Here is a 57,671-nt window from a genome sequence, read left to right on the forward strand (position 1 = left end):
AACAACTCCTTTTTCACATCCACAATACTACATGGCTCAAATGTATGGAAACTTCTTTTCTGTTTCAAAAACTCTACATTTCCCTCCAGATCAGAAGCGGCAGATTCATTTTCTTTTATAAAATTATAATGAAACAATGAGGAAATCATTACAGCATCAGGACTGCATGCCTTCAACAAATCAACAACATCCTGCTTTTTTCCCGCTCCGCCATGCGCAATTACGGGAATACTTACTAAACTGCTAATTTTTGCAATAAGGTCTGCATCAAATCCTTCACCAGTTCCTTCTTTATCTACTGAGGTGATAACAATTTCGCCAGCTCCTAGTTCATCTACTCTTTGTGCCCATTCAAATACATCAACGCCAGTAAATTCACGTCCATTATCTGTATAAGCTAAATATCTGCCTTCATGTTCTTTAATAGCTTCAATCGCTACAACAATAGTAGAAGAACCAAACATTCTTGATGCTTCTTTTATCAATTGTGGATTTTTAATTACAGCTGTATTAAGACATACTTTGTCTGCCCCTACCCGAAGAACTTCCTTGATGTCAGAAATAGACCTTAGTCCACCACCAACTGTAATAGGAATAAATATTTTTTTTGCAGTCTCGGTTATTATATCATGAAGACTGTTTCTTTCATATAAAGAGGCTACCACATCCATGAACATCAATTCATCAGCACCTTGTTCATAATAATATTTAGCAAAATCTGATGGTTTACCTAATACTCTTAACCCTTCAAGGTGTATGCCTTTTACCAAATTTGGTCCTTTTATATCTAATCGGGGTATTATTCTGGTTGTTTTCATTATTGTATTTTATTTTTTAAATAAAACTCGGCTAAATTCCAGTCTGCAAAAGTATCAATGTCAATACTTCTTTCATCAGGCATTATGATTTTTTTTATTTTTTTAAATTCCCCAAGAGACGATGTTTTGAAGGATTTAGTATTTATCAAATACATAGATCCATTATATGCATAAACTGGTGGACAATCTTGTCTTCTTTGAAAATTACTTTCTTTACTTTTTTTAAGATAACCATCTGAATTTTCTTCAAAAAGAGTGAAATAAGGATTTTCTTTTGAGTTTTTAACGCTCACTACCATATCGGTATCCTTATCATAACTTTCGATCAGCTGATTAAAATCCTCTTGAGTTCTAAAAGGTGATGTTGGCTGTAAAAGCAATATAACATCAAAACAAATCCCTAACTTTTCATAAAATTCTAAAGCATGCTTAATTACATCATAGGAAGAGGCTGTATCAGTAGCAAATTCTTCAGGTCTCCTAAATGGAATTGAAACCTCCATTTTATTCGCTATAGTTATTACATCTTCATCATCAGTTGTAATACATAATTCATCCCCTTCTCTCAAGTTTTGTAATGCAAATTCAATACTATATTGCACCAGTGGCTTTGCGCCTAAAAGCTTTGTGTTTTTTCCAGGCAAACCTTTAGACCCAGCCCTCGCCGGTATTAAATAGAGAGTTTTCATATAAATGAAATGTTATTAATATCTATTTGAGCTTTTTCAAAATCTTCGTGCTTTCCTACATCCAACCAATAACCAGAAAATGGAAAAGAAATTACTTTTAAATTATTCTTAATCAATTCCTCCATAAAATCAGTAGCATTAAAGAATACATCTTCAGGAATATATTTAAGCATTGATTTTTTTATTAAATAAATTCCTCCATTTGAGTAATAGGTATACGTTGGTTTTTCTTTAAAACTTTTAACTTGTCCATTATCTGTTTCTAAAACAGCATAGGGCACACTAACCTGATAAGGAATGGTTAAAACTGCTAAATCAGCATCTTGTTTTATAAACTCCAGAAAAAACTGTTCGTAATTAATATTCGTCAACAAATCTGAATTGGTCACTAAAATATAATCATGTTCAAAATTTGTAATTTTTGAAACAGCTCCAATAGTCCCTAAAGGTTCATCTTCCCAAACATAATCTATTTTAACATTTTTTTTGTTTCCTTGACCAAAATGACTTTCAATTTGTTCTCCTAAATATTTAACCGAAATCCAAAAATCATCGATTCCAAATAAAGCTAATCTGTCCAGATTGTGCTCCATAATGGCTTTTCCTCCTACTTGCAACAATGGCTTCGGTGTAGAATCAGTTAATGGTTTAAGACGTTGTCCCCTTCCTCCTGCCATAATAACGGCATCAATAGGCAAGTAAGACCTGATATTTCTAAAATTAATAACATTAACTACTTTATTTTTTTCATCTACAACTGGCACCACTCTAAAATCGCCTTCTCTATATTCAATGATTTTTTTTAAATCATTCTCTCCTTTAGTAATATATCTTGGATTGCCTTGTATAATCTCATTGACTAAACTATCAATATTAAACCCCTTTAATAAACCACGTCTAACATCTCCATCTGTTAAAGAACCTACTAATTTATCTTCTGTGTCTACTACAAAAAGTATGGCATCTTGCGATAATTCATTTAATAGAAGTAACGCATCCTTAACTTTACTACCTGAAAGAATTAAATGATCTTTATAAATTCTCATGAATTTTTTTTTACTATTTTAATAATATTTTCTGCAACTTCTTTTTTACAATATACATTTGTTCCTTCAAAAACACCCTTTTCTAAAACTGTTTGGAAAGCCAAACAAATAGATGAATTATCAAATGGGGCATTAACAATATTGTCGCTTTGTACCCTTCCTTTTTGTCTATCTCCAACATTTACAACATACTTACCAAAAGAAGCAGCCTCTAAAATTCCACTTGAAGTATTACCAATTAATAATTTTGAATAATACATGGCCGAGAAATAATTAGCTTTACCAAAATTTTCGACAAGAAAAATTCTATCAGGATTTTCATTTTTCAACTTGATAAGTGCGTCTCTATATATTGAACCTAACGTATCTGCATTGGGCATCGTTATAACGATAATTATTGACGCTGCGATTGTGCCTAAGGCAGTCCGCATTGCTTCAGCAAAAGAATGATTCAGTCCCGACTCCACCGTTTCCGGATGGAAAGTGACCAATGCAAACTCTTTATCAGGAAAAGCAAATTTTTCACAAAGAATGTCTTTATCTACAGCAACAAACGAACTTAAATTATCTAAACTTAGAGAACCTACACTATATATGTTATCTTGACTTTCAATCAAGCTTTTAACTTTATCTTTAAAAACATCTGTTGCAGTAAAATGTAAATGTGATGCTATAGTAATTTGGTGGCGATAAACATTGTCTATCGCTCCCAATGTAGTTTCACCCCCATGTATATGCGCAAATTTTACTCCAAAAGGAATTCCAGCCTGTACTGCCGCACTCATTTCAAAACGATCCCCCAAACAAAATACCAAATCGTAGGTATGACTCGCCCAAAAGTCCGAAAACTTCAACACGGTCAAGCCATAAGAGGAAGAAATTGCTTGTTCATCATCATTTGAAATCAATGAGGAAATACAACGAATACAACTATACCCATCCTTCTCAATATCCTTTACAGTATATCCGTGGCTTTTTGACAGATGAGTCCCGAAAGCAATAATTTCTATTTCAAAAAAAGAATCACTTTTCATTTTTTCAATCAAAGGAAGATATATTCCGTAATCGGCTCTCGAACTGGTTAATATACCTACTCTCATATAATATCTGAAAACAGCAATTTATCGAATTCGTTTTTATCGGCATTTAACTTTTTACCTATAATATTTTCCCATTCCATTGGAGAGATTCCATCTCCTGGTCGTAATGAAATAATATCTTCTTCGGTAATAACGTGCCCTTTTGATAAATTATTACTCAAATGGATACTTTTTCTGGCTATCGAGATGTTTTTAGTTTCACTGTCACTTGGCATTTTTTGTCCGTTTCCACTCAAGGCCAATTCAATATTTCGTATCGCCTTGACCATTGCTTTTAATTCCTCTGGCTCTAATGAAGCCACATGATCGGGACCTGGTAAAGTTCTGTCCAATGTAAAGTGTTTCTCGATAATTGTAGCGCCCATTGCAACTGCAGCAATTGGGACTTCAATACCAAGGGTATGATCTGAATAACCAACCTGTGCACCAAAAGTTTTCTGGATTGACAACATCGCCTTTAGATTTACATCTTTCATTGGCGTTGGATATTCTGTGTTGCAATGTAATATTGAAATATTGTCCTTTTTTAAACCAAATTTCAATAGGACGTCCATAGCTTGCTTAATTTCAATTTCGGAACACATTCCGGTTGACATGATAACTGGTTTTCCGCATAAAGCAATTGCTCTAAGATAAGGATAATTCGTTATTTCTCCACTTGGAATTTTAAAAAACGAAAGTCCAAGATCATTAAGGTACTTCACGCCCTCCACATCAAAGGCTGTAGAGAAAAACTGAATATTCCTTTCTGAGCAATAAGAGAGTAACTCTAAATGATCTTCATGACTCAATTCTAACTTCCTAAGCATATTATATTGAGAATCATCGCCGTCATTCATATTGACACTCTGATATTGTGCCTTTTTTGCTTCCTTACTCACTAATCTATTGGCAACAAAAGATTGAAATTTCACATAATCCACACCCGCCATTACCGCTACATCAATAAGTAATTTTGCTTTTTTAATATCACCATTATGATTCACACCTGCCTCAGCAATTATTATAACTTTATTACTCATATACCCAATTTATCACCGATTTTTAATTTTAAATCAGTTTCAATTTCACTAATTTCTATAAAACTATCCTCAGTTTTAATTAAAAACCCATCAGATGTTTTTGCTAACAATTGGCCAACTGTTCCAATATATTCGGGAGCATCTACTATTATTTTAGACCTATTAATTTTGATTTCCACACCAGAGATAAAGGTAGTTGCCATAGGGCCTGGTTTTGAAATAGAACGTATAAAATTAAATAGTCTTCTTGATGTTTGATTCCAATTTATTAGCTCGTCTCCTTCACCTCTTCTACCACAGTAAAAACCAACAGGATCAATCGTGTTTTGCTCAATTCTTTTTGACTCCCCTGACTGAATTTCTTTTATTGAATCATATAAAATATTACCACATTCAACATAAGCAATTTCTAATAAAGAACTATAATCATCATTATCATTTATTGGATAAGAATTTTGTTTAATAATATCACCTGTATCAATTCCTTCATCTATGTAATGAACTGTAATTCCAAAACTATTTTCATCATTAATAAGTGCCCAATTCAGAATATTTCTTCCTCTATAAAATGGTAATTTTCCTGCATGACAATTAATTGTACCCAATCTCGGCAGATTTATTATGCCCTTCCTGAAAATCTGATTAAAACTCATCGAAACAAATAAATCACAACGATATCTTTCAGCTACTTGGAAGAATTCTTCAGAATTTATTTTAATAGGATATAAATAATCAATACCATATTTATCCGAAAACCCCTTTAATGTTTCATCTGTAGAGTCGGATCTAGGAACGATAAACTGAATAGAAATAGTTTCATCCTGAATTAATTTCTCAAAAGCTAGATGTGACCATGGTCCATCTGCAAAATATCCTATTTTAAGTTTCATCATTCTTTTTTTATCTAACACTACTCGGTATATTTACAATACGTTCTTCTAAGAATTCTGCATTTACATTTTCATCCCTCTGGCAACTCGCATACATTGGCAAACGGTACATCAACTGCCATATTGGCCTGGTCATTACTCTATTTGCATTCGTTGTTTCCAAAAACAAATCTCGCTCTACTTTGTTTTCCAACTCCACAGACATCAACCAATAGTTTGCTTTGGTCTCTGGAGTTTCAGTTCTAAATTTTATTCCATTAGTCGCAAAGAAATATTGATACTCTTTGGCTAATTTTCTTTTATTTTCTAAAAAACCAACCAATTGTTCCAATTGAGCACAAGCCAAAGCGGCGTTTAAATTGGGCATTCTGAAATTGTAACCCATTTCATCGTGCACATATTCATACGGATGTGGAATTTTGGCTGTTGTGGTAAGATATTTTCCTTTTTCTCCTATTGCAATGTCGTTGGTAACAATAGCTCCTCCTCCTCCGCATGTTACTATCTTATTTCCGTTAAAAGAAAAAACGCCTACTTTTCCCAAACTCCCTGTTGCTTTTCCTTTGTACTCACTACCCAATGATTCAGCTGCATCTTCCACAACCGGAATTCTCCAAATGTCACAAACGGAAATCAGTTCTTCTAAATGCACTGGAAATCCAAAAGTGTGCATCGGTACACAGGCACTTATTTTTCTGCCTGTCTTTTTATTATAACAACCGTCCTCATGCAATTCGCCAAACTCTTCTAAAAAAGAAGTTACTGCTTTAGGAGACAATCCCATAGTATCTAAATCAACATCTAAAAAAACAGGATTTGCATTTTGATACGCTATAGCATTGGTAGTAGCCACAAAAGTCAACGCCTGTGTCAATACCTCATCTCCAGCTTTCACACCCACTAAACGTAAAGCCACTTGAATTCCCGCAGTACCATTGACAACTGCAACCGCCTTTTTTGTTTTCGTAATGCCTTGCATCATCAATTCAAATTGATCTACGTATGCCCCAACAGAAGACACAAAAGTGCTTTCGATAGTATCTAAAAGGTATTTTTTTTCGTTACCTCCAAAATGAGGTACGTGCAAGGGGATAAAACTTTCTGTTTTATATTGGTCTTTGATAAAGGATATAACCGAATTAAAATCTGCCATAATTACATTTTTGAATCTAAATATTTCCCTGTTTCTTTGTGACTAAAATTGGGTATCATATTATGAAATAAAGCAACAATGGATTCTTTATCCCAATTTAAATTTGATTTCATTTCGCCAATTTGCCTTGTAAAACTATCTAATTTTGACGGGTTAAAATCAGCATCATTTTTAATGATTCCCAAGTTAAGGAATCGATCCATATCTAAGGTTTCATTATCAGTATAAAACTCCTCAAAATCTTTTTCCCCTGTGGTATCACTGTCGCTAAATAAACAAGGCCATTTATTTTGTGAGATTAATTCATCAACATTATCTCTGGCTTCTTCTTCGCTTAAACATAAATAAGGTTCGTATCCAATTTCAGCAAGGTATTTTACTGCAATATCTGAAAAGGAAATTAGATGTAAATTTTCACTTAATTTAGGAAAGAAAACATCTCTATTTTCTCCGAATATACAGGACATCAAACAAAGTTCACCAGATTCCTTTGGAGTCACGAAATATCGTTTGATATCATTTGGCGCTACAATAGGTTGTTTTTTTAAAATACGCTGGTTGAAACCATGCAATAAGGAACCGTCTGAAAAAGCCACATTCGCAAAACGAGCAGTGGAAATTGTAATCTGTTCACTTTTTCGCATTAGATACATCTCCATGATACGCTTTGAAGCTCCCATCATATTCACGGGATTCGCAGCTTTATCGGTAGAAACACAGAAATATTTTTTTGCTCCGTTTTCTATGGATTGTTGTAATGTTTTCTCCGTATTGAAAATATTTACATCGACCATACGCATTAGGGTAAATGGATCTTTTTCGCTTCGTACATGCTTTAAAGCGGATAGATTTAAAACATAATCATATTTACCATCAGCTCTAATAAAAGCGTCATATTCAACTGAGCTAACGTCTAAAGCAAACGTTTGAAAATCCCCATCGATGTAACCGTTAGAACTTCTCAAGTCCCGCACCAGCTCCACCATATTGTTTTCACTAATATCAACAACATGCAACTTAGATGGATTACGTTTGAATATTTCTTTAGTCACTGCCTGACCTATAGAGCCAGCACCTCCGATAACCAAAAAACTTGACTGTTGAATTACGTATTTTAATTCATTTTCATAAATTGCTATATCATTTTCAAATATTTCAGAATCTCTTCCAATTAAGTTAAGGATATTCATATTTTTAAAAATTAATTTATTGAATTTTATTCTAATTTTTTAAACTATTCCTTTTAAGTATCTTCTTAGTGACAAATAAAAAACAACAAAGAAGACCATTAATAAACCACCTAACACCAAGCCTTTAACTTTACCAAATTTCTCTTTTTTCAAAGGTAATATTGGCCTGTCGATAACCTGAATTAGAGGTGTTTCTTTACGCAAAGTTACTTTGGCCAGTTCAGATTGTTTAACTAGTTCCGTCAATATCGCAGTATTCGCCTGTACATCCACCTGTCTTCGAGCAGAAGGAGCGCGGCGTACATTCATGGCAGGATTCAAACCAAAAGTATTATCATTGGCTACTGCCACACCAGTAATAGCGATGTTCAATTCTCTGCGTATCGAATCTGTTTGATGATCTAAAATCAGCATGTTTTCACGAGATTTTTTGCTTTTGGTTTCTATATAAAAGTCTGACACTTCTTTAGCCAGGGCTTCCGCAAAATATTGAGCAAATAATTCATTTGAAGATGTCACATCAATACTTATAATAGCAGCTTCTGTGTCTTTTTGACCTATTACCAGCGCCCCTTGAGATAGATCTTGATAAATACTTCCCATAATACTATCTTGTACACGAGTAAATTCATCTCGATTACCATTTGGCAAAAATTCTAATGTTGCATATTTTGGATTCCCACTCCAACTTTTACGCCAATCATTATTTTGAATATACATTTCGGCCAAAGAAATGGTATTTCCACCAACTTCAGCAGCACTTAATAAAGTTTGCTCTACCATCCTTCTGGACTTAAAGAGTATGGTCAAATTACCACCGGAAAAAACACTTCCACCACCAGTGCCAAGATCTAAACCTAATGAGCTTGCTAAACCCAAAGCACCGCCCAATCCTCCAGATTTATCGTCTTCCAACGCAAAAGACAAAGTAGCTGTATAAGAAGGTTTTTTAGTGAAGGAATAGCCCAAACCTAAAAGAGCTCCTACGATTCCAGCTAGTAAAATAATTTTCCATTGAGAATGTAAATAAAAATACCATTCTTTTCCTTTCTCGATTAATTCTTTTAGAGACATTTCTTCCCTTTCTATAATCTTAGTATCAGTATTCATATTATAGTATTATTTAAAAGCTGTAACAATTAATAAAGCTAAACTAGCTATAACACTTCCTATGCTTACTACTTCACCTGTACTCATCTTTTTAACTTCTGGTTTTTCAGGAACAATAATTTGTGAACCAGGAGTGACCTTTGGATAATTTCTAAAAAACAAGAATGAACTAGCTACATCGGCCTTACCATTGGGATAAATAACATAAGCCTTTTTCTTCCAGCCTTTGGCATCAACGCCTCCAACTGCATCCAAATAATATTTAAAACCTCTACCACTCTCATAAGGGATCTCTGATGTCAACAAAACATTACCTGTCACTTTTACACCTTCGTTAAAAGATGCTACTTCGATTTCGTCACCAGGGAAAAGTGTAACATTAGTATTATCGTTCTGATTCTTTACAACAGCCTTCCAATCAATGGGAATAATAGCGTATTTCAAATCCTCTTTTAACTTTTTCTCTAATTTATTTTGAATACTATCTTTAGTACCTAAATTAAGATTGACACTTTCCACTTCTTCAATCTGTTTAACTTGAATTGGTCGTTTAATTTTAACTCCTTCAACATTAGCTAATGACGTCAATCCACCGGCACGAGTTATAATATCGTAAACTTTAGCTTTTTTACTGGCTAATACATACTTACCCGCATAATGAACCGCCCCAGAAACCACTACCATTTCAGGTTTTTCATAGACTGCCATTTTACGAATATTAACAACATCAAAAGGGCTCAAATTAAAGTTTTTGGACTGTTCATTACTTTCCGGTGTAATTTCAATATTAAATAATTCAACTTTATTTGGATTAGAATCATTAATATCTTCAGAAATAATCATTCTTCCTATTTCTACTCTTTTTGATGCTGAACCAGTCAATCCTCCAGCTTGAACTAATAAATCGTTAAGAGTTAACCCTTCATAATATTCATAAACTCCTGGTTTTTTTATTTCACCATCGATAGATATTTTAAATTCTTCTTCAAAATCTAAGATAGAATACACCGTCACTACGTCTTCCTTACTCAATGCCACATTGGCTTCGGGATTACCTGTTAATGCTTCCTCTAAATCTACATTGACAATCTCAGTAGTTAAATCTGATTTTAAGCGAATAATACGAGCTCTCTTATTGTAAGCATCTTCTTTTAAACCATCAGCTTTAGTAATTAAATCTGAAATACGCATCCCTTCATAATAAGAATAGGTATCAGGTCTAAATACTGCTCCTTCTATTTTAATTCGGTTTTCAAAACGATTCAAAATTTTGGTAACTTTAAAAACATCTCCTGATTTAGGGAAATAGTTTTGAAAATCTGTTTTTTTAATATCTTCAACCTTAAATTCTTTACTCGTTTTTTGAATTACATTTACTGAAGCAGTATATGCCGACTCATTAAAACCTGATGCAAAAATTAATAAATCAGCAAAAGATTCCCCCTTTTTCATTTCAAAAATCCCAGGTCTTTTTACTTCTCCTTCAATTGTCACCCTGTTTATATAAGAGGGAATGCGAATTACATCGTTATCTTTTAAATTTACATTAGCTGACTGATCTCCCTTTACCAGGAAATCATAAATATCAACATTTTTATAAACTTTATTATTACGAATCAACTCTATAGTACGATAAGTCCCATTTTTAGCTGGTCCTCCAGCAACATGTAAAGCGTTATAGACTGATGATAAAGAGGAAACTGAATAATTCCCTGGTTGCTTAGCACCAATAATCGTAACTTTAATAGTTCTTATCTGGGATAAACTAACACTAACTTGTGATTGTCCAGAACTCACTGTACTATAAACTCTGGCAATAGCTCCTTTTATTTTTTGAGTCGCAGCTTCAATTGTCATTCCAGCAACGGATAGTTGGCCTACATATTCAATAGCAATTTTTCCCTCGACACTTACTGGAATATTTGCACTGTATTGTTGTACCCCATACACACTTATTTGCAATTCATCACCCGGCCCTAGTATATAATTTACCGGAGTCGCTAACTTTAAATCTGGCGCAAAATCAAGAGTCGGATTATCAAATAATTCTGATCCAAAGACTAAAGTATTACTTTCGTCTTTAATTTTACTATTGGACGAAATTACTTGCTTACGCCCTGATACTGGATTGGTATTATTTATTTGTGATAGTGGTATGGATGATTTAGCTGCAAGTTTGGATTTCAATTTCGAAAAACTATAAGGGGTCATCCCTTTCGATAATAACATAGGTTCGACTTGGTCGATAGTCATATTATTACTTTTAAGCTGGGATTGAATTTTATCCAAATCAGCATCTGAGAGTTCATCCACATTAACTGTACTTATATCCTTCGTTTGTAATAAATCTTGGGATTGCATTTGATTTGACATTAAAAAAGCACCAATAAATACGAAAGCAAAAATTAATTTTCTCATAATCACGTTATTTAATAAAAAGCAATTGTAAGTATTCACCTATTGCAATGGCTTCGCCGCAGTAAATCCCGTTTTTGATGAAATTTACACAGTTATTTTATTTTAAATTAAAACTAATACGCTATAGCTTTCTCTAAAGCTGAATTCAATTTTTGGCAAATATAGCAAAAAAGAAACCCTAAAAGAAGATTAAAATATATCAAAAACAGAAATCAATCGCCTTATCAACATTAAATACTGAATAGCAAATCATTAACTTATAAAATATCACCTAATTTGGTGAGGAATATTCAAAATTTAACCACAGTTCTTTTTTGTGAACTTTTGGGCCCTCAAACTACTCTAACAACCCTGGATTCTCTATCTCTAATGCACCATATAAACTTTTAACATCTTGTGAAAATTCCTTTTGAAGAATCAAATGGGCTGTATCTGTGTAAATAAATATAGTATCTTTCATCCCTATAAAAGCAGTATATTTTTCTGTTCCAATAACCATATTCCTGTTTTTATCGACAGGATGTCCAATAGTTAGCAAATAATCATACACAGATTCAAATGATCCTAAATCGGACCACAAGAATTCAGAAGCAACTACTTTTATTTTTGAACTTTTTTCCATAACTGCATAGTCAACACTAATGGAAGGTATCTCCATTGACGCCGTTAAGTCAATCACACCATCAACACTCTTCTCCCAAGCAATTTTTGATTTTTCGTACACCTTTGGAGCGTACAATTTTAATTCTTCTAAAAAGACGGATGCCTTAAAACAAAACATTCCACTATTCCATAAAAAATTGCCTTTTGAAATAAAGTCAGCTGCAGTAACTTGATTTGGTTTCTCTCTAAAAGAAATTACATCATCTTCCTTTCTTTCAATATATCCATATCCTATTTCTGGTTTAGTGGGAATGATTCCAAAAGTGACAATAAATCCCTCCTGAGCTTTTAACAAAGCTTTGTCAATAGCCTCTTGATAATTGTCAATATTGCCAATGATGTGATCTGAAGGAGTGATGATTAAAAGATCATCTTCATTTGATGCAAAAGCAGCAAAAGCTATAGCTGCAGCTGTATTTCTTGGCGTTGACTCTATGATATCAGTATAATCAGTATTACTTTTGGCTAAAATTCCTTTACTTAGATGACAATTATCTATATTCCCTACAACAACAATTTTACCTGCGATATCTTTATTTCGACGCACTGTTAATTCAAACAAAGATTTGCCATCAAAAATATCCAAATACTGTTTCGGTTTACTCTTACGAGATAACGGCCAAAGTCTACTTCCTACGCCTCCAGTAAGAATGACATGTGTAATTGCTTTTTTATCCATATTCTTTAAATTTTATAAACTTCCATCTGCTTCCCCATTTAAAACTCCTTTAACATCGTACAAAAAACTTATAGGATTCATCAATTTTCTAAAATTTAAATTTAAAAATTCCTTATGGGCCACACCGAGAACTACTGCATCGAAAGTAGTTTCAGGCATTGCAGTAACGGTTATTAATTTATATTCTGACCAAACTGTATCTGGATTAGCTAAAGGATCACATATACTAACCTGTACTCCATACTCTTGTAAAGCGTCTATGACATTAACAACTTTGGTATTACGAACATCAGGACAGTTTTCCTTAAAAGTAATTCCTAAAATCAAGATTGTAGCTCCATTTATTGCAATTCCTTTTTTAATCATCATTTTAACAATTTGGGAAGCGATATATTCGCCCATACTGTCGTTCAACCTTCTACCTGCCAGTATTATTTCTGGATGATAACCCAACTCCTGAGCTTTTTGGGCTAAATAATAGGGATCAACACCTATGCAATGTCCTCCAACTAAACCCGGCTTAAATGGTAAAAAATTCCATTTGGTAGAAGCTGCTTTTAATACCGCTTGAGTATCAATATTCATTAAATTAAAAATCTTAGCGAGTTCATTTACAAAAGCAATATTAATATCTCGTTGTGAATTTTCAATAACCTTTGCTGCTTCTGCAACTCTGATAGATGGCGCCAAGTGTGTTCCCGCAGTAATTACACTTTTATAAAGATTGTCTACTAAAATACCAGCCTCAATATTAGAACCAGCTGTTACTTTCAAAATCTTTTCAACGGTATGCTCTTTATCTCCTGGATTAATCCTTTCAGGAGAATAGCCTACAAAAAAATCTACATTAAGTTTCAGTCCAGCTATTTGCTCTAATACAGGTACACATTCCTCTTCAGTGACTCCTGGATATACTGTAGATTCATATATGACAGTATCTCCTTTTTTCAACACGCTACCTACAGTTTTTGACGATTTATATAAAGGCGATAAGTCGGGACGATTATTTTTATCTACTGGAGTTGGAACCGTAACAATAAAGTAATTGCAGTCTCTGATATCTTTTATATCAGAAGAACAAAATAATCCATTTGGCACATTTGCAGTATAAATAGGATTACTATCTAAAAGCACAGCTTCTAAAACACCCTTATCTACTTCAAAAGTAGTATCTTTTCCAGCAGCTAATTCAGATATTCTAGTTTCATTAATATCAAATCCAACAACTGAGTATTTGGTCGCAAATAACCGAGCAAGTGGCAAACCAACATAACCTAATCCTATAATAGCAATCTTTATATTTGCACTCATTATTCTTTATCTTTATAATTAATCTTTAATAAACACCCCAAAGAGTCTAGAACCAAGATATAATAATTATTATTTATTTCTTGCACAACAGCCTTCTGAGCTGCAAAAGGACCAGAGCCAACGGTTATTCTATCTCCAATTTTTACTGATTCAACAGCAACTTGATATTTATCTGGCGTCTCTAACCACTTTTTAATTGTATAAATTTCGTCATCTTTGACTATAGCTGGCATACCTAACCAAAATAAATAACGAACAGCTCCTGCAGACTGAAACACTAGATTTCTATCTTTTTCTTCGAGATGAACAAAAACATAGGAGTTAAACAAAGGTACCTCTACTTTTTTCTTTCTATCAGACCATTGTCTCACTTGAGTGATAACTGGACAATAACATTCTATTCCCAGTTTATTTAATTGCTCTGCTACCTTCCGCTCCCATTTCGGTTTTGTATATACTACATACCAATTCATTTCGCTTTATTTAAAATTGTTGCTTAAAAAAAGCACTTGTAACAATACTCTTTTATTCCTTTAACTTAAGATCCTATTCCCTGATAAACAAACCCAATTGCTTTTAAGGCTTCCCCGTCTAACACATTCCTGCCATCAAAAACAAAGGCTGGTTTTTGCATTGAATTGTAAATTTTTTGCCAATCATAAGTAGTAAACTCATCCCATTCTGTTAAAACTGCAACAGCATGAGCATTTTCCATCGCTTTATAAGGCTCCTCAAATGTTAAAACACTTAAAGCGTTAATTTCTGGAGAACGGCTTTCTAAATAATCTAAATCAGCCAAGACCTTTTTTCGAGACACCTTAGGATCGTATACTGCAATTGTAGCATTTTCATTAATCAAATCATCAGCCACATAAATTGCGGCGGACTCTCTGGTATCATTAGTATCTTTCTTAAATGCCCACCCAAGAAAAGCTATTTTCTTATCAGAAACGGTATTGTAAAGTGTTTGTACAATATTATTTGAAAAACGCCTTTTTTGATGGTCATTCATTATAATAACTTGCTCCCAATAATCAGCTACTTCATTCAATCCATAAGATTTTGCAATATAAACTAGATTTAAAATATCTTTCTGAAAACAAGAACCACCAAAACCAACGGAAGCTTTTAAAAACTTAGGCCCGATACGGCTGTCCATTCCTATAGCTTTAGTCACTTCATTAATATCAGCACCGGTTTTTTCACAAAGCTCAGACATCGCATTTACAGACGATATTCTTTGTGCTAAAAAAGCATTGGCTGTTAACTTAGACAATTCTGACGACCAAACATTAGTTGTTAAAATTCTATCTCTTGAAACCCAGTTAGCATAAACAGTAACAAGTGCATCAATCGCCTTTTGTCCCTCAGCAGTTGTATCTCCACCTATAAGAATTCTATCTGGATTTAGTAAATCTTCTACAGCTGTTCCTTCGGCCAAAAATTCTGGGTTCGATAGTATTTGAAACTGTACGCCATTTCCTGTATTGTCCAAAATACTTTTAATTGCTTCGGCAGTTCGAACGGGTAAAGTCGATTTCTCAACAACAATTTTATTATCTTTTGAAACCCTTGCAATTTGTCTAGCACACAACTCAATGTACTTTAAATCAGCTGCCATCCCTTTTCCCTTACCGTAGGTTTTAGTTGGAGTATTAACGGATATAAATATAATTTGAGCTTCATCAATTGCTTTATCAACCTCTGTGGAGAAAAATAAATTTCTCCCCCTTGCCTCAGCAACTATTTTATCTAGACCTGGTTCGTATATAGGAATATTAGCAACATCCTCATCATTCCATGCCGCAATTCTTTCTTCATTCAAATCAACAACAGTTACTTGAATATGTGGGCATTTTTGTGCAATAACAGCCATCGTAGGTCCGCCTACGTATCCTGCTCCGATGCAACAAATTTTTGTAATCTCCATTTCTTAATTTTTATAAGCTAATTATCAACCAACTATCTTTTTATTTTAGATTTTCCCAGTACCAAGCCACTGCCTCTTTCAGACCTTGCTGTAGTGAATATTTAGGGTCATATCCTAACAATTCTTTTGCCTTATCAATACTAGCTAACGAATGTGGTATATCGCCCGCTCTGTTGGGTCCATAATCTATTGAAACGGCTGCGATTGCCGGATTGAATTGGGATAAATAATCTTTTAGGTATCCCATCAAGTCATTTAAAGTATTTCTATCTCCAAATGCGGTATTGTACACCGTATTCACCGCTGCACTATTTTTAGTTTCCATCGCTAGTTCATTCATCTGAATGACATTGTCGATGTAAGTGAAATCTCTAGAATAATTACCGTCCCCATTAATCTTTGGTGATTCTAGCTGCATTAATTGCATGACAAACTTAGGAATCACTGCTGCATACGCCCCTTTAGGATCTTGTTTTCTACCAAAAACATTAAAATAACGTAAGCCTATCGTTTCCATCCCGTATGTCTTGCTGAAAATTTCAGCATAGAGTTCATTCACGTACTTAGTTATTGCATAGGGAGATAACGGTTTACCAATCACCTCTTCTACTTTAGGCAAACCTTGAGAATCACCATAGGTTGAAGAACTAGCGGCATATATAAATCGCTTCACCTTAGCATCTCTAGCGGCAACCAACATATTTAAAAACCCAGAAACATTCACCTCATTTGTGGTTATTGGGTCATTTATTGAACGGGGAACAGAACCTAAAGCTGCTTGATGAAATACATAATCAATTCCTTCGACAGCTTTTTGACAATCCATAATATTACGTATGTCACCTTCTATTAAGCGAAAATTACTATTCTTTATACATTCAATTAAATTATGTTTATGACCAGTTGCAAAATTGTCCAAACAAACTACTTCATGTCCCTTGTTTAAAAAATATTCACAAAGATTAGAACCAATAAATCCCGCACCACCTGTTATCAATATTTTATGTTGGGCTTGTTCTTTCATTTTTATTATATAATAATAGTTAGCTATTTATCTTAAACATTTTTTTAATTTTCTCCCAATAACTTTTGGGTGTAACCGCTTCATCATGATACCCATTAGCATAAGGGCTATTGCTATAACTATAACCACCATCATAGCCATAGCCAGCACCATATTTAGCTTTGTTCTCGAAACCATTAAAGATAATACTAGTGTTATCTAGCTCTCCTCTGCGTATGCGATTATTCAATAAAGTAATCATCTCCTTTTTGGAGAAATTTTGCCTTACAATATATAAGGTTACGTCAGCGTATTGAGATAATTCTAAAGCGTCAGACACCAAACCAACAGGGGGAGTATCTAAAATAATGTAATCATATTTTGCTTTCAATTCTTCAATTAGTTCCTCCATTCCATCGCTCATAATCATCTCTGAAGGATTGGGAGGGATTGGCCCTGATAGAATAACATCCAAATATGGGATATGAGTATGGTTAACGATCTCCTCAACCGTTTTCTGTTTGATCAGATAATTCACCACCCCCACATCATTAGACAAATTAAATTCATCAAATAATTTTGGTTTTCTCAAATCCATTCCCACAATAACTGTCTTTTTTTCGCTCAATGCAAAAACAGTAGCTATATTTATTGAACAAAATGTTTTTCCCTCCCCACTTACAGAGGAAGTAATCATTAGCGTTTTTGCTCCATCAACATTTTGTTTTTTATATAAGAACTGTAGTGAAGAACGAATGGCTCTAAAGGATTCTGATATTGCGGATCTAGGCTTTTCATAAACCGCTAAATCCGTCATGTCTTTTACCAAGCCTACTACCCCTATCAAAGGTATTTTAGTAAGTTTATTTATATCATCTGTATTCTGAATTGCATTATTAATAAAGAAAATGATAAAGACAAAAACTAATGGAAAAAGTATCCCTAAAAAAAATGCTAAAACATAATTCACCGATGTTTTAGGCCCTATTAATCCTCCTCCAACATCTTTTGCAGGATCAATAAAATGAATATCTGATAAATTAGCCGCTTTAACAATATCAGCCTCACTTCGTTTCTGTAAAAAAGTGCTGTAAATATTATCACTTAAATCATACTTTCTCTTGATCTTGAGTAATTCTTGTTGGTCGTCTGGCAGTCGTTTTATAGTGCTCTCTGTCTGGTTAATTTTACTGTTCACCATTGCTAAATCGTATTGCAATGAAGATTTAGCAGATGCTATATTTTCTATAAGCACATTCTTAACAGCCATCATTTGATTATCAAAGTCCTTAAATATCTTCTCACTCTTTACAGCATAAGCCATTTCTGACCGTTGTGTAGAAAGGGCAATTAATTTAGAAACATTGGTCACAATATTAGGATCTTCAATTCCAGCTACTGAAGGTGCTGGAAGTTTAGAATAATCTACACTACTTTTTAAATACCCTTTTAAAGAATTGTAATAAGCTAGTTTGCGGGCTAATTCGTCTTTCTGCACATCAAATTCAAGGATTTTATCAGAAAATTTCTCTCCGCCTCCTTCTATATCATAGATATTTTTATCTTTTCTAAATGATTTTAATTTATTACCTGTTTCTTTCAATTGCGATTCCATTGCTACAAGAGTGCTATCAATAAAGGCTATGGTATTTGTTGCAAATTGATTTTTACTATCTAATTGCCTTTTAATTAACATGTTTACAGTAGCGTTTAAATACTCAACCATACGCGCCTTATTTGAACCTTGCATTCCTAGCGTAAGTATAGAGCCTCCTTTATCGTCCGATCTTACATTGATCCCTTTATAACGAGAAACCGTACCATCAAAATCATTAAAACGGACAAAATATTCATTGCCGGTGTACAATCCAGGGTTATCTTTTATTTGTAATTTCCAGTTTAAAAAAGGCAGAGAAACCTGTTCTCCAACCTTATATTTTTTGACAAAATCACCTACAACGACAGCTGTATTACTATATGTATTGTCAGTATAGTTAATTAACGAAACTGAATTACTTTCAAAAGGAATACTAATTTCATATTCTGTTGCATTTAAAAATTTAATTCGAATCAAATTTCCTGCAATTTGCGCTTTTGATTCATCAATAGCAACATAAAAAGGTACCGCTCCATAGGCATCTAAAAGATTGAATTTACCTTGAGCTAAATAGTCAATATAATATTGCAACTTATCCACAACCAATTCATTATGAGATCTTGACTGTAAAGTTGTAGATATAGTTTGAACTTGATCAGATGTTCCTCCCCAGTTAAAAACTAAACTGGTATTTGACGTGAACAAAGGATTACTCTCTTCTTTCACAGAAATGAGCGTCTCCATCCCATACACTTTTTCTTTTCGAATATTGACCTGATAAGCAATAGTAAAAGAGATTAGTAAACTCAAAACAAACCATTTCCAATAACCAGCAATTTTCATTAAAAACCCCTTGAAGTCAAAGCTTGCCTGGTTTTCGAAAATTGAAAAGTCCTTAATATCTAACATTATCTGAAATAGGTTTTAATTTTTTAATAGTAAAAAGGTAGTGGTCGCCAGTGATAACAAAGTAATAATAGTTCCTAAAGACTCTATTCCTGTTTTACCAGTTCCCCAAGTTTTTTGTTTGAGTGGCTTTACATAAATATAGTCATTCGGTTGTAAGTAGAAATAAGGTGAATTCATTACATTTCTATCCGTTAAATCAATATCATGCATTTGGCTTCCAGTAGGAGATTGTCTGATAATTGTGACTGCTTTTCTATTTCCAGTAATAGTTATATCACCTGAATTAGCAATAGCTTCCATAATATTGACATGATCTTGAAACAATATTTTAGTTCCTGTATTCCCAACTTCTCCATTGATCGTATATTTAAAACCTGCTAACTTAACCGTAACAAAAATATTAGCTTCTTTTTTAAAATATTCTGACAGTAATTGCTTTTCAATATTCACTCTTACTTCCTCTACAGTGTATCCTATTACATTGATATCCCCTAAAACTGGCATTCTAATATTTCCATGGTCATCAACTGTAAATCCGTCATAATACAATCCAGATTCAGATTTACCAGCGCCGGCATCCTGATTAGTGGTACTAAAAATCGCGACTAATTTTGGATCAATAGCTTTAATGGTAATACTTAGCACATCATTAGTTTGTAAACGATAGGGTTTAGCCACTACCGCTGAAATGGGAATCTGACTATCAGTACCATCTTTTTTTTGCAAATAAATTAAATCCTGAGTGGAGATACATGAAGTAACCAACATGCTCATAATTAAGAATAAAAAGAAAATACACTTCCTCATTTTTTTATTTTAGGTAACAAATATAGCTTTTCATTTACGATATTGAAAGCTAAGTATTCTATTAAACACATTAATTATTTTTAAAAGACTTTTCAAAGGGAACTCGCTGTAATATACTGCGTCCCAATGTCACTTCATCTGCATATTCTAGTTCATCACCTACAGCAATCCCCCTCGCTATCGTTGATATAACTAACTCCGTATCGGCAATTTGTTTGTAAATATAGAAATTAGTAGTATCCCCTTCCATCGTAGAGCTTAAAGCAAAAATGACTTCAGCAACGCTTCCTGATTTTATTTTCTCCACTAATGTTGCAATTTTTAACTGACTAGGACCTACGCCATCAATAGGGGAGATTTTACCACCCAAAACGTGATAAATTCCTTTAAATTGTCCAGTATTTTCTATTGCCATTACATCCCGAATATCTTCAACAACACAAACTAGCTGATGATTCCTGTTTTTATTGGCACAAATTTCACAAACAGCATTGTCAGAGATATTATGACAACTAGTACAGTACTTAATATTTTCCCTCATATTCACAAGTGCCTGAGATAAAAAACTGGTTTGCTCTTTAGGTTGTTTTAATAAATGAAGTACTAATCGCAAAGCCGATCGCTTCCCTATACCAGGTAATTGCGAAATTTCATTCACTGCTTTTTCTATTAATTTTGATGAAAATTCCATAAATGCAAATGTAACAAATTGTTTAATCTGATATTTATTTAATGCGGAGATTAATCACGCATTTACAAATAATTCATATCAAAAATATAGGGTAAGGCAAAAAATTGTATTTTGGCAACATTAAATCTACATAATGACGCCATTTAATATACTCTTCCTTATCATTGTTTATTTTGGAATTCTATTTGCTATATCGCACTTTACTTCAAAGAAAGACAGTGGAAACGAAGCTTTCTTTAAAGCCAACAAAAATTCAAAATGGTATTTGGTTGCTTTTGGAATGATTGGCACAGCATTATCGGGAGTGACATTTATTTCCGTTCCTGGAGAAGTTGGCGCCCCCTCAGGAGAACAATTTAAATATTTCCAGTTTGTACTAGGAAACGCAATAGGTTTTATCATTATAGCCAAAATCTTATTACCACTGTATTACCGCATGAATCTGACCTCTATCTACGGATATATTGAACGGAGAATGGGCTATTATTCATATAAAACTGCAGCCACAATTTTTTTAATAAGTAGAACTATAGGTTCCGCTTTTAGACTTTATCTTGTTATCATTGTCTTGCAACGATTTGTGTTTGATTTTTACGTCATTCCATTTGCAGTGACCGTTTTAATTTCGTTAGCTTTAATTTTTGCCTATACCTATCGCGGGGGCCTAAAAACTATTATCATAACTGATACCTTACAGACTTTTTTCTTGGTGACATCTGTATTTATGACCATTTATTTTATTTGCCAGAGCATGAATTTAAATATGTTTGAAGCATTTGAGGAAGTTAAAAACAGTAACTATTCGAAGATCTTTTTCTTTGATGATTTTCTATCAAGCAAATTTCACTTTGTCAAACAAATTTTAGGAGGAATTTTTGTCACGATTGCTATGGTGGGGCTCGATCAAGATTTAATGCAAAAAAACTTGAGTTGTGCAAACATTGGAGAAGCTCAAAAAAACATGTTCACATTCACCGGAATATTTGTTTTAATTAACATATTCTTTTTAAGTGTAGGAGCATTACTTTATATTTTTGCTGCTAAAAATGGAATTGAAGTGCCCAAAGATTTAATCACTGGTAAACCCAGAACAGATTTGCTTTTTCCAGAAATTGCTTTTCATCATTTAAGTATTATCCCTTCAGTGGTCTTTTTACTAGGATTAACTGCTGCCACTTTTGCTACTACAGACTCTGCTTTAACCGCACTGACAACTTCTTTTTGTGTTGATTTTTTAGGCATGGATAAAACTGAAAATCTAAACAAGCCTAACGTTGTACGTACTAGACATTTTGTACATGTTGCATTTTCATTATTAATGTTTTTTGTCATTATCCTTTTTAATGCAATAAATGACAGTTCAGTAGTAGGCATGATATTTACGGTCGCTTCTTATACTTATGGGCCTCTACTAGGGTTGTACAGTTTTGGACTATTTATGAAATCCAAAACTGTTAAAGATCAGTTTGTTCCTTTAGTGTGCTTATTATCACCTGCTCTAACTTTCCTTATCAGCGAAAATTCAAAAAGTCTCTTTTTTGGATATGTATTTGATAATGAATTAATCATCATTAATGGGCTGATTACCTTTGTAGGCTTACTATTCATAAGTAAACCCTCATTAGAAAAAAATATCGTTATAATTTTTTAGCCCTGATAGAAGTGAAAAATCCTTTCTCTTTTTTCTTTAAAAAGAGAAAGAGTTGCAACGGATAGCAGGAATAGCTCCTAACTTCTTAATACCTATTTGTTGCCAGCAACACTAAAGTACAAGCTACCTCTGTTTTAATATTGTTCAGTTCTAATAATTGTGCAAGTTCAGGATTTTCAGTTCCAGGATTAAAAATCACACGTTTAGGTTTTGCTTCTACGATATAATTGTAATAATCACGTTGACGCGCAGGGTTTAGATACAAACTAATCGTATCAATATTTGATAAAGGAACTGCCTTAGTTTTGATTTTTATTCCAGCTACTTCACCTGCATTTTGACCGATCGCAAGAACAGAATGCCCTTTCTCCGTTAGCATAGTAATTGCCTTAAATGCATATCGCTCTGGTTTTGTGGAAGCACCCAGAACTACAGTTTTTTTATTTTTCATCACTTTATTATTTTTTTTGTAAAAGTACTAAAATAGTGTAGTCCGTTTCAACTAAAATTAATATCTTTCTTTTTCTTATTTCACTTTTTGAAATCTGAATCTTTAAATTATAACTATTTCTTAATCTTTACCTGACCCTTATCCTGAGTCTTACTAACTAATTTCGCCAAAAAAACATGGAACTTTTTATTTATTTATTTGCAGCTTTATTCTCCGTTTTAAACCCGATAGGCACTGTTCCCATATTTGTAGGATTAACAATGGATGACAGTAAGAAAGAACGCTCAAGAATTTCGCTATGGACTGCAATAAATGTTTTTTTGATCCTTGTAATTTCCTTTTTCTTTGGTGAATATGTGTTGTCTTTTTTTGGCATTAGCATAGAAGCATTGCGTATCGCAGGAGGTATTATTATCGCAACCTCCGGATTTTCATTATTGACAGGAAATTTCAATAAAAAAAGGGGAGTGAATAAAAAGGTAGAAAATGATGCACAGAGACGTAATGATATCGCTTTGACACCACTAGCAATTCCTATGCTTGCTGGACCAGGATCTATTTCACTACTAATTGCATTTTATCACGAACACCATGCTTTAAGTGAAATAATTATTTCTCTTCTTGCAATACTAGCAGTGGCAATTGCTATTTTTATCACACTAAGAAGTGCTCATTATTTGGCCAAAATACTTGGAGCATCAGGAATTGTTGCCATATCAAGAATCGTAGGTTTTATCGTAATCGCAATTGGAGTTCAATACATTATCAGCTCTATTATTACTATTGTTCAAACAAATTTAATGTAGCGCAGTAAATAGATAAAAAAAAGACCTTCATTTCTGAAGATCTTTTTTTTTAAACTAATTTCTAGGTAAAAAAATCTCTGCCATCATGCAGCGAGCACTTCCACCACCACAAGCTTCAATAGTATCTAAACTTGAACTAAGAATAGTTGCGTGTTTTTCTAACTGCTCAATTTGTTTAGTAGTTAAACTTTTATGCGCTGAGGCACTCATTACTAGATAATTCTTATCCTCTACACCACGAACTTCTAACATGTTTCCTGCAAAATTATTTACTTGCGCTTCTGTAATTAGAATAATTTCTTTTCCATCATTTTTTAAATTATCCAGGACCATTTTTCTTTCCTTTTTATCATCTATACATTCAGCACAGATAACAGCAAAAGTCTCTCCAAGGCACATCATCACATTAGTATGATAAATTAGCTTGCGTTCTCCATCTACAGTTTGAAAAGCTTCAAAAACTACTGGTGCATAATCAAAATCTTCACAAAATTCAATGAACAATTCTTCATCTGCTCTTGGAGAAAGCGCGCAGTATGCTTTTTCATTTGCTCTATCGAGTAATAAACTTCCAGTACCTTCTAAGAAAAAACCATCCTCTTCTGCCGAAGTATAATCTACTATATTCTCTATTTTAAAACCATTCTCTTCTAATTGATCTAAAATTTCCTCTCGACGTTCGGCACGGCGATTCTCGGCAAACATAGGATATAAAGCTACATCTCCATTTTCATGGAAAGAGATCCAGTTATTTGGAAAAATGCTATCTGGCGTATCAGGGTTTAAAGTGTCTTCAACAACTGTTACATCAACACCCACAGCTCTTAATTTTTGCACGAAATCATCAAATTCTTGTTGCGCCTTTGCGTTTACAGTTGCTGGCAAAAGTCCGTCTATAACTTTTTGATAATAATTATTTACAGCAGTCTGTTCGTTCATACGAAAAGCCACTGGGCGAATCATTAAAATCGAATTAGTTGTTTGCTTCATTTTTATATATTTTTAAAAAGAGATCCTTCTGCAAGAATCTCTAAAGTAATTTATTCTCTAATTAATGGTAACGTAGAACAACGCAACAAACCTTCTTGTTTAGAAATTTCAGCATATGGAATTTCTTCTACAACAAATCCGTTATCTCTTAACCAATTATTTAACCTAGTAAAATTTTCCTCAGATACTACTACATTTGAATCAATTGAAAAAACATTCGAATTCATTGCATACATCTCCTCTCGAGTAATATGAAATAAATTTTCTTTCCCAAAAAGATCTACAAGAAAACTATAGTCTGACTCTTCTCTAAAACCACTTTTGTAAATAATTCCTTTATCTCTACCCACCGGCTGAAAACAACAATCTAAATGTAGTGCATTATCTCTAGCTTCCAACTTGGATTTTACCAAATCAAATTCTTTAACGATTTTATCTGGAAACAATTCTTTAATAAACTGTACTCCCTGCATATTGGTTCTAGCCGTTATATAATCAGCGTAGTCGCTACCTTTATATGTACCTATAAACACATAATCTCCCCATAACATTACATCACCACCTTCTATATGTACCTCCTCAGGAGGACGCACCACTTTTATGGGTTCGATTTGATCTAAAACATATTGAATAGCATCTAACTCCAACTCTCTTTCCGGCAAAATATTAGATTTAACAAACACATCTCCAATTACAAATCCAATATCTCTGGTAAATATTTGGTTGTAGTTTTCAATAGCATTTGGCTTAAAAACTTGCACACCATATTTTAATAGCATACTATTGAAAGCATCCATTTCTACAATCATGTCTTGCTCTAATGGATAAGTACCTGCAATAATATGTTCTAGTGACTTAGGATCATAAGCATCCTTAACTAAAGGTGTGGGACCATTACTAACTGCAGTTCCTAAGACTACGGCCCGTAATCTTGATGTTTCGTCATTTATTTTTAATTCTAACATGTCGTGTTTTTGGTTTAGGCAAAGATAAAAAAAGCCCCACTAGTTAGTGAGGCTTTTTAAAATGATTTTTTACTTCTCTGCTTTTTTAAAATCTCTTAAAGCAGCGCCTGTATAAATTTGTCTTGGCCTTCCAATAGGTTCCTTATTTTCACGCATTTCTTTCCACTGTGCGATCCAACCTGGTAGACGCCCTATAGCAAACATTACGGTGAACATATCAGTAGGAATTCCTAAAGCTCTGTAAATAATTCCAGAATAGAAATCAACATTAGGATATAAATTTCTTGATTTGAAGTACTCATCTTCTAAAGCAGCTGCTTCTAATTTCTTAGCAATAGCTAGAATTGGATCATCTACTCCTAAAGTTTCTAATACTTCATTAGCTGCTTTTTTGATAATTTGAGCTCTCGGATCAAAGCTTTTGTATACTCTATGACCAAATCCCATTAAACGGAATGAATCATTCTTATCTTTGGCTTTAGCCATATAAGCATCTGTATCTCCTCCATTTTTGTAAATTTCTTCTAACATCTCCAATACAGCTTGATTTGCCCCTCCATGAAGAGGACCCCAAAGTGCTGAAACACCTGCAGATATAGATGCGAACAATCCAGCATGAGAAGAACCTACCATTCTAACAGTTGAAGTAGAACAGTTTTGTTCGTGATCTGCATGAAGAATAAATAATTTATCTAAAGCATCAATTACAATTGGATTTGCTTTGTAGGGTTCAGTAGGCAATTCAAACATCAATCTCATGAAGTTCTCTACATATCCTTTAGTATTGTCATAATAATTTAAAGGATAACCCATACTTTTTCTGTAAGTCCATGTAGCAATTACTAAGAATTTACCCATTGTTTTACAAACGGCATGATACATCTCTTTCTCATTATCAACATTAACTGACTTTGGATTAAAAGCTGTCAATGCACTTGTTAATGCAGCTAAAACACCCATTGGATGAGCCGTTCTAGGAAAACCATCAATGATGTTTTTCATTTCCTCATTAACTAACGTATGTTTTCTAATGTCAATTTCAAACTGTTCTAATTGATCAGCAGTAGGAAGCTCGCCAAAAATCAAAAGGTAAGAAACTTCTAAAAAGTCTGCTTTCTCAGCTAAATCTTCAATCGAGTATCCTCTGTAACGTAAAATTCCAAGCTCACCATCTAAGAAGGTAATTTTACTTGTACATGAACCTGAATTTTTATAACCTGGGTCTAAAGTGATAACACCAGATAAATCTCTTAATTTGTTAATATCGATAGCTTCTTCATTCTCGCTTCCTACAACAATAGGAAACTCATATTTTTTACCATCAATTTCTAATATAGCTGTTTTTGACATAATATTTTGAAAATAAATCTTTATATTTAATAATTTACCAAATCTAAGGATAATAACATTAATTAAAAAGAGAAAAACACAATGATATTGTTAAATTTAATAAAAAAAGCCATTCGCGTTAAACGAATGGCCTTTTAAATCTATAAATCAGAAAATTACTTGATTTTAAAAGCTTTTTTCCCAGGGAAATAAGCCGTATTTCCTAGTTCCTCTTCAATTCTTAACAACTGATTGTATTTAGCCATACGATCAGAACGCGATGCAGATCCTGTCTTAATTTGCCCACAATTTAATGCAACTGCTAAATCTGCAATGGTATTATCTTCAGTTTCTCCAGAACGGTGTGACATTACCGAAGTATAACCAGCATTTTTGGCCATATTAACCGCAGCAATGGTTTCAGTCAAAGTTCCAATTTGGTTTACTTTGATAAGAATAGAATTAGCAATTCCTCTATCAATACCAGTAGATAAACGTTCTACATTCGTAACAAATAAATCATCACCTACTAATTGTACTTTATCACCGATTTTTTCAGTTAATAATTTCCAACCATCCCAGTCATTTTCATCCATTCCATCTTCAATAGAAATAATTGGGTATTTAGCCACTAACTCAGCCAAATAATTCACTTGCTCAGCTGATGATCTTACTTTTCCTGTTTCACCTTCAAATTTAGAGTAATCATATTTACCATTTACATAAAATTCTGCCGCAGCACAATCTAAAGCAATCATAATTTCATCTCCAAAAGTATATCCTGCATTCTCAACTGCTTTTTTAATAGTATCTAAAGCATCTTCAGTTCCTCCAGCTAAAGTTGGTGCAAATCCACCTTCATCACCTACTGCAGTACTCAAACCTCTGTCATGCAGTACTTTTTTAAGACTGTGAAAAATCTCAGTTCCCATTTGCATAGCATGACTAAAAGAAGTTGCTTTTACAGGGAATATCATAAATTCTTGAAACGCTATTGGCGCATCAGAATGTGAACCACCATTGATGATATTCATCATTGGAACTGGCAAAGTATTAGCAGAAACTCCACCTACATATCTGTATAATGGCAATCCTAATTCATTTGCAGCCGCTTTTGCAGCAGCAAGAGAAACACCTAAAATTGCATTCGCTCCTAATTTTGACTTGTTAGTTGTTCCATCTAATTCTATCATTGTTTGGTCAATCAAGTTTTGTTCAAAAACTGATGTACCTATAAGTTCGTCGGCAATAATGGTATTAACATTTTTCACTGCATTTAAAACTCCTTTTCCTAAAAAGGCTTTTCCACCATCACGTAGCTCTACTGCTTCATGTTCTCCAGTTGAAGCTCCAGATGGAACTGCGGCTCTACCTAAAACACCATTTTCAGTAATTACATCTACTTCTATTGTAGGATTTCCTCTTGAATCGAAAATTTGTCTTGCGTGAATTTTGATAATAATACTCATACTACTTTATTTTAAAATTTAAAATACAAATATATTCTATCTTTCGTAATGATTTGATGAAAATAATGAATGTTATTAACGAAAACGTTATAATTTTTTACAAAAAAGCACAATATCTTCGTTTCGAACAATTATTCCATTTATTTTCAAGCACATAATTAAAGATTCATAAATTAGAATCGAATTTTATATTGAATTCAACAAAAATAATATTTTATCTTTTTTATATCGAAAAAGGACATTTTTTATAGTAAATCGCTTTCCCCTAAAAATTTAATAAATAAAAAAAGGAGCCGATTTCAAAAAACGGCTCCTAAGTTATATACATATAAAATAGAATATGCTTACTTTAAACTATCTATAAACTGATCAAATAAATAAGAAGAATCATGAGGTCCTGGACTCGCTTCAGGATGGTATTGTACAGAAAAACAATTTTTATTCTTCATTCTCATACCTGCTACCGTTCCATCATTAAGATGAACGTGAGTTATTTCTAGATCAGCATTAGATTCTAACTCTTCTTTATTTATAGCAAAGCCATGATTTTGTGATGTGATTTCACCTTTACCAGAAAGTATGTTTTTCACAGGATGATTAATTCCTCTATGCCCATTGAACATTTTATAGGTCGACACGCCATTTGCTAAGCCAATTATTTGATGCCCTAAGCAAATACCAAATAAAGGTTTATCATTAGCTAATATATCTTTAGCTACCTTTATCGCTCCAGAAAGTGGCTCAGGATCACCAGGTCCATTCGAAAGAAAATAACCATTTGGGTTAAATGAAGCCATATCTTGATAAGTAGCATCAAAAGGATACACTTTTATATAACAATCTCTTTTAGCAAGATTACGAAGAATATTTGTTTTAATTCCCAAATCTAAAGCAGAGATTTTATAAGTTGCAGACTCATCTCCGTAAAAATAAGGCTCTTTAGTCGATACTTTAGAAGCCAACTCCAAACCTTTCATATCAGGAACAGCTGCTAGAGCTTTCTTTAATTCTTCTACTGAAGTTCCATCTGTACATATTACGGCATTCATCGCTCCGTTTTCACGAATATAGCTAACTAAAGCGCGAGTATCTACATCAGAGATGCAAATCAAATTTTGCTTTCTAAAGTATTCTTCTAAACTTTCAGAAGCATCAGGTCGGGAATAGTTAAAACTAAAGTTTTTACAAACCAAACCAGAAATTTTAACTCCTGCCGACTCTACTTCATTTTCATTTACTCCATAATTACCTATATGAGCATTCGTAGCTACCATAATCTGCCCGAAATAAGAAGGATCAGTAAAAATCTCCTGATAACCTGTCATCCCAGTATTAAAACAAACCTCTCCAAATGTTTGTCCGCTTATTCCAATCGATTTACCGTGAAAAATAGTACCGTCACTTAATAAAAGGATGGCGCTTTGTCGTGTTGTATATTTCATCTGTAGTTAAATATTATGCAAATTTAATATTTTTTAAAGGATTTAAAAAAGTTTTAATAAACTTCTAATAAAAACTAAAGTGATTCATAATAGCTAAAAATTTGCTTTATATCGTCAATTGAAGAGAATTTTAAATTATTATTTTTTACATATTCCTTTATAGCTTTTTCATTATCTCCCAAAGAATTCAAAACATCTTTCTTATTTAATTTTATTTTTTCATAATTTTCATTAATATAAAGGTAATAAGAATCGATTTTAACGTACCTATCTTTTGAGTTTTGTGAAGGCATGATCGGATTGTAAGAGCCAGGCTGTACCACAAGACCTACTTCATTAAACAACTTAAGCTTTTTGCCATTATAAATCTCTAATAATAGTCCGGAGATAATATCTGAATTTACAACTTTATACCTTTTACCACCACAAATTAAATAATCAAATTGTTTTAAATCATATTGATAGATAGAATCTGTAGATACAAATGACTCTATTTTTTTTGTTAATATATTATAGTTTAAATTAGACAACTGATATACCTCTCCTTTGGACATATGGACTATAAATTTATCAGTCCAACTTGGAAACAAATATTTAGATCCCTGTATCTGATCGGAGTTCGTTTTACCAGCAATAAGCACTTTAACATCTATAGTTGTAGACTCTAATGAAAAGATATTTAAGACAGCATCATTAACTTGACAAAAAGCAGATACTGAAAAGAATAGACTTAATAAAATTAATTTCTTCATAATTGTAGTTTTTAAATAATTTCAAAATTAGTATAAAAAAAAGGATAAACTACTAATAGTTTATCCTTTAATATTATTGAATGATTATCTTCATAACTATTCAGCAGCGTCTGTAGAAGTTTCAGTTTCAGCAGCTGGAGCTTCAGTAGCATCATCTGCTTTTTTAGCTTTTCCACCACGACGACTTTTAGCTTTTTTAACTTCTTTTTTACCTCCGTTGTAAAGTTCATTGAAATCTACAAGTTCGATCATTGCCATATCAGCATTATCTCCCAAACGATTTCCAACTTTAATGATACGAGTGTATCCACCTGGACGGTCTCCTACTTTAGCAGCTACGTCTCTGAACAAGTCAGTTACCGCATATTTGCTACGTAAATAAGCAAAAACGATACGACGATTGTGAGTCGTATCAGATTTTGATTTTGTTATTAAAGGCTCAACAAATTGTTTAAGCGCTTTTGCTTTAGCAACAGTTGTGTTAATACGTTTGTGCTCGATAAGAGAACAAGCCATATTAGCTAACATAGATTTTCTATGCGCAGTCTGTCTGCTTAAGTGATTGAATTTTTTTCCGTGTCTCATGACGTGTATTTTTATACTTTCATCTTGATACTATCCGCTTTGGAGATCAAAATATGAAGTAATTTATTCTTTATCTAGTTTGTATTTTGCTAAATCCATACCGAAGTTCAAATTCTTAACAGCTACAAGTTCATCAAGTTCTGTTAAAGATTTTTTACCGAAATTACGGAATTTCATTAGGTCATTTTTATTGAACGATACTAAATCACCAAGTGTATCAACTTCAGCCGCTTTCAAACAATTTAATGCTCTTACAGACAGATCCATATCAACAAGCTTAGTTTTAAGCAATTGTCTCATATGTAATGATTCCTCATCATAAGATTCTGTTTGTGCGATCTCATCAGCCTCGAGTGTAATTCTTTCGTCAGAGAATAACATGAAATGGTGAATTAAAACTTTAGCCGCTTCAGTAAGTGCATCTTTTGGATTTATTGAACCATCAGTTTTAATTTCGAAAACTAATTTTTCATAATCTGTTTTTTGCTCAACACGGAAGTTTTCAATTGCATATTTTACATTTTTTACCGGAGTAAAAATTGAATCTGTAAATATAGTTCCAATTGCAGCATTCTGTTTTTTGTTCTCCTCAGCAGGAACATATCCTCTACCTTTTTCGATTGTTAAATCAAAATTCAGTTTGATTTTGCTATCAAGATTACAGATAACAAGTTCTGGATTCAAAACTTGGAAACCTGAAATAAATTTTTGAAAATCACCAGCTGTTAGTTGATCTTTACCTGAAACAGAAATAGTAACTGATTCATTATCTATATCTTCAATTTGACGTTTGAAACGTACTTGTTTAAGATTAAGAATAATTTCGGTAACGTCTTCAACAACTCCTGAAATAGTAGAAAACTCATGATCTACACCTTCAATGCGAACAGATGTAATTGCATATCCTTCTAATGCTGAAAGCAAAACTCTTCTAAGTGCATTACCAATGGTCAATCCGTATCCTGGTTCTAAAGGTCTGAATTCAAACTTTCCTTCAAAATCGGTTGAATCGATCATGATAACTTTATCGGGCTTTTGAAAATTAAATATTGCCATAAATTTCGACTAAGTCAATTATTATTTGTTGTACAACTCTACGATTAATTGTTCTTTAATGTTTTCTGGAATTTGAAGTCTAGCTGGTACAGAAACAAAAGTACCTTCTTTAACGTCATTGTTCCAAGTAATCCATTCATAAACATGACTTGAATTAGATAAAGAACGTTCGATAGCTTCTAATGATTTAGACTTTTCACGAACAGCAACTTTATCACCTGGCTTAAGGTGGTAAGAAGCGATATTTACAACATCACCGTTAACAGTGATATGTCTGTGAGAAACTAATTGTCTAGCGCCTCTTCTAGAAGGAGCAATACCCATTCTAAATACTACGTTATCTAATCTTGCTTCACATAATTGTAAAAGAACTTCACCAGTAACACCTTTAGTAGCTGATGCTTTTTTAAATAAACCTCTGAATTGTTTTTCTAAAATTCCGTAAGAATATTTAGCTTTTTGTTTCTCCATTAACTGGATAGCATATTCAGATTTTTTACCTCTTTTTTTAGCCATCCCGTGTTGTCCAGGTGGGTAATTTCTTTTTTCGAAAGATTTATCATCTCCGAAGATTGCTTCGCCAAATTTACGAGCAATTCTAGTTTTTGGACCAGTATATCTTGCCATTTCTAAAAATTAAATTAAGATAGAGATTATGAATTCAGGTCATATCCTTCGATAATCGTTTATTCTACCTAGTTATACTTAAATATATTATTAAACTCTACGTCTTTTTGGAGGACGACATCCATTGTGAGGCATTGGAGTAACATCGATAATCTCTGTAACTTCAATTCCACCGTTGTGTAAAGAACGAATAGCAGACTCACGTCCGTTTCCTGGTCCTTTTACATAAACTTTCACTTTTTTAAGTCCTGCTTCAAGAGCTACTTTACTACAATCTTCTGCTGCCATTTGAGCCGCGTATGGAGTATTCTTTTTAGAACCTCTAAAACCCATTTTACCAGCTGAAGACCAAGAAATAACTTCACCTTTTTTGTTTGTCAAAGAAATGATGATGTTATTGAAGGTAGCAGAAATATGAGCTTCTCCCGTTGATTCAACGATAACTTTACGTTTTTTTGCAGTTGCTTTAGCCATATTACTTATTATTTAGTTGCTTTTTTCTTGTTCGCAACAGTTTTTCTTTTACCTTTTCTAGTTCTAGAGTTATTCTTAGTTCTTTGTCCTCTTAACGGAAGACCAGTTCTATGACGAATACCTCTATAACAACCAATATCCATTAAACGTTTGATGTTTAAAGAAACTTCAGAACGTAATTCTCCTTCAATTTTGAATTCAGATACTACTTCACGAATTGCTCCGATCTCATCATCATTCCAGTCTTGAACTTTTTTATCTTGGCTTACTTGAGCTTTTTCTAAAATCTCAATAGCTCTACTTTTTCCTAATCCGAAGATGTAGGTAAGTGCTATAACACCTCTCTTGTTTTTTGGGATATCTACCCCTGCTATTCTTGCCATAACTATCCTTGTCTTTGTTTAAATCTAGGATTCTTTTTGTTTATAACGTACAATCTCCCTTTTCTACGCACAATTTTGCACTCGGGACTTCTCTTTTTTACTGATGCTCTAACTTTCATAGTGAATATCCTTTAATATCTATAAGTAATTCTTGCTTTTGACAAATCATAAGGACTCATTTCTAGTTTCACTTTATCACCAGGTAATAATTTGATATAATGCATACGCATTTTTCCAGAAATATGAGCGATTACGATATGTCCGTTCTCTAATTCTACACGGAACATCGCATTAGATAATGCTTCGATGATGCTTCCGTCTTGTTCTATTGCTGATTGTTTTGCCATAAAATTAAGCTACTGCCTTTCTATTTTTTCCACTTTTCATTAAACCGTCATAATGTTTGTTTAACAAGTATGAATTGATTTGTTGAATTGTATCTATTGCGACACCAACCATAATTATTAATGAGGTACCCCCAAAAAACATTGCCCAAGATTGTTGAACATCCATAACACTTACAACAATTGCTGGGAACACAGCTATTAGAGCAAGAAATAAAGATCCTGGGAAAGTTATCAATGACATCACTTTATCAAGAAATTCAGAAGTTTCAACACCGGGTCTTACACCTGGTATAAACCCTCCACTTCTTTTTAGATCATCAGACATCTTATTAGTAGGAACTGTAATTGCAGTATAAAAGAATGTAAACACAACGATTAACGTTGCAAACAAAAGGTTATACCATAGACCGAACATATTACTAAAAGCGCCAACAATTGATTGTGATGCATCTGATTTTGACAACCCAGCAACAGCAGCAGGGATGAACATAATTGCCTGAGCAAAGATAATAGGCATAACTCCAGAAGCATTAAGCTTCAAAGGAATCCATTGTCTATTACCACCCATCATATCTTGTTCAAAATCTCCTGATGTAGTACGACGTGCGTACTGAACTGGTATTTTTCTAATTGCCATAGTTAATAAAACACAGGCAACAATAACCAATAGCCAAATAATAATTTCGATAACCAATAACATTGGTCCACCGTTGTTATTTGTAACTCTGGTTGTAAATTCTTGTATAAATGCTTGAGGAAATCTTGCAAGTATACCAACCATAATTAAAAGCGATATACCATTTCCAATTCCTTTGTCAGTTATTTTTTCTCCTAACCACATGGCAAAAATTGTACCAGTAACTAAGATAACTACTGAAGAAAATAAGAATTCAAAAGAATTAAACCCTAATAAAAATGCACTACTAGGTAAAGTTCTATATAGATTATAGATATACGTAGGACCTTGTAGTAATGTAATACCAATAGTCAACCAACGTGTAATCTGATTAATCTTTTTTCTACCACTCTCACCGTCGCTTTGTAGTTTTTGCAAATAAGGAATAGCAATTCCCATTAACTGAACTACAATCGAAGCCGAGATGTAAGGCATAATTCCTAAAGCAAAAACAGACGCTTTAGAGAATGCTCCACCTGTAAACATGTCTAGAATAGATCCAATACCATTTTTGGTTTGACCAGCTAAACTAGTTAATTGTGTTGCATCGATCCCTGGAAGCGTAACATGTGCTCCAAAACGATAAACTAAAAGCAGACCCAATGTGATTAGGATTCTGTTTTTTAGTTCTTCGATTTTCCAAACATTACTTATTGATTCAATAAATTTCTTCATAAATTGAAAAATTATATTGTTACAGCTTCTCCACCAGCAGCTTCAATAGCAGCTTTAGCAGTAGCAGTAAATTTGTGAGCGGTTACTTTTAATTTTGTTTTCAACTCTCCTCTTCCTAAAATCTTAACGATCTCATTTTTAGTAGCCAAACGGTTAGCAACATAAGTTGTCATATCGACAGCATCAGTTACAATACCATTATCAACTAATAATTGAAGTGTATCAAGATTAACACCTTCGTATTCTTTACGGTTGATGTTTGTGAAACCAAACTTAGGCACACGTCTTTGAAGTGGCATTTGTCCTCCTTCAAAACCAATCTTTTTAGAATAACCAGAACGAGATTTTGCTCCTTTGTGACCTCTTGCAGAAGTACCACCTTTTCCAGAACCTTCTCCTCTACCTAATCTTTTATTTTGATTGTGTGTTGACCCTTCAGCTGGTTGTAAGTTACTTAAATTCATAACAGTATTTGTTATTTAGCTTCTTCTACAGAAACTAAGTGTTTAACTTTGTTTATCATCCCAAGGATTGTAGGGTTTGAATCATGTTCAACAACCTGACCCATTTTACGTAGACCTAAAGCCTCTAATCCTCTTTTTTGATCAAGTGGACAGTTGATTTTACTTCTAACTTGTTTTACTAATAATTTAGCCATAATTTCCTTGAATTAACCTTTAAAAACTTTTTCTAAAGAAATACCTCTTTGTTTTGCAACAGAATAAGCACTTCTCATTTGCAATAAAGCATCAAAAGTTGCTTTAACTACATTGTGAGGATTTGATGATCCTTGAGATTTAGATAATACATCATGTATACCTACTGATTCAAGAACTGAACGAACAGCTCCACCAGCAATAACTCCTGTACCATGAGAGGCAGGAATTAAAAATACACGTGCACCACCAAATTTTCCTTTTTGCTCGTGTGGTACTGATTGCCCATTCAAAGGAATCTTTACTAGATTTTTCTTAGCATCTTCTACTGCTTTCGCAATTGCTTCAGAAACATCTTTAGATTTTCCTAATCCATGTCCTACAACACCATTTTCATCACCTACAACTACAATAGCAGAAAAACCGAAAGCTCTACCCCCTTTTGTAACCTTAGTAACACGATTAACACTCACCAAACGATCTTTTAATTCAAGACCACTTGGTTTTACTAACTCTACATTCTTGTATTTATTAGACATAATATATTAGAATTTAAGTCCAGCCGCTCTTGCGCCTTCTGCTAATGATTTAATACGACCGTGATACAAGTAACCTCCTCTATCGAATGTTACCACTTCTATCCCTGCTTTTAACGCTTTTTCTGCTACAAGTTTCCCAACTGCAGTAGCAACTTCTACGTTCGTACCTTTTCCTATTTCTTTTTCTCTTGAAGAAGCAGCCAATAAAGTAACTCCGTTTACATCATCAATAAGTTGAGCGTAAATTTCTTTGTTACTTCTAAATACAGATAGTCTTGGATTAGTAGCAGTACCACTAATCGTTTTTCTAATTCTGAATCTAATTCTTTGTCTTCTTTCAGGTTTTGTTAATGACATAATCTTATTTTTTAAGCTGATTTACCTGCTTTTCTTCTTAATACTTCACCCACAAATTTAACACCTTTTCCTTTGTACGGCTCTGGCTTACGGAAACCTCTGATTTTCGCAGCTACCTGACCTAAAAGTTGTTTATCTAATGATGTTAACTTTACAATTGGATTTTTACCTTTTTCAGATATAGTCTCTAGAGTTACTTCTGGAGCAACTTCTAAAACAATATTGTGAGAATATCCAAGAGCTAAATCTAATTTTTGTCCTTGATTTGAAGCTCTATAACCAACTCCAACCAATTCTAAAGATTTTGTAAAACCTTCAGTTACACCGATAATCATGTTATTGATTAAAGATCTATACAAACCATGTTTTGCTCTTTGGTCTTTATGATCAGACGATCTGTCTACTTGAACTTGACCGTCTTCAACAGTAACAGTTACGTCCGAAAACTCCTGTGTTAGTTGACCGTTTTTTCCTTTTACTGTAATAATACCGTCTTTAACTTCTACAGTTACACCAGCAGGGATTACAATTGGACTTTTACCTATTCTTGACATCTTATAGTCTTTTTATTAGTATACGTAACAAATTACTTCTCCACCAACATTAAGTTGCTTGGCTTTCTTTCCAGTCATCAAACCTTTTGATGTAGAAACAATAGCAATTCCTAATCCGTTAAGGATTCTAGGAATAGAAGTTGAACTTGAATATTTACGTAAACCTGGTTTACTAATTCTTTGGATATCTTTAATTACTGACTCCTTAGTATCTTTATCATACTTCAAAGCAATTTTGATCGAACCCTGAACAGCGTTGTCTTCAAATTTGTAACTTAAGATATAACCTTGATCAAATAAGATCTTAGTTATTTCTTTTTTTAGATTAGATGCAGGAATTTCGACAACTTTGTGGTTTGCAGCCACAGCGTTTCTAACCCTTGTTAAATAATCTGCAATAGGATCTGTATACATATGTATAAATTTGCGGTTATGGTTTTCGTCAGACTTTCTGAAGAACCTTTAACCAATTAAAATTCAATTTTCTACCAACTAGCTTTTTTCACACCTGGTATCAATCCGTTATTAGCCATTTCACGAAATGTTACACGTGAAAGACCGAATTGACGCATATACCCTCTTGGTCTACCTGTTAATTTACATCTATTATGTAAACGAACTGGTGAAGCATTTTTAGGTAACTTTTGCAAACCTACGAAATCTCCAGCTTCTAACAAAGCTTTTCTTTTCTCAGCATATTTTGCTACCGTTTTTTCTCTCTTAACCTCGCGGGCTTTCATTGATTCTTTAGCCATATCTTAATTCTTTTTAAAAGGTAATCCCAATTCAGCCAATAATGACTTTGCTTCCTTATCTGTTTGAGCAGTAGTAACAAAAGTAATATCCATTCCTGAAATTTTGTTTACTTTGTCAATATCAATTTCTGGGAAAATGATTTGCTCTAAAACTCCAAGGTTATAATTTCCTCTTCCGTCAAAACCAGTAGCTTTTATACCACTAAAATCTCTAACACGTGGTAAAGCTGAAGTAATAAGTCTATCTAAAAACTCATACATTCTTTCTCCACGTAAAGTTACTTTAGCTCCAATCGGCATCCCTTTTCTCAATTTAAATGACGCAACGTCTTTCTTAGAGATAGTTGATACTGCTTTTTGCCCAGTAATCTTTGTCAACTCATCAACTGCATAGTCAATCAGTTTTTTGTCAGAAACTGCTGCTCCAACTCCACGGCTTAAAACGATTTTTTCCAATTTAGGAACTTGCATTACGTTTACATATCCGTATTCTTCTGTAAGAGCAGAGATAACTCTACTCTTATATTCTTCTTTCAATCTAGGTGTATACGCCATTACTATAGTACTTGATTAGATTTTTTTGAAAATCTTACTTTCTTATCTCCTTCAACTCTAACTCCAGTTCTAGTTGCTTCCTTAGTTTTAGGATCAATTAGAGAGATGTTAGAAATTTGAATAGAAGCTTCTTTTTTCACAATACCACCTTGAGGGCTTTTTGCACTTGGTTTCGTATGTTTTGAAACCATGTTTACTCCTTCAACAATAGCTTTGTTTTTCTCACGGTCAACACGTAATACTTTACCTTCTTCACCTTTATGGTCTCCAGCAATTACTCTTACGATGTCGCCTGTTTTTATTTTTAGCTTTATCATCTTAAAACGAATTAAAGCACTTCAGGTGCTAATGATACAATTTTCATGAATTGTTTTTCACGAAGTTCTCTTGCTACCGGACCAAAAACACGAGTTCCTCTCATCTCACCAGCAGCATTTAATAACACACATGCGTTGTCATCAAATCTGATGTATGATCCGTCGGCTCTTCTTACTTCTTTTCTGGTACGCACAACAACTGCAGTTGAAACAGCTCCTTTTTTAACGCTTCCGTTTGGAGTTGTATCTTTGATAGAAACTACAATCTTGTCACCAACAGAGGCATACCTTCTTTTGGTACCTCCTAAAACACGGATAGTTAAAACTTCCTTTGCTCCAGTGTTATCTGCTACTTTTAGTCTTGATTCTTGTTGTACCATAATTATTTAGCTCTTTCTAGGATTTCAACTAATCTCCAACATTTTGATTTACTTAAAGGACGCGTTTCGCTAATTCTTACAGTATCTCCAATGTTACAGTCGTTTGTTTCGTCATGTGCAACAAATTTCTTTGTTTTTAACACGAACTTACCGTATAATGGGTGTTTTACTTTTGTAACTTGTGCAACAACAATAGACTTATCCATTTTGTTTGAAGTTACAACACCAACTCTTTCTTTTCTTAAATTTCTTTTTTCTTCCATCTTTCAGCAGATTACAATTATTGCAATTCTCTTTTAGTAAGCTCTGTAGCTAATCTTGCAACTGTTCTTCTTACACTTCTAATTTGAAGTGGGTTCTCAATTGGAGATATAGCGTGAGCCATTTTTAGGTCAGCATATGTTTTCTTAGTCAAACTAAGCTTCTCTTGCAACTCCGCTGCAGAAAGATCTTTTATTTCTGATTGTTTCATAATATAATATAGATTATGCTTCGAAATCTCTAGCAACTACGAATTTAGTTTTTACTGGAAGCTTTTGAGCTGCAAGACGTAACGCCTCTTTTGCAACTGACAAAGGTACTCCTCCAACTTCAAACATAATTCTTCCGGGTTTAACAACGGCAGCCCAATACTCAACTGCTCCTTTACCTTTACCCATACGTACCTCAAGAGGTTTCTTAGTAATTGGTTTGTCTGGAAATATTTTGATCCATAATTGTCCCTCTCTTTTCATGAAACGAGTTGCAGCAATACGAGCTGCCTCAATTTGACGAGAAGTTAAAAACATTCCATCTTCATGTACAGATTTAATACCAAACATTCCATTAGAAAGTTCATGCCCTCTTCCAGAGTTCCCTTTCATTTTACCTTTTTGTACCTTACGGTATTTTGTTCTTTTAGGCTGTAACATTTTTCTTTAATTTAAAAATTACTTTCTTTTACGAGCGTCTGGTTTTCCACCTTTATTAAAGTTAGATTTCCCACGAGGAGAATCTCCACCTTTTCCGCCAGATTGTTTCTTGTCCATTCCAGCAAGCGGAGAAAGATCTCTCTTTCCGTAAACTTCACCTTTCATGATCCACACTTTGATACCCATTCTACCATAAGTAGTATGCGCTTCAGCTAATGCATAATCAATATCGGCTCTGAAAGTTGATAAAGGAACTCTTCCCTCTTTGAAACCTTCTGAACGTGCCATCTCAGCACCATTCAAACGACCAGAAATCAAAACTTTGATACCTTCAGCGTTCATACGCATAGAAGCAGCAATAGCCATTTTGATTGCACGTCTGTAAGAAATACGGCTTTCGATTTGACGACAGATGCTTGTAGCAACTAGATACGCGTCAAGTTCAGGTCTTTTTATTTCAAAGATGTTGATTTGAACCTCTTTGTCAGTAATTTTCTTAAGTTCTTCTTTTAACTTGTCTACCTCTTGTCCACCTTTTCCGATAATGATACCAGGTCTAGCAGTAGTGATAGTAACGGTTACAAGTTTCAAAGTTCTCTCGATGATTACTTTTGATACACTAGCTTTTGATAAACGAGCATGGATGTACTTTCTGATTTTGTGATCTTCGGCAAGTTTATCACCATAATCATTTCCACCATACCAGTTTGAGTCCCATCCTCTGATGATACCAAGTCTATTTCCAATTGGATTTGTCTTTTGTCCCATCTTGTATTAAATTGCTTGTGTGTTATTAATAGATCCAAGCACGATTGTTACGTGATTAGAACGTTTTCTAATTCTGTGTGCGCGACCTTGTGGAGCTGGACGAAGTCTTTTTAACATCATTCCACCATCTACTCTGATCTCCTTAACAAATAAACCTGCTTCTTCTAAACTAGCTTCACTATTTTTTTGCTCCCAGTTATTGATTGCAGATAATAATAGTTTTTCTAATTTTCTTGAAGCTTCTTTAGAACTAAATCTTAAGATGTTAAGTGCTCTTTCTACCTTCTGACCTCTTACCAAGTCCGCTACTAAGCGCATTTTTCTAGGTGAAGTAGGGCAGTTATTCAATTTCGCGAAAGCAATAGACTTATTAGCCTCTTTTCTCGCATCTGCTGTTTCTCTTTTACGAACTCCCATTGCTTCTTATTTTTTACCTTTATTTTTTGCTCCAGCATGACCTCTAAAAGATCTAGTTGGTGAAAATTCTCCTAATTTGTGACCTACCATGTTTTCAGTTACATAAACTGGTACAAATTGACGACCGTTATGAACTGCGATAGTTTGTCCAACAAAGTCTGGAGTAATCATAGAAGCTCTAGACCAAGTCTTAACCACTCCTTTATTTCCACCTGCTATGTTTTCTTGAACTTTCTTGTCTAACTTATAATGAACGAAAGGTCCTTTTTTTAATGAACGTGCCATATCTTATTATTTCTTTCTACGTTCTACGATATACTTGTTACTCGGGTTTTTCTTAGAACGAGTTCTATAACCTTTTGCTGGTATTCCATTTCTTGAACGTGGATGTCCACCAGAAGAACGTCCTTCACCACCACCCATTGGGTGATCGACAGGGTTCATTGCAACAGGTCTTGTTCTAGGTCTTCTACCTAACCATCTTGTTCTACCTGCTTTTCCAGATACAACCAATTGATGATCAGAATTAGAAACAGCTCCAATTGTAGCCGAACAAGTTAACAAGATTAATCTTGTTTCACCAGATGGCATTTTAATTGTAGCATATTTTCCATCTCTTGCCATTAATTGAGCAAAAGTTCCAGCAGAACGAGCAATAACAGCTCCTTGACCTGGACGTAACTCAATACAAGAGATAACAGTTCCTAATGGAATTCTACTCAATGGTAATGTATTACCAATTTCAGGTTGAGACTCTGGACCAGAAACTAATTTCTGACCAACTTTCAATCCATTTTGAGCAATAATATATGTTTTCTCACCATCAGCATAAGCCAATAAAGCGATAAAAGCAGTACGATTTGGATCATACTCAATAGATTTCACTGTAGCCGGAATTCCTTCTTTTGTACGTTTGAAATCAATGATACGATATCTTTGCTTGTGACCACCACCCGTATAACGCATGGTCATCTTTCCTTGACTATTTCTACCTCCAGAGTTTTTTATCGGCGCTATCAAAGAGCGTTCCGGCTTATCAGTTGTAATGGCGTCATAACCATTCACAACTCTAAATCGCTGACCTGGGGTAATAGGTTTTAATTTTCTTACTGACATTTTTCTATCTTAGATATTGTTGTAAAAATCAATTGTTTCTCCTTCTTGTACTTGAACAATCGCTTTCTTAATTGCATTTGTCTTTCCACTGATTAAACCACTTTTAGTGTATTTTGTAGTTCTATCAGGTCTTACATTCATTGTGTTAACACTTAAAATAGTTACACCATAAGCAGCTTCAACAGCTTTCTTAATCTCAACTTTATTAGCTTTTTTATTAACAACGAATCCAAAACGGTTTAAAACTTCACTTTCTTTGGTTACTTTTTCCGTTACTATAGGTTTAATTATGATACTCATATCCTATTATTTACTTAAATTTTCTTCAATCACTTCCAAAGAACTCTCTAAAAGCACTAAATTATTAGCATTTAAAATAGCGTAAGTACTTAATTCTGAACTACTTACGACATTAGACGCCTTTAAATTGCGTGACGACAAATATACATTTTTATTCGACTCACCCAACACAAATAGTGATTTTTTATTTTCTAACTCTAAAGCTTTCAAAACATTAATGAAATTTTTAGTGTTTGGAGTTTCAAAATTAAAGTCTTCAAGAACGATAATATTTGAATCTTTTGCCTTCATTGAGAATGCAGATTTTCTTGCCAAACGTTTCAAGTTTTTATTCAATTTGAATGAATAACTTCTTGGTCTTGGTCCGAAAACTGTTCCACCACCTTTAAACAACGGATTCTTTGCACTACCCGCACGAGCAGTACCAGTTCCTTTTTGTTTTTTAATCTTACGCGTACTTCCCGCTACTTCAGCTCTTTCTTTAGCTTTGTGCGTTCCTTGTCTTTGATTAGCTAAATATTGCTTAACATCAAGATAAACAGCGTGATTGTTTGGTTCAATTGCGAATACTGAATCAGAAAGTTGAACTTTTCTTCCAGTATCTTTTCCGTTGAAATCTAATACTTTTACTTCCATTACTTGTGAATGATTACATAAGAGTTGTTATGCCCAGGAACACATCCTTTTATAACAAGTAGATTCTTTTCAGTAACTACTTTTAAAACTCTAAGGTTTTGAACGTTTACATTTTCTCCTCCCATTCTTCCAGCCATACGCATTCCTTTGAATACTCTAGATGGATAAGAAGAAGCTCCTACAGAACCTGGTGCTCTTAAACGGTTATGTTGACCATGAGTTGCTTGACCAACACCACCAAAACCGTGACGTTTTACAACCCCTTGAAAACCTTTACCTTTAGATACACCTTGTACATCTACAAATTCTCCTTCAACAAACATAGACACATCAATAAGATCACCTAATTTTTGTTCTGTTGCAAAATTTTGGAATTCAACGACTTTTTTCTTAGCTACAGTTCCCGCTTTCTTAAAGTGACCTAAAGCCGCTTTTGTGGAATGTTTCTCGTTTTTGTCATCGAAACCAAGTTGCAACGCTTCGTACCCGTCAACACCTTTGGTTCTGACTTGGGTAACAACACAAGGACCAGCTTCGATTACTGTACAAGGAATATTCTTCCCGTTTTCATCAAAAATGCTAGTCATGCCGATTTTTCTACCAATTAACCCAGACATAAATATTAATTATTAATTATTAAATATAAAAATAGAACACATCATTTAAGTGAACCCTTATTTTTAAAGTGGTGCAAAAGTATAACTTATTTACACACAATCCAAAAAAAGTTTTCACTTAAACAAAGTGCCCTCAATTTTCTCTTGTTAGAAACTAAACTTTAATCTCTACTTCAACTCCACTAGGCAATTCTAATTTCATTAAAGCATCAATTGTTTTAGATGAAGATGAATAAATATCAATTAATCTCTTATATGACATTACTTCAAATTGTTCTCTCGCTTTTTTGTTAACGTGTGGAGAACGCAATACTGTGAAAAGTTTTTTGTGAGTTGGCAACGGGATTGGCCCTGTAACAACTGCACCAGTAGTTTTAACTGTTTTTACAATCTTCTCAGCAGACTTGTCTACTAACATATGATCGTAAGATTTTAGTTTTATTCTGATTTTTTGACTCATTTTCTTAAAATTAAGCGTTTCCTTTTGCTTTTTTGATTACTGCTTCTGAAATATTAGAAGGCGTTTCTGCGTAGTGTGAAAATTCCATAGTTGAAGTTGCACGACCGGAAGATAAAGTTCTTAAAGTTGTAACATATCCAAACATTTCAGATAATGGCACATCAGCTTTAATAGTTTTAGCTCCATTTCTATCACCCATGTCATTAACTTGACCTCTACGACGGTTAATATCACCTACGATATCTCCCATGTTTTCTTCTGGAGTAATAACTTCCATTTTCATGATAGGCTCTAAAATTACAGCTCCAGCAGCTTTAGCTACTTCTCTATAACCCATTCTTGCAGCTAACTCAAAAGATAGTGCATCAGAATCCACAGGGTGGAAAGATCCATCTAATAAAGTTACTTTCAAACTATCTACTTGGTATCCTGCTAAAGGACCAGTTTTCATAGCTTCTCTAAAACCTTTTTCAACAGAAGGAATATATTCTTTAGGAACGTTACCACCTTTTACAGAATTGATAAACTGCAATCCAACTGGAGCCTTACCATCTACTTCATCAGCAGGCTCAAGAATAAATACGATATCACCGAATTTACCACGACCTCCAGATTGTTTTTTGTAAGTTTCTCTGTGTTGAGCAGACCTTGTAAAAGCTTCTTTATATTCAACTTGAGGCTCACCTTGGTTCACTTCAACTTTAAATTCACGGCGCATTCTATCCACTAAGATATCTAGATGAAGCTCACCCATACCTGAAATAATAGTTTGCCCTGAAGCTTCATCTGTTCTCACTGTAAATGTAGGATCCTCTTCAGCTAATTTAGCTAAAGCCATACCCATTTTATCAACATCAGCCTTAGTTTTAGGCTCGATAGCGATACCAATTACTGGCGCAGGAAATTTCATTGACTCAAGAATAATTGGGTGTTTTTCATCACACAATGTATCTCCAGTTTTAATATCTTTAAAACCAACTGCCGCTCCAATATCTCCAGCCTCAATATATTCGATTGGATTTTGTTTGTTAGCATGCATTTGATAGATACGAGAAATTCTTTCTTTGTTACCTGAACGTGTGTTCAAAACATAAGAACCAGCATCTAATCTTCCTGAATAAGCACGGAAGAAAGCCAAACGACCTACGAATGGGTCAGTAGCAATCTTAAACGCTAAAGCAGCAAAAGGCTCTTTAACATCTGGCTTACGCAAGATTTTAGTTTGATCTTCCTCTAACAATTCAGCATCATCAGGATGAATACCTTCAATACCATCTTTATCCATTGGAGATGGCAAGTATTTACATACTGCATCTAACATGAATTGAACTCCTTTGTTTTTGAAAGATGATCCAGCAATCATTGGTATGATAGCCATATCCATAACAGCAGCTCTTAAAGCAATATTAATCTCATCTTCTGTAATAGAATCTGGATCTTCCATATACTTATCAAGCAAATTCTCATCATAGTCAGCAACTGCTTCAATAAGAATATCTCTGTATTCTTTTACTTCATCTACCATATCAGCAGGGATATCTACAACTTCATAAGTTGCTCCCATTCCTGCATCATCCCAAACAATAGCTTGGTTTCTAACTAAATCCACAACACCTCTGAAATCATTTTCTTCACCAATAGGCAAAGTGATCGCAACAGCATTTGATTTTAACATATCTCTTACTTGTTGACAAACCATCAAAAAGTTAGAACCTTGTCTATCCATTTTATTAACGAATCCAATACGAGGAACTCTATATTGGTCAGCTAATCTCCAGTTAGTCTCTGATTGAGGCTCAACACCATCAACAGCACTAAATAAGAAAACCAAACCATCAAGTACACGTAAAGAACGGTTTACTTCAACTGTAAAGTCAACGTGTCCCGGTGTATCGATAATATTAAAGTGATAAGGTAACGTCTCAGGTAAAATTTTACCTTGAGTAGTTGGAAAATTCCACTCACAAGTTGTAGCAGCAGAAGTAATTGTAATACCTCTTTCTTGCTCTTGTGCCATCCAGTCCATTGTTGCAGCACCATCATGTACTTCACCAATTTTATGTGATTTTCCTGTATAGAATAATATACGCTCAGTAGTTGTTGTTTTACCAGCATCAATATGAGCAGCAATTCCTATGTTTCTTGTATATTTAAGTTCTCTAGCCATTTCTTAAGAATTAAAATCTAAAGTGAGAGAAAGCTTTATTAGCTTCTGCCATTTTGTGAGTATCCATTCTTTTCTTAACTGCAGCACCTTCTTCTTTAGCCGCAGCTAAACATTCAGAAGCTAATCTTTGTGCCATTGATTTTTCGTTTCTTCTTCTTGAATAAAGAATCAACCATTTCATAGCCATAGAAATCTTTCTGTCTGGACGAATTTGCATTGGAATTTGAAATGTAGCTCCACCTACTCTACGACTACGTACTTCTACGTGAGGCATAACATTAGTTAAAGCATCTTTCCAAATTTCTAATGATGGTTTTTCTGCATCTTGCTTTTTTGATTCTATAATGTCAATTGCATCATAAAAAACTTTAAAAGCTGTTGATTTCTTACCATCCCACATTAGGTTGTTCACAAAACGTGTTACCAACTGGTCGTTAAACCTTGGATCTGGTAAAAGTGGTCTTTTCTTTGCCGCTCTTTTTCTCATGTCTTTTTTTTAATAAAAATTCATACTCATCTAAATGCGATTAATCACATCTGTACAAGAATAACTTTTTAAATTACTTTTTTGCTTCTTTTGGGCGTTTAGCTCCGTACTTAGATCTTCTTTGCGTTCTTCCTGCTACTCCTGACGTATCAAGCGCACCACGAACGATGTGATATCTAACTCCTGGTAAATCTTTTACCCTTCCACCCCTAACTAATACTATCGAGTGCTCTTGTAAATTGTGTCCTTCTCCAGGGATGTAGGCATTCACTTCATTACCATTTGTCAAACGTACACGCGCTACTTTACGCATTGCAGAGTTTGGTTTTTTTGGTGTTGTAGTGTAAACACGCGTACAAACCCCTCTTCTTTGAGGACAAGAATCTAAAGCAACCGATTTACTCTTCTTAGTTATCTGAGTTCTTCCTGTTCTTACTAATTGTTGAATTGTTGGCATAATTAATACTAAAAATTTATTATGTATATTAAATTCCCGCTTTTTACGGGGTTGCAAATGTATAAATTATTTTTCACTCTGCAAACGTTAATTCATTAATTTTCAATAAGATTATTTCGCCTTTTGTTTTTTACAACAAACAATTGAATATTTGCATTACTTTTATGCAAAAATTGCCATCTAATTGAAACAGCTCACGTTATATATCATCATATTCTGCTTACAACAGCAATGCCTATCACAAACGTTACATTTAAAACTGAGAGGTTCGACCATAAAAGAAAGCAAAACAATAGACTCCCTAAACTATTTAACCAGCCATAAAAACGCTAAATCCATTACAGATGAATTATCCCATTTTTCCCAGAGGCTCGATAAAATTGGGTTTATTGAAAATAACATCTCAGAAATCACAAAAATTAATGACAGTAGTTATACAGCAACAGCAAATTTGGGAGAAAAAACCAAATCCATCTACATATATATAGGAGAAATTTTAAAATTCAGTAAAAGCTTAATAAAGAAATCCTCAAATGACACCCTAAAAATTCCTTTCAACAAAACCGACCTATTTCTAAATGAAACCATTGCAACATTAGAAAAAGATGGCTACCCTTTAGCAAAAATTAAATTGACCGATATTACAAAAAACAACTCCAATTTATACGCCAAATTAAATATCATAACTGATAAATCCAGAACGGTCAACAGCATCAGTGTAAAATTCAATAAAAAAGGAGATCAAGACATATTACCAAAAGGACATTTAAAACAACTCAGCAAAAAGCACAAAAATAAAATTGCCAACAAAACCACTATTAGCGAAATATACAATGATTTAAAAAAATATAATTTTATCACCATCGTAAAAGCGCCAGAAATACTTTTCACAAAAGACTCCACAAAAATCTACCTCTACTTAGAAAAGAAAAAAACAAATGACTTTGATGGATATATTGGATTCAACAATACGGAAAGCAAAAAAATAAAGATCAATGGCTTTTTAGACTTAAAATTAATAAATACGATTAAAGCAGGAGAAAAATTTAATCTGTACTGGAAAAACGACGGAAACAAACAAACAACCTTCACAGCTAATTTTGAAATACCCTATATTTTTAATAGTCCCTTAGGGCTTAAAACAGAAATTAACATCTTTAAAAAGGACAGCTCCTATCAAAACACTAAAACAGGAATAGACTTAGGCTATTTTATAAATTACGACACAAAGTTATATGCAGGTTATGAATCAACAACATCCAGTGACATCCTAAATAGAAAAAGCGAAACCATAAGCGATTTTAAAAACTCTTATATCACAATTGACTTCGCATACTCAACAATATCACAGAATTATAATAATAATAGACAAATAAACACCCAAATTCTTTTTAGATCAGGAGTAGGCACACGGAAAATTAGTGGAACATCCACTGATTACAATAAAAACAATCAATTTTACATCGATTTTGACGCTTTTAAAACCGCTTACTTAAACAAAAAGAATGCAATAAATTTAAAACTTCAGACACACTATCTAAACAGCAGCCAATATCTTTTAAATGAACTCCCCCTTTTTGGAGGCATTAAATCTATAAGAGGTTTCACAGAAAACAGTTTATTAGGGAATTTTTATTCCGCTATACTAACAGAATATCGCTTTTACCCAGCACAAAATTTATACATACACACTATTTCAGATTATGCCATACTAAAAAACCCTGTCGAAAAAAATAAAACACAACAATTAATTAGCTTTGGGTTAGGGACAGTTATTGAAAATAAAAATGGAACTGTTAAAATTTCTATTACTAATGGAAAGGAAGTACAACAAAATATCATATTTAGCAACTCAATTTTTAACATAAGTTACAATATCATATTCTAAAACAATTAAAGTTAAACACCCTTAAACTTATATTTCGAATTAAACACACCTAAATTAGTAATTAATCAAACCCCTTAAATCTAATTCAGCATAACGCACATAAACCCCAAATAAAAATAATATAATTACCTCTATTTAAATCATTTTAATTGACACCACAAAATTGTCATAATTTTCTAATAACAACAACTTTATAGCAGACAGGTAATTATTTATTCAATATCAAATTGTAAGGTTTTTATTTTAATTATAGATTAAAGTAAAAAAAATAATATTATAACACTGAAATATCAAATTGTTACAATGTTAAAGTTTAATATATACTGAAAAAAATGATTTTTTTAATTAGGATTCTTAACAAATTATTAAGAGTTTTGTAACACTAATTCAAAAAATTTAAAAATGAAACTAAAGTTTAATGGAATCTTAGTACTACTAGTAGTACTAATGGCGCAACTAACTTTTGCGCAGGAAAGAACCGTAACAGGCGTTGTTTCTGACAATACAGGCTTCCCATTACCAGGGGTGAGTGTATTAATCAAAGGAACAACTACTGGAACACAAACTGACATTGATGGGAAATATGCTTTGAAAGCAAGCCCTAGTCAAATTTTGATTTTTAGTTACATTGGTATGAAAAGCCAAGAACTAAAAGCTTCATCAACATTGGTAAATGTAAAATTACGAGAAGACGCATTGGAACTTGAAGGAGTGTTAGTTACTGCTTTTGGAATCAAAAAGCAAAAGAAATCACTAGGATACGCTACATCAAATGTAAGCGCAAAAGATTTGACTGAAGTTACTAACACTAATGTTTTTGAATCTCTTTCTGGTAAAGTTGCAGGGGTTGATATTACTGCACCAGCTCAAGTAGGTGCTTCCTCTAAGGTTGTTATTAGAGGTTTCAACTCTTTATCAAACAGTAGTCCACTTTACATTGTTGACGGTACACCTATTTCAAATGGTAGTGCAGGATCAACGAGTGTATCAAGAAGTTTTGACGCAGGAAATGGAGTAAGCGATATTGACCCTAATAATATTGAAAGCATGACCATATTAAAAGGTGCTGCTGCATCAGCTTTGTATGGTTCTAGGGCAGGTCAAGGAGTTATTATCATAACTACTAAAAGCGCTAAAAATAACTCAAAACTTTCAGTAGAATTACTACACTCAACAGATTTTTCTGAAATTGCTAGAGTGCCAAATTTCCAAGATGAATTTGGACAAGGTTGGGCTGGAGCGTCTAATTCAAATTGGGCAGGTAGCTCAAACACAGCAAGTAACGAAAATGGATCATGGGGACCTCTATTTAATGGAGAAGTAAGACCATGGGGAGCTATACTTAACAACTCTCAACAAATCAAACCATATGTTGTACTGAAAAACAATTTTAAAGAATTCTACGAAATTGGTAACACATATACTAATAACGTAAGAGTTAGTGGCGGTGGCGCAAATTCGAATTTCTCATTAAATTTTTCTGACGTTAATTCAAATGGAATAATACCTACTAACGCTGATAGTTATAAAAGACGAACTCTTGGTGTGAATGCAGGAATGTCTAGTGAAAAACTTAGTGTAAGAGCAAGTTTCAACTATGTAAAAAAAGATCAAAATGCAGTTAACACCGGACAAGGTGACGATTCAGGTGAAGGAAATACCATGACACAAGAGTTACTGCAAGTACCTAGAGATATAAGTTTAGTTGATTTACAAGATTACACTAACAATCCTTACAACAATAACAGTAATTACTTTACACCTTACGCTACAAATCCATGGTGGGTAGTAAATGAAAACTCTACTAACATTGAAGGTAATCGATTCTATGGTAACACTAATTTAGCCTACACATTTAACAAAGAAATGAGCTTAAGCTACCAAATTGGTGGAGACTACAGATTAGAAAGAATTAAATCTTATGGCGCACTAGTAACTTATGAGCCAGGTTCCGCTCAAGCACTTGGTGGAGCAAATGCTATTGTAGGTGGTGTAACTGAGCGCACAAATGAAACTGTTGAACTTGATCAGAATCTTAATTTCAATTACAATACAACCTTTTCTGAAGACTTTACTTTTAATGCCTTATTAGGTCTTAATGCTAACCAAAGAAAATTTTATTCATTAGCAGCTGCTATCACAACTTTAGACATTCCAAATTTCTACGAACTTTCGAATTCCTCTATAAAACCAGCAGTTGGACAATCAAATTCTTTAAGAAGAAGTTTTGGAGCTTACGCTTCATTTGAGACAGGTTATAAAAATAGATTATTTTTAACTTTGACAGGTAGAAATGACTGGACATCAACATTACCAAAAGGTAACAACTCTTACTTCTACCCAGCAGTTAACTTAAGTGGGATTGTAGTAGATAATGCCGATTATTTCTTAAAACTAAGAGCTGCATATGCAGAAATCGGTAATGACACTGGTGTATACCAAACTCAATCATCATTAATTCAAGGAACCGCATCACTGGGCTCTGGTTCAATTAATTTACCAATAGGTGGAGTTAATGGGTATGAGTTTTCCGGTAATTTAGGAAACAATGAATTAAAACCAGAGAGAACGAAAGAAGCAGAATTTGGACTTGAAACAAACTTATTTAACAAGAGAGTTAATCTTGATGCCTCTTTATACAACAAGAAAACAGAAGATCTTTTATTCAGTAGACCTCTTGCAGCGTCAACTGGATTTAATTCACAAACAGGTAATATACTTGATGTAACAAATAAAGGTATTGAACTAGTATTGAACGTAGTACCTGTTAGAACTCAAGATTTTCAGTGGGACATGACTACAACTTTTACAAAAAATAAGTCAGAAATAACAAGAATTGCTGGAGAAACTACAAAACTTCCCCTAGCTTCAAATTATGGTGTAACTTTTAATGCTGTACTTGGTCAACCACTAGGTGTATTTTATGCTTCTGTACCAAAAGTTAATGATTTAGGCCAGTATATTGTTAATGCTACCACAGGTCTTTATGAAGTAACTGATGATGAAGAAAAAATTGGATCCTCTCAAAGAGACTTCATTATGGGTTTCAAAAATAAATTCACTTACAAAAACCTTGTTTTAGCATTTGGGGTTGATTGGAAACAAGGAGGTGAAATGTATTCTTACACAAAAAGACTTTCACATTTCGTAGGAAATGGAATTGAAACGACATATAACGGAAGAAATACTTTTATAATTCCAAATTCTGTGGTAGAAAATACTGACGGAACCTATTCTGAAAACACAAAAGCTGTAGCTTTTGATCAAATCACTAATTTCTACAATACTTCATCAAATCCTGGTATTGAACGTACTCACGTTATCGACAAGACATTTGTAAGACTAAGAGATGTTTCTTTAACGTACAATGTTCCGTCGTCAATTTTCAAAAACATGGGATTAACTAATGCAAGTTTTAGTATATATGGTAAGAATTTAGCACTTTGGACACCTAACGAAAATCCATATATTGATCCTGAATTATCTACATACGGGTCTGGGTTGTTAAGTGAACAAGGAGAATTTGGTGCAAATCCTTCACAAAGAACATATGGAGCGAGCATTAAATTAACTTTTTAAAAAAAGAAAAAATGAAAAAAATAATATTAAGTATACTAGCTATATCGACAACTTTGATAAGTTGCAGCACAGATTTGGATATCAACAGAGATCCAGATGCATTGGATTCTAATGGCGCACCATTATCTGCACAATTACCGGCAGGAACCATTGGTATTGTAGGCCCTCAAGGTGCATCGTTTGCACTTATTGGAGGATTCTGGTCACAATTTTGGACGCAAAGTAACATTGCTAATCAATATAAACTTATTGATAACTATTCTATTGGAACAGGAGAATACAATACTGCTTGGAACAATATGTATGACGGATTAGGGGATATAAGAAATGTAAAAAGAAGAGCGAAAGAGGAAGGTAACTGGAAATATTACCTAATTGCTACAACTTTAGAAGTTCAAGCTTCACAGATACTTACTGATTTTTACGGGGATATCCCTTATTCAGAAGCTAACAACATCTCTATTCTTGAACCAAAATTCAATACAGGACCAGAAGTTTACAACTTGATGATTGCTGATTTAAACGACGCACTATCAAAAGATTTAAGTTCATCAAAAGGTACTTCACCATTAAAAGATGACTTTATTTTTGGAGGAAACATGACAAATTGGACAAAGTTTGCTAATACTTTGAAACTGAAAATCTACATGAGACAAACTAATAGTCCGAATGCTGCAGCTGCTAATACTGCAATTACAGCACTGCTATCTAGTGGAGTTCAATTCCTAGATGTTGATGCTTCTATGACACAATTTGTTGATGCACCAAGTCAAAGTAACCCTCTATATGAGTATAACAACAGACAGCTAAATGTTGCTACCAACTTAAGAATGAGTACAACAATGGCTTCATTTTTAGATAATAATTCAGACAAAAGAAAAGCCGCTTATTACTTAGCTGGTAACTCTTTAAACCAAGGGGACTATGACAGTAAAGCTGGTGGAGGAACAATTGCCATTGTAAATCTAAAAGCAACAACACCAGTACTCTTATTAAGTAAGGAAGAAAGCTTGTTTTTACAAGCTGAGGCAATGGAAAGATATAAAAATGGAGTTGGCGCAAAAGCATTATATGATGCCGCAGTTACTGCCAACTTCGCAAGATACGGACTAAGTGCAGATGCAGCCGCATTGCTTGCGACGAAGTATTCATATCCAACTACTGGATCTTTTGAAACCAAGTTAGAAGCAATTATTACTCAAAAGTGGGTTGCTAGTTTTCCTGGAAACGGTTTTGAAGCATTTTTTGAAAAAAACAGAACTGGATATCCTAAAACTTCAAGTGTACCACAAACTTCAATATCTTACGTTCCTGGTCAAATAACTTACTCAGTGAACGGAATAACTGGTGGTCTATTTCCAAAAAGAATTGTGTACCCATTGTCTGAAAGAAGTTCAAATCCAAATACACCAAATTTAATACCATTAACTACTCCAATTTGGTGGAATAAAAACTAATATTATGAAAAAATTTATAGCAATTTTATTTGCAGGTTTACTAACTGTTGCCTGTGATAGTAATGATACAGCCAATGTATCATCAATAACAGACTACCCATTACTTACTTTAAAAGGGAGTAGTCCTGTTTTCGTAACAGTAGGTACTACATATAATGACCAAGGAGCTGTAGCTACAGAAAGCGGTAAAACGATTCCTTTTGTGACTTCAGCAACAGGTAACTACAGAGGCGGGACCTCTATAGACACGAGTGTACCAGATGAATATTCACAGACTTATACTGCAACAAATACAGACGGATTTAAAGCATCTGCTGTTAGAACAGTTTATGTTTATAAAAATTCAGATCTAGTAACAGGAATTGAAGGACTATATACTTCAACAGTTGTTAGAAACGGAACATCTGGAGCGGCTTATACGGACATGAAGTACATTCATATTTGGAAAAAAGCAAATGGAACTTATGAAATGTCAGATGGTATTGGCGGATATTATAACTATGGAAGAGGATACGGTATTGGGTATGCAGCTAGACCAGTTATAATAACAGCTAATAACATTGCTACAAACAGTTTTACAATCCCTAACTTTACAGTAGGAGGATTTGGAGGAGTTTGTACTATGACTCAATTTACTGTCAACCCAGTAAATAAAACTATTACTTTTACTACTACATGGGATGCAGGATATACTTTTGTAGTAACACTTAAACAAGTTCAACCATAAAATAATTAAAATGAAAATATTTAAAAACAACATTATAAAAGTACTTTTTGGTGTTCTTATACTTACTTCTTTTGCTTCATGCGATGCAGGAGGAGATCCAAATCCAGGAGGAACAACTACTGAGAAATTTGCTGGAGATTGGTTTATATCGATATATGATTCAAATGGAACTGCTCAAGTAGAACATGCTCTGCATAGCACTTATAATACATCTGCAAATGATAATACAATGTGGATTGATGATGCAAAACATGGATGGTATTTAAAATGTAAAATAACAGTTGATTTAGACAATGGCACCTTTACAGCTGTTGCTCAACCTAACACAATTGACTCTGGTACTGTTACAATCACAGAGGGGAAAATAGAGAAAGGAGCTGGCTTATCTAAAGCTGGGCACAAAGTTGACAAAATATCATTTAAAGCAGAATTTAGCTATGATCCTGGATACATACTTACATATGAAGGACATAAAAGAACTGGCTTCCTGGAAGACGAGTACTAAGCTTAACTTTCATTCATGAATCTTTATTAAAACCATCCCTTCTTTGGGATGGTTTTTTTTATATATTTGCACCATGGAAAAAGAACATCAAATATTTGGAATTAGAGCGATAATCGAAGCTATTCAAGCGGGAACTACAATAGACAAAGTTTACATTCAAAAAGAAATTTCAGGAGAGTTAATGAAAGACTTAATGAAAGTAATGAAGCGGGCTAATGTAAATTTTTCTTATGTACCTGTTGAGAAACTAAACAAACTAACTCCTAATAATCACCAAGGAGCAGTAGCTACTATATCCCCTATTTCATTTTTTGACTTAGAAAATTTAATAAATACCGTTGTTGAAAACGGCAAAACTCCTCTGTTTTTGGTATTAGATCAAATATCTGATGCACGTAATTTTGGTGCCATCATAAGAACTGCAGAATGCACAGGTGTCAACGGAATTATAATTCAAAAATCAGGAGCTGCTCCTGTAAACGGTGATACAGTTAAAACCTCCGCCGGTGCAGTATTTAATATTCCTATTTGCAAAGTAGAGCACATAAAAGATGCTATTTTTCTTTTGCAAGCAAGCGGAATTAAAACTATTGCTGCGACAGAGAAAACAGATCAAAACATTTACGATATTTCACTTAATGAGTCTGTAGCTATTATAATGGGCTCTGAAGACCGTGGTGTAAATCCTTCCGTTTTAAAAATTGTAGACGAAAAAGCAAAACTTCCAATGTTTGGGACAATTGGTTCTTTAAATGTTTCAGTTGCCTGTGGTGCCTTTTTATATGAAGTTGTCAGGCAGAGAAGATAAAATAAATTAACATAAAATATGTAAAAGAGAGTTATTGCTGAAAATAACTCTCTTTTTTTTTAAAAATTAATGAGATAAACTTCATAAACTCTCGAAATACCATACTTTATTTAAACAAACTTATTCAATAATGTTAAAATTTTAATTTATTAGCTAATTGAGATGGATATAGAAACTGTTTATATCACAAAATAGTATGACTTAAACACTAAAAAAAAACAGCTTTTCCGGCTCATGATGTCAATAAAATAAGAACTTCTAGATTTTTTAACAAGAATTATAACATATACTTACAATAGCCCCCATATAAGAAAATATTTTACATTTTACAATATCACATATTATACTAATATTAACTTTTTACGTAAGATATTTGCCGCACTAATTCAAACCATAATATATGAAACTAAAATTTAATGGATTTATAGTACTCCTAACGGTACTATTAACGCAGATTATTTTTGCTCAAACTAAAACTGTGAGCGGTGTTGTTTCTGATAGTGAAGGAAAAACACTTACAGGGGTAAATGTAAAAGTTAAAGGAACATCCAATG

General features: G+C 33.6%; 66 protein-coding genes (2 of these 66 cut by a window edge). 9 read left to right on the forward strand and 57 right to left on the reverse strand.

The window, feature by feature from the left end:
- The 18 genes from hisF to recR all read right to left on the reverse strand — a co-directional run.
- Positions 1 to 818, reverse strand: the 5' portion of a protein-coding gene (gene hisF / locus ACEN2K_RS10475; RefSeq protein ID WP_441759287.1) for an imidazole glycerol phosphate synthase subunit HisF. It extends 28 nt beyond the left edge of the window; only the first 818 of its 846 coding nucleotides appear in the window; the start codon lies at positions 816 to 818; its stop codon lies beyond the left edge, outside the window.
- Positions 818 to 1,507 carry an acylneuraminate cytidylyltransferase family protein gene (locus tag ACEN2K_RS10480; RefSeq protein WP_441759288.1) on the reverse strand — a complete coding sequence of 230 codons (690 nt, stop codon included), beginning with the start codon at positions 1,505 to 1,507 and terminating at the stop codon, positions 818 to 820. The genes hisF and ACEN2K_RS10480 overlap by 1 nt, the downstream gene beginning before the upstream one ends.
- A complete protein-coding gene (locus ACEN2K_RS10485) occupies positions 1,504 to 2,553 on the reverse strand; it encodes a nucleotidyltransferase family protein (protein WP_441759289.1) in 1,050 nt (349 codons plus the stop codon). The genes ACEN2K_RS10480 and ACEN2K_RS10485 overlap by 4 nt, the downstream gene beginning before the upstream one ends.
- On the reverse strand, positions 2,550 to 3,653 hold the full coding sequence (gene neuC, locus ACEN2K_RS10490; protein WP_441759290.1) for a UDP-N-acetylglucosamine 2-epimerase: 1,104 nt from the start codon (positions 3,651 to 3,653) through the stop codon (positions 2,550 to 2,552). The genes ACEN2K_RS10485 and neuC overlap by 4 nt, the downstream gene beginning before the upstream one ends.
- Complete coding sequence (neuB, locus tag ACEN2K_RS10495; RefSeq protein WP_441759291.1) at positions 3,650 to 4,675, reverse strand: N-acetylneuraminate synthase; 1,026 nt, start codon at positions 4,673 to 4,675, stop codon at positions 3,650 to 3,652. The genes neuC and neuB overlap by 4 nt, the downstream gene beginning before the upstream one ends.
- Positions 4,672 to 5,568 carry a methionyl-tRNA formyltransferase gene (locus ACEN2K_RS10500; protein ID WP_441759292.1) on the reverse strand — a complete coding sequence of 299 codons (897 nt, stop codon included), beginning with the start codon at positions 5,566 to 5,568 and terminating at the stop codon, positions 4,672 to 4,674. The genes neuB and ACEN2K_RS10500 overlap by 4 nt, the downstream gene beginning before the upstream one ends.
- A 7-nt stretch (positions 5,569 to 5,575) precedes the next feature.
- The gene (locus ACEN2K_RS10505) at positions 5,576 to 6,718 is read right to left on the reverse strand and encodes a LegC family aminotransferase (RefSeq protein ID WP_441759293.1); all 1,143 of its coding nucleotides are present in this window, start codon (positions 6,716 to 6,718) and stop codon (positions 5,576 to 5,578) included.
- 2 nt (positions 6,719 to 6,720) lie between these two features.
- Entirely contained in the window at positions 6,721 to 7,908 is a 1,188-nt protein-coding gene (locus ACEN2K_RS10510; protein ID WP_441759294.1) for a UDP-N-acetylglucosamine 4,6-dehydratase, read from the reverse strand.
- 39 nt (positions 7,909 to 7,947) lie between these two features.
- The gene (locus ACEN2K_RS10515) at positions 7,948 to 9,018 is read right to left on the reverse strand and encodes a lipopolysaccharide biosynthesis protein (protein ID WP_441759295.1); all 1,071 of its coding nucleotides are present in this window, start codon (positions 9,016 to 9,018) and stop codon (positions 7,948 to 7,950) included.
- A gap of 9 nt (positions 9,019 to 9,027) precedes the next feature.
- Positions 9,028 to 11,436, reverse strand: a complete 2,409-nt coding sequence (locus ACEN2K_RS10520) for an SLBB domain-containing protein (RefSeq protein ID WP_441759296.1) — start codon at positions 11,434 to 11,436, stop codon at positions 9,028 to 9,030.
- Positions 11,437 to 11,773: 337 nt separating this feature from the next.
- A complete protein-coding gene (locus tag ACEN2K_RS10525; RefSeq protein WP_441759297.1) occupies positions 11,774 to 12,778 on the reverse strand; it encodes a mannose-1-phosphate guanylyltransferase in 1,005 nt (334 codons plus the stop codon).
- A gap of 12 nt (positions 12,779 to 12,790) precedes the next feature.
- Positions 12,791 to 14,089, reverse strand: coding sequence for a nucleotide sugar dehydrogenase (locus ACEN2K_RS10530; RefSeq protein ID WP_441759298.1), 1,299 nt, complete (start codon positions 14,087 to 14,089; stop codon positions 12,791 to 12,793).
- Positions 14,089 to 14,562: a UpxY family transcription antiterminator gene (locus tag ACEN2K_RS10535; RefSeq protein ID WP_441759299.1), complete on the reverse strand. Its 474-nt coding sequence runs from the start codon at positions 14,560 to 14,562 to the stop codon at positions 14,089 to 14,091. Before ACEN2K_RS10535 ends, ACEN2K_RS10530 begins: the two co-directional genes overlap by 1 nt.
- Before the next feature lie 65 nt (positions 14,563 to 14,627).
- Positions 14,628 to 16,019: a UDP-glucose 6-dehydrogenase gene (locus ACEN2K_RS10540; protein ID WP_441759300.1), complete on the reverse strand. Its 1,392-nt coding sequence runs from the start codon at positions 16,017 to 16,019 to the stop codon at positions 14,628 to 14,630.
- A gap of 40 nt (positions 16,020 to 16,059) precedes the next feature.
- Positions 16,060 to 17,043, reverse strand: a complete 984-nt coding sequence (locus ACEN2K_RS10545) for an SDR family oxidoreductase (protein ID WP_441759301.1) — start codon at positions 17,041 to 17,043, stop codon at positions 16,060 to 16,062.
- A gap of 19 nt (positions 17,044 to 17,062) precedes the next feature.
- Positions 17,063 to 19,528: a polysaccharide biosynthesis tyrosine autokinase gene (locus tag ACEN2K_RS10550; protein WP_441759302.1), complete on the reverse strand. Its 2,466-nt coding sequence runs from the start codon at positions 19,526 to 19,528 to the stop codon at positions 17,063 to 17,065.
- Between the two features lie 15 nt (positions 19,529 to 19,543).
- Positions 19,544 to 20,335, reverse strand: a complete 792-nt coding sequence (locus ACEN2K_RS10555; RefSeq protein ID WP_441759303.1) for a polysaccharide biosynthesis/export family protein — start codon at positions 20,333 to 20,335, stop codon at positions 19,544 to 19,546.
- A gap of 70 nt (positions 20,336 to 20,405) precedes the next feature.
- Complete coding sequence (gene recR / locus ACEN2K_RS10560) at positions 20,406 to 21,026, reverse strand: recombination mediator RecR (RefSeq protein ID WP_441759304.1); 621 nt, start codon at positions 21,024 to 21,026, stop codon at positions 20,406 to 20,408.
- 133 nt (positions 21,027 to 21,159) lie between these two features.
- Here recR and ACEN2K_RS10565 point away from each other — a divergent pair, with 133 nt between their 5' ends.
- Positions 21,160 to 22,677, forward strand: coding sequence for a sodium:solute symporter (locus ACEN2K_RS10565; RefSeq protein WP_441759305.1), 1,518 nt, complete (start codon positions 21,160 to 21,162; stop codon positions 22,675 to 22,677).
- 85 nt (positions 22,678 to 22,762) lie between these two features.
- Here the strand turns inward: ACEN2K_RS10565 and ACEN2K_RS10570 are convergent, their stop codons facing one another.
- Positions 22,763 to 23,128, reverse strand: a complete 366-nt coding sequence (locus ACEN2K_RS10570) for a CoA-binding protein (protein ID WP_441759306.1) — start codon at positions 23,126 to 23,128, stop codon at positions 22,763 to 22,765.
- A gap of 176 nt (positions 23,129 to 23,304) precedes the next feature.
- Here ACEN2K_RS10570 and ACEN2K_RS10575 point away from each other — a divergent pair, with 176 nt between their 5' ends.
- Positions 23,305 to 23,934, forward strand: coding sequence for a MarC family NAAT transporter (locus tag ACEN2K_RS10575; RefSeq protein ID WP_441759307.1), 630 nt, complete (start codon positions 23,305 to 23,307; stop codon positions 23,932 to 23,934).
- Positions 23,935 to 23,988: 54 nt separating this feature from the next.
- Here ACEN2K_RS10575 and ctlX read toward each other — a convergent pair whose 3' ends face one another.
- The 38 genes from ctlX to rpsL form a co-directional block, all read right to left on the reverse strand.
- Positions 23,989 to 24,924, reverse strand: a complete 936-nt coding sequence (gene ctlX, locus ACEN2K_RS10580) for a citrulline utilization hydrolase CtlX (RefSeq protein ID WP_441759308.1) — start codon at positions 24,922 to 24,924, stop codon at positions 23,989 to 23,991.
- Positions 24,925 to 24,974: 50 nt separating this feature from the next.
- A complete protein-coding gene (locus ACEN2K_RS10585) occupies positions 24,975 to 25,889 on the reverse strand; it encodes a dimethylarginine dimethylaminohydrolase family protein (protein WP_441759309.1) in 915 nt (304 codons plus the stop codon).
- Between the two features lie 69 nt (positions 25,890 to 25,958).
- Positions 25,959 to 27,239, reverse strand: a complete 1,281-nt coding sequence (locus ACEN2K_RS10590) for a citrate synthase (RefSeq protein WP_441759310.1) — start codon at positions 27,237 to 27,239, stop codon at positions 25,959 to 25,961.
- Positions 27,240 to 27,394: 155 nt separating this feature from the next.
- Entirely contained in the window at positions 27,395 to 28,687 is a 1,293-nt protein-coding gene (eno, locus tag ACEN2K_RS10595; protein WP_441759311.1) for a phosphopyruvate hydratase, read from the reverse strand.
- 344 nt (positions 28,688 to 29,031) lie between these two features.
- Entirely contained in the window at positions 29,032 to 30,129 is a 1,098-nt protein-coding gene (carA, locus tag ACEN2K_RS10600) for a glutamine-hydrolyzing carbamoyl-phosphate synthase small subunit (RefSeq protein WP_441759312.1), read from the reverse strand.
- A gap of 74 nt (positions 30,130 to 30,203) precedes the next feature.
- Positions 30,204 to 30,881 (reverse strand): hypothetical protein, encoded by a 678-nt coding sequence (locus ACEN2K_RS10605; protein ID WP_441759313.1) that lies wholly within the window; start codon positions 30,879 to 30,881, stop codon positions 30,204 to 30,206.
- 96 nt (positions 30,882 to 30,977) lie between these two features.
- Positions 30,978 to 31,466, reverse strand: a complete 489-nt coding sequence (gene rplQ / locus ACEN2K_RS10610) for a 50S ribosomal protein L17 (protein WP_441759314.1) — start codon at positions 31,464 to 31,466, stop codon at positions 30,978 to 30,980.
- Between the two features lie 63 nt (positions 31,467 to 31,529).
- Positions 31,530 to 32,522 carry a DNA-directed RNA polymerase subunit alpha gene (locus ACEN2K_RS10615; RefSeq protein WP_441759315.1) on the reverse strand — a complete coding sequence of 331 codons (993 nt, stop codon included), beginning with the start codon at positions 32,520 to 32,522 and terminating at the stop codon, positions 31,530 to 31,532.
- A gap of 21 nt (positions 32,523 to 32,543) precedes the next feature.
- The gene (rpsD, locus tag ACEN2K_RS10620) at positions 32,544 to 33,149 is read right to left on the reverse strand and encodes a 30S ribosomal protein S4 (protein WP_188049965.1); all 606 of its coding nucleotides are present in this window, start codon (positions 33,147 to 33,149) and stop codon (positions 32,544 to 32,546) included.
- A 90-nt stretch (positions 33,150 to 33,239) separates the two neighbouring features.
- A complete protein-coding gene (gene rpsK / locus ACEN2K_RS10625) occupies positions 33,240 to 33,623 on the reverse strand; it encodes a 30S ribosomal protein S11 (RefSeq protein WP_024981527.1) in 384 nt (127 codons plus the stop codon).
- Between the two features lie 8 nt (positions 33,624 to 33,631).
- Positions 33,632 to 34,006, reverse strand: a complete 375-nt coding sequence (gene rpsM, locus ACEN2K_RS10630; RefSeq protein WP_441759316.1) for a 30S ribosomal protein S13 — start codon at positions 34,004 to 34,006, stop codon at positions 33,632 to 33,634.
- Between the two features lie 2 nt (positions 34,007 to 34,008).
- A complete protein-coding gene (gene ykgO / locus ACEN2K_RS10635) occupies positions 34,009 to 34,125 on the reverse strand; it encodes a type B 50S ribosomal protein L36 (RefSeq protein WP_008992256.1) in 117 nt (38 codons plus the stop codon).
- A 12-nt stretch (positions 34,126 to 34,137) separates the two neighbouring features.
- Positions 34,138 to 34,353 carry a translation initiation factor IF-1 gene (gene infA / locus ACEN2K_RS10640; RefSeq protein ID WP_007136545.1) on the reverse strand — a complete coding sequence of 72 codons (216 nt, stop codon included), beginning with the start codon at positions 34,351 to 34,353 and terminating at the stop codon, positions 34,138 to 34,140.
- A 4-nt stretch (positions 34,354 to 34,357) separates the two neighbouring features.
- Complete coding sequence (secY, locus tag ACEN2K_RS10645) at positions 34,358 to 35,704, reverse strand: preprotein translocase subunit SecY (protein WP_441759317.1); 1,347 nt, start codon at positions 35,702 to 35,704, stop codon at positions 34,358 to 34,360.
- A gap of 11 nt (positions 35,705 to 35,715) precedes the next feature.
- Positions 35,716 to 36,168, reverse strand: a complete 453-nt coding sequence (rplO, locus tag ACEN2K_RS10650; protein WP_441759318.1) for a 50S ribosomal protein L15 — start codon at positions 36,166 to 36,168, stop codon at positions 35,716 to 35,718.
- Between the two features lie 11 nt (positions 36,169 to 36,179).
- Positions 36,180 to 36,362 (reverse strand): 50S ribosomal protein L30, encoded by a 183-nt coding sequence (rpmD, locus tag ACEN2K_RS10655; RefSeq protein WP_011963452.1) that lies wholly within the window; start codon positions 36,360 to 36,362, stop codon positions 36,180 to 36,182.
- Positions 36,363 to 36,374: 12 nt separating this feature from the next.
- Complete coding sequence (gene rpsE / locus ACEN2K_RS10660; protein WP_441759319.1) at positions 36,375 to 36,899, reverse strand: 30S ribosomal protein S5; 525 nt, start codon at positions 36,897 to 36,899, stop codon at positions 36,375 to 36,377.
- 6 nt (positions 36,900 to 36,905) lie between these two features.
- Positions 36,906 to 37,256, reverse strand: coding sequence for a 50S ribosomal protein L18 (gene rplR, locus ACEN2K_RS10665; RefSeq protein ID WP_026707004.1), 351 nt, complete (start codon positions 37,254 to 37,256; stop codon positions 36,906 to 36,908).
- Between the two features lie 11 nt (positions 37,257 to 37,267).
- Positions 37,268 to 37,810, reverse strand: coding sequence for a 50S ribosomal protein L6 (rplF, locus tag ACEN2K_RS10670; protein ID WP_441759320.1), 543 nt, complete (start codon positions 37,808 to 37,810; stop codon positions 37,268 to 37,270).
- Positions 37,811 to 37,825: 15 nt separating this feature from the next.
- The gene (gene rpsH, locus ACEN2K_RS10675) at positions 37,826 to 38,224 is read right to left on the reverse strand and encodes a 30S ribosomal protein S8 (protein WP_441759321.1); all 399 of its coding nucleotides are present in this window, start codon (positions 38,222 to 38,224) and stop codon (positions 37,826 to 37,828) included.
- Between the two features lie 71 nt (positions 38,225 to 38,295).
- A complete protein-coding gene (gene rpsN, locus ACEN2K_RS10680) occupies positions 38,296 to 38,565 on the reverse strand; it encodes a 30S ribosomal protein S14 (protein ID WP_007136553.1) in 270 nt (89 codons plus the stop codon).
- A gap of 3 nt (positions 38,566 to 38,568) precedes the next feature.
- Positions 38,569 to 39,120 (reverse strand): 50S ribosomal protein L5, encoded by a 552-nt coding sequence (gene rplE / locus ACEN2K_RS10685; RefSeq protein ID WP_320889969.1) that lies wholly within the window; start codon positions 39,118 to 39,120, stop codon positions 38,569 to 38,571.
- A 2-nt stretch (positions 39,121 to 39,122) separates the two neighbouring features.
- Positions 39,123 to 39,437, reverse strand: a complete 315-nt coding sequence (gene rplX / locus ACEN2K_RS10690; RefSeq protein ID WP_187017209.1) for a 50S ribosomal protein L24 — start codon at positions 39,435 to 39,437, stop codon at positions 39,123 to 39,125.
- An 11-nt stretch (positions 39,438 to 39,448) separates the two neighbouring features.
- The gene (gene rplN / locus ACEN2K_RS10695; protein WP_007136556.1) at positions 39,449 to 39,817 is read right to left on the reverse strand and encodes a 50S ribosomal protein L14; all 369 of its coding nucleotides are present in this window, start codon (positions 39,815 to 39,817) and stop codon (positions 39,449 to 39,451) included.
- 2 nt (positions 39,818 to 39,819) lie between these two features.
- Positions 39,820 to 40,080, reverse strand: a complete 261-nt coding sequence (rpsQ, locus tag ACEN2K_RS10700) for a 30S ribosomal protein S17 (RefSeq protein ID WP_026707010.1) — start codon at positions 40,078 to 40,080, stop codon at positions 39,820 to 39,822.
- Positions 40,081 to 40,097: 17 nt separating this feature from the next.
- On the reverse strand, positions 40,098 to 40,289 hold the full coding sequence (gene rpmC, locus ACEN2K_RS10705; protein WP_441759322.1) for a 50S ribosomal protein L29: 192 nt from the start codon (positions 40,287 to 40,289) through the stop codon (positions 40,098 to 40,100).
- Positions 40,290 to 40,302: 13 nt separating this feature from the next.
- Entirely contained in the window at positions 40,303 to 40,728 is a 426-nt protein-coding gene (gene rplP, locus ACEN2K_RS10710; protein WP_016989325.1) for a 50S ribosomal protein L16, read from the reverse strand.
- 18 nt (positions 40,729 to 40,746) lie between these two features.
- Positions 40,747 to 41,496: a 30S ribosomal protein S3 gene (gene rpsC, locus ACEN2K_RS10715; RefSeq protein WP_026707012.1), complete on the reverse strand. Its 750-nt coding sequence runs from the start codon at positions 41,494 to 41,496 to the stop codon at positions 40,747 to 40,749.
- 6 nt (positions 41,497 to 41,502) lie between these two features.
- On the reverse strand, positions 41,503 to 41,913 hold the full coding sequence (gene rplV / locus ACEN2K_RS10720) for a 50S ribosomal protein L22 (protein WP_072945399.1): 411 nt from the start codon (positions 41,911 to 41,913) through the stop codon (positions 41,503 to 41,505).
- 6 nt (positions 41,914 to 41,919) lie between these two features.
- Positions 41,920 to 42,198: a 30S ribosomal protein S19 gene (gene rpsS, locus ACEN2K_RS10725; RefSeq protein WP_007136562.1), complete on the reverse strand. Its 279-nt coding sequence runs from the start codon at positions 42,196 to 42,198 to the stop codon at positions 41,920 to 41,922.
- Positions 42,199 to 42,204: 6 nt separating this feature from the next.
- On the reverse strand, positions 42,205 to 43,029 hold the full coding sequence (gene rplB, locus ACEN2K_RS10730; RefSeq protein WP_143391051.1) for a 50S ribosomal protein L2: 825 nt from the start codon (positions 43,027 to 43,029) through the stop codon (positions 42,205 to 42,207).
- Between the two features lie 9 nt (positions 43,030 to 43,038).
- A complete protein-coding gene (gene rplW / locus ACEN2K_RS10735; protein ID WP_264566653.1) occupies positions 43,039 to 43,329 on the reverse strand; it encodes a 50S ribosomal protein L23 in 291 nt (96 codons plus the stop codon).
- A 6-nt stretch (positions 43,330 to 43,335) separates the two neighbouring features.
- Entirely contained in the window at positions 43,336 to 43,965 is a 630-nt protein-coding gene (gene rplD, locus ACEN2K_RS10740) for a 50S ribosomal protein L4 (protein WP_441759323.1), read from the reverse strand.
- Positions 43,965 to 44,582 (reverse strand): 50S ribosomal protein L3, encoded by a 618-nt coding sequence (gene rplC / locus ACEN2K_RS10745; protein ID WP_187017205.1) that lies wholly within the window; start codon positions 44,580 to 44,582, stop codon positions 43,965 to 43,967. The genes rplD and rplC overlap by 1 nt, the downstream gene beginning before the upstream one ends.
- Positions 44,583 to 44,736: 154 nt before the next feature.
- Positions 44,737 to 45,042 (reverse strand): 30S ribosomal protein S10, encoded by a 306-nt coding sequence (rpsJ, locus tag ACEN2K_RS10750; protein WP_007803605.1) that lies wholly within the window; start codon positions 45,040 to 45,042, stop codon positions 44,737 to 44,739.
- 10 nt (positions 45,043 to 45,052) lie between these two features.
- On the reverse strand, positions 45,053 to 47,209 hold the full coding sequence (gene fusA / locus ACEN2K_RS10755; protein WP_441759324.1) for an elongation factor G: 2,157 nt from the start codon (positions 47,207 to 47,209) through the stop codon (positions 45,053 to 45,055).
- 10 nt (positions 47,210 to 47,219) lie between these two features.
- Entirely contained in the window at positions 47,220 to 47,696 is a 477-nt protein-coding gene (gene rpsG / locus ACEN2K_RS10760; protein WP_035668130.1) for a 30S ribosomal protein S7, read from the reverse strand.
- 73 nt (positions 47,697 to 47,769) lie between these two features.
- Entirely contained in the window at positions 47,770 to 48,153 is a 384-nt protein-coding gene (gene rpsL / locus ACEN2K_RS10765; RefSeq protein WP_007136570.1) for a 30S ribosomal protein S12, read from the reverse strand.
- Positions 48,154 to 48,337: 184 nt separating this feature from the next.
- Here rpsL and ACEN2K_RS10770 point away from each other — a divergent pair, with 184 nt between their 5' ends.
- The 7 genes from ACEN2K_RS10770 to ACEN2K_RS10800 all read left to right on the forward strand — a co-directional run.
- On the forward strand, positions 48,338 to 50,041 hold the full coding sequence (locus ACEN2K_RS10770; RefSeq protein WP_441759325.1) for a hypothetical protein: 1,704 nt from the start codon (positions 48,338 to 48,340) through the stop codon (positions 50,039 to 50,041).
- Between the two features lie 402 nt (positions 50,042 to 50,443).
- Positions 50,444 to 53,620: a SusC/RagA family TonB-linked outer membrane protein gene (locus ACEN2K_RS10775; RefSeq protein ID WP_441759326.1), complete on the forward strand. Its 3,177-nt coding sequence runs from the start codon at positions 50,444 to 50,446 to the stop codon at positions 53,618 to 53,620.
- An 11-nt stretch (positions 53,621 to 53,631) separates the two neighbouring features.
- Entirely contained in the window at positions 53,632 to 55,077 is a 1,446-nt protein-coding gene (locus tag ACEN2K_RS10780) for a SusD/RagB family nutrient-binding outer membrane lipoprotein (RefSeq protein ID WP_441759327.1), read from the forward strand.
- Between the two features lie 4 nt (positions 55,078 to 55,081).
- Positions 55,082 to 55,804, forward strand: a complete 723-nt coding sequence (locus ACEN2K_RS10785) for a BT_2262 family domain-containing protein (protein WP_441759328.1) — start codon at positions 55,082 to 55,084, stop codon at positions 55,802 to 55,804.
- 10 nt (positions 55,805 to 55,814) lie between these two features.
- Positions 55,815 to 56,309 carry a lipid-binding protein gene (locus ACEN2K_RS10790; RefSeq protein ID WP_441759329.1) on the forward strand — a complete coding sequence of 165 codons (495 nt, stop codon included), beginning with the start codon at positions 55,815 to 55,817 and terminating at the stop codon, positions 56,307 to 56,309.
- Positions 56,310 to 56,382: 73 nt separating this feature from the next.
- Entirely contained in the window at positions 56,383 to 57,117 is a 735-nt protein-coding gene (gene rlmB / locus ACEN2K_RS10795; RefSeq protein WP_441759330.1) for a 23S rRNA (guanosine(2251)-2'-O)-methyltransferase RlmB, read from the forward strand.
- 400 nt (positions 57,118 to 57,517) lie between these two features.
- Positions 57,518 to 57,671, forward strand: partial view of a SusC/RagA family TonB-linked outer membrane protein gene (locus ACEN2K_RS10800; RefSeq protein ID WP_441759331.1) — the 5' portion only. The gene runs 2,990 nt beyond the window's last position; only the first 154 of its 3,144 coding nucleotides appear in the window; the start codon lies at positions 57,518 to 57,520; its stop codon lies beyond the right edge, outside the window.

Origin of the sequence: Flavobacterium sp. W21_SRS_FM3 (genome assembly GCF_052113625.1) — a bacterium.
Classification (GTDB): domain Bacteria; phylum Bacteroidota; class Bacteroidia; order Flavobacteriales; family Flavobacteriaceae; genus Flavobacterium.

Bases quoted from the DNA above. Each gene is read 5' to 3' on its own strand.
- ACEN2K_RS10605 (WP_441759313.1), bottom strand. From the start codon at position 30,881: ATGAAGAAATTAATTTTATTAAGTCTATTCTTTTCAGTATCTGCTTTT.
- rpsQ (WP_026707010.1), bottom strand. From the start codon at position 40,080: ATGGAAGAAAAAAGAAATTTAAGAAAAGAAAGAGTTGGTGTTGTAACT.
- rplF (WP_441759320.1), bottom strand. From the start codon at position 37,810: ATGTCAAGAATAGGTAAAAGTCCAATTGTAATCCCTGCTGGTGTAACT.
- rplN (WP_007136556.1), bottom strand. From the start codon at position 39,817: ATGGTACAACAAGAATCAAGACTAAAAGTAGCAGATAACACTGGAGCA.
- ACEN2K_RS10555 (WP_441759303.1), bottom strand. From the start codon at position 20,335: ATGAGGAAGTGTATTTTCTTTTTATTCTTAATTATGAGCATGTTGGTT.
- ACEN2K_RS10780 (WP_441759327.1), top strand. From the start codon at position 53,632: ATGAAAAAAATAATATTAAGTATACTAGCTATATCGACAACTTTGATA.
- rpsN (WP_007136553.1), bottom strand. From the start codon at position 38,565: ATGGCTAAAGAATCAATGAAAGCCCGCGAGGTTAAGAGAGAAAAAACG.
- ACEN2K_RS10585 (WP_441759309.1), bottom strand. From the start codon at position 25,889: ATGTTAGAATTAAAAATAAATGACGAAACATCAAGATTACGGGCCGTA.
- rpsD (WP_188049965.1), bottom strand. From the start codon at position 33,149: ATGGCAAGATATACTGGTCCAAAAACTAGAATTGCTCGTAAATTTGGC.
- ACEN2K_RS10590 (WP_441759310.1), bottom strand. From the start codon at position 27,239: ATGTCAAAAACAGCTATATTAGAAATTGATGGTAAAAAATATGAGTTT.
- rplC (WP_187017205.1), bottom strand. From the start codon at position 44,582: ATGTCTGGGTTAATTGGTAGAAAAATCGGCATGACTAGCATTTTTGAT.
- rplE (WP_320889969.1), bottom strand. From the start codon at position 39,120: ATGGCGTATACACCTAGATTGAAAGAAGAATATAAGAGTAGAGTTATC.
- ACEN2K_RS10530 (WP_441759298.1), bottom strand. From the start codon at position 14,089: ATGAGTGCAAATATAAAGATTGCTATTATAGGATTAGGTTATGTTGGT.
- ACEN2K_RS10510 (WP_441759294.1), bottom strand. From the start codon at position 7,908: ATGAATATCCTTAACTTAATTGGAAGAGATTCTGAAATATTTGAAAAT.
- rplQ (WP_441759314.1), bottom strand. From the start codon at position 31,466: ATGAGACACGGAAAAAAATTCAATCACTTAAGCAGACAGACTGCGCAT.
- eno (WP_441759311.1), bottom strand. From the start codon at position 28,687: ATGAGTATTATTATCAAAATTCACGCAAGACAAATTTTCGATTCAAGA.
- ACEN2K_RS10540 (WP_441759300.1), bottom strand. From the start codon at position 16,019: ATGGAGATTACAAAAATTTGTTGCATCGGAGCAGGATACGTAGGCGGA.
- ACEN2K_RS10515 (WP_441759295.1), bottom strand. From the start codon at position 9,018: ATGAATACTGATACTAAGATTATAGAAAGGGAAGAAATGTCTCTAAAA.
- rpsH (WP_441759321.1), bottom strand. From the start codon at position 38,224: ATGTATACAGATCCTATTGCAGATTATTTAACAAGGGTTAGAAACGCT.
- neuB (WP_441759291.1), bottom strand. From the start codon at position 4,675: ATGAGTAATAAAGTTATAATAATTGCTGAGGCAGGTGTGAATCATAAT.
- rlmB (WP_441759330.1), top strand. From the start codon at position 56,383: ATGGAAAAAGAACATCAAATATTTGGAATTAGAGCGATAATCGAAGCT.
- ACEN2K_RS10520 (WP_441759296.1), bottom strand. From the start codon at position 11,436: ATGAGAAAATTAATTTTTGCTTTCGTATTTATTGGTGCTTTTTTAATG.
- ACEN2K_RS10790 (WP_441759329.1), top strand. From the start codon at position 55,815: ATGAAAATATTTAAAAACAACATTATAAAAGTACTTTTTGGTGTTCTT.
- ACEN2K_RS10505 (WP_441759293.1), bottom strand. From the start codon at position 6,718: ATGGCAGATTTTAATTCGGTTATATCCTTTATCAAAGACCAATATAAA.
- fusA (WP_441759324.1), bottom strand. From the start codon at position 47,209: ATGGCTAGAGAACTTAAATATACAAGAAACATAGGAATTGCTGCTCAT.
- ctlX (WP_441759308.1), bottom strand. From the start codon at position 24,924: ATGAAGCAAACAACTAATTCGATTTTAATGATTCGCCCAGTGGCTTTT.
- rpsE (WP_441759319.1), bottom strand. From the start codon at position 36,899: ATGTCTAATAAATACAAGAATGTAGAGTTAGTAAAACCAAGTGGTCTT.
- ACEN2K_RS10550 (WP_441759302.1), bottom strand. From the start codon at position 19,528: ATGTTAGATATTAAGGACTTTTCAATTTTCGAAAACCAGGCAAGCTTT.
- rplX (WP_187017209.1), bottom strand. From the start codon at position 39,437: ATGATAAAGCTAAAAATAAAAACAGGCGACATCGTAAGAGTAATTGCT.
- ACEN2K_RS10535 (WP_441759299.1), bottom strand. From the start codon at position 14,562: ATGAATTGGTATGTAGTATATACAAAACCGAAATGGGAGCGGAAGGTA.
- ACEN2K_RS10785 (WP_441759328.1), top strand. From the start codon at position 55,082: ATGAAAAAATTTATAGCAATTTTATTTGCAGGTTTACTAACTGTTGCC.
- carA (WP_441759312.1), bottom strand. From the start codon at position 30,129: ATGAAATATACAACACGACAAAGCGCCATCCTTTTATTAAGTGACGGT.
- ACEN2K_RS10525 (WP_441759297.1), bottom strand. From the start codon at position 12,778: ATGGATAAAAAAGCAATTACACATGTCATTCTTACTGGAGGCGTAGGA.
- ACEN2K_RS10615 (WP_441759315.1), bottom strand. From the start codon at position 32,522: ATGGCAATATTTAATTTTCAAAAGCCCGATAAAGTTATCATGATCGAT.
- ACEN2K_RS10570 (WP_441759306.1), bottom strand. From the start codon at position 23,128: ATGAAAAATAAAAAAACTGTAGTTCTGGGTGCTTCCACAAAACCAGAG.
- ACEN2K_RS10775 (WP_441759326.1), top strand. From the start codon at position 50,444: ATGAAACTAAAGTTTAATGGAATCTTAGTACTACTAGTAGTACTAATG.
- infA (WP_007136545.1), bottom strand. From the start codon at position 34,353: ATGGCAAAACAATCAGCAATAGAACAAGACGGAAGCATCATCGAAGCA.
- rplD (WP_441759323.1), bottom strand. From the start codon at position 43,965: ATGGAAGTAAAAGTATTAGATTTCAACGGAAAAGATACTGGAAGAAAA.
- rplP (WP_016989325.1), bottom strand. From the start codon at position 40,728: ATGTTACAGCCTAAAAGAACAAAATACCGTAAGGTACAAAAAGGTAAA.
- secY (WP_441759317.1), bottom strand. From the start codon at position 35,704: ATGAAGAAATTTATTGAATCAATAAGTAATGTTTGGAAAATCGAAGAA.
- ACEN2K_RS10500 (WP_441759292.1), bottom strand. From the start codon at position 5,568: ATGATGAAACTTAAAATAGGATATTTTGCAGATGGACCATGGTCACAT.
- recR (WP_441759304.1), bottom strand. From the start codon at position 21,026: ATGGAATTTTCATCAAAATTAATAGAAAAAGCAGTGAATGAAATTTCG.
- ACEN2K_RS10565 (WP_441759305.1), top strand. From the start codon at position 21,160: ATGACGCCATTTAATATACTCTTCCTTATCATTGTTTATTTTGGAATT.
- rpsS (WP_007136562.1), bottom strand. From the start codon at position 42,198: ATGGCACGTTCATTAAAAAAAGGACCTTTCGTTCATTATAAGTTAGAC.
- rplO (WP_441759318.1), bottom strand. From the start codon at position 36,168: ATGAATTTAAGTAACTTACAACCAGCTGAAGGGTCAACACACAATCAA.
- rpsM (WP_441759316.1), bottom strand. From the start codon at position 34,006: ATGGCAAGAATAGCAGGGGTAGATATCCCAAAAAACAAGAGAGGTGTT.
- ACEN2K_RS10575 (WP_441759307.1), top strand. From the start codon at position 23,305: ATGGAACTTTTTATTTATTTATTTGCAGCTTTATTCTCCGTTTTAAAC.
- ACEN2K_RS10485 (WP_441759289.1), bottom strand. From the start codon at position 2,553: ATGAGAATTTATAAAGATCATTTAATTCTTTCAGGTAGTAAAGTTAAG.
- rplB (WP_143391051.1), bottom strand. From the start codon at position 43,029: ATGTCAGTAAGAAAATTAAAACCTATTACCCCAGGTCAGCGATTTAGA.
- neuC (WP_441759290.1), bottom strand. From the start codon at position 3,653: ATGAGAGTAGGTATATTAACCAGTTCGAGAGCCGATTACGGAATATAT.
- rpsL (WP_007136570.1), bottom strand. From the start codon at position 48,153: ATGCCAACAATTCAACAATTAGTAAGAACAGGAAGAACTCAGATAACT.
- rplW (WP_264566653.1), bottom strand. From the start codon at position 43,329: ATGAGTATCATAATTAAACCTATAGTAACGGAAAAAGTAACCAAAGAA.
- rplR (WP_026707004.1), bottom strand. From the start codon at position 37,256: ATGTCATTAACAAAACCTGAAAGAAGACAAAGAATTAGATTCAGAATT.
- rpsK (WP_024981527.1), bottom strand. From the start codon at position 33,623: ATGGCTAAAGCAACTGCAAAAAAACGTAAAGTTATCGTTGAATCAACG.
- ykgO (WP_008992256.1), bottom strand. From the start codon at position 34,125: ATGAAAGTTAGAGCATCAGTAAAAAAGAGAAGTCCCGAGTGCAAAATT.
- rpsC (WP_026707012.1), bottom strand. From the start codon at position 41,496: ATGGGACAAAAGACAAATCCAATTGGAAATAGACTTGGTATCATCAGA.
- rpmC (WP_441759322.1), bottom strand. From the start codon at position 40,289: ATGAAACAATCAGAAATAAAAGATCTTTCTGCAGCGGAGTTGCAAGAG.
- rpsG (WP_035668130.1), bottom strand. From the start codon at position 47,696: ATGAGAAAAAGAGCGGCAAAGAAAAGACCACTTTTACCAGATCCAAGG.
- rplV (WP_072945399.1), bottom strand. From the start codon at position 41,913: ATGGGAGTTCGTAAAAGAGAAACAGCAGATGCGAGAAAAGAGGCTAAT.
- rpmD (WP_011963452.1), bottom strand. From the start codon at position 36,362: ATGGCTAAATTATTAGTAAAACAAGTTAGAAGTAAAATCAACTGTCCA.
- ACEN2K_RS10480 (WP_441759288.1), bottom strand. From the start codon at position 1,507: ATGAAAACTCTCTATTTAATACCGGCGAGGGCTGGGTCTAAAGGTTTG.
- ACEN2K_RS10545 (WP_441759301.1), bottom strand. From the start codon at position 17,043: ATGAAAGAACAAGCCCAACATAAAATATTGATAACAGGTGGTGCGGGA.
- rpsJ (WP_007803605.1), bottom strand. From the start codon at position 45,042: ATGAGTCAAAAAATCAGAATAAAACTAAAATCTTACGATCATATGTTA.